Genomic DNA, 57,671 nt, shown 5'->3' with positions numbered 1-57,671 from the left:
ACAAGGACGGTCCCCGCTGTCCGGCCCACGACGCCTTTCAAGGATGGCCCAACTCTGTTTGCTTCGGTATCAGCGCTGTGGCAGACAATGCACTTTTTGAAGACCGCCTTGCCTCCTTCGATATCCTGGGCCTGGGCGACCGGAGGCAGTAACGCCAAAACCATTGTGGCACCGACGAACAGATATTTCACGCAGGAACTCCCCCCTCTTCTCCTAACCTTGTCAAGCGTGATGTTGTAGTTGAGGCTGTTTCGGATCGCCACGATCGGTGCAAGCCCTCCAGGGCGTCGTTTGAGATTTTCAAGCGGACTGCCTTTTTTTCCTAAATCGTTGACGAATCGCTCTAACTCAGTTTTCCGCATAACGAATTCGTGCCTTTGCTCGATGTTGCCAAACTATCCATCTCGCTCTCACAAGCGATCGGATGATGGTTCCGTGAACATGCAAGCGCCGTACCAAACCTCAAAACGCTGACTTTGCGCGATGCCTAACAGTACGCATTGTCAACTTCCCGATCTTTGGGTTGCGAATCGACAATTTGCCGGTTGCAAAGTTTTGTCTGGTCAGAGAATTTGCCAGAGTGGTGGCAATCATGCGGCAGCGAGGATTTCGAACTGCTCGGCGAGAGACGGGTTCGGATTGAAGGCGTGCCGCGCCTGTCGTTTGCACATCGTGTGACCATCTCGATGCCGGACAGGGTGACCGCGGCGGCGTGCGTCGATTTGAAACCGAGCATCGGCCGCACCCGGCGCTTGATGCGCCGATGATCCTGGGATCGGCTCGACCGGCGCTGGGAGCAATCCTGCAATCGACTTGTGGCATCGCAGGAAAGGATGGCTTCCCGGTTGGTCTGACTGCCGTCGATGACGGCGGATCGGGACGGCCATGGCGTGCCAACGCTTTTGTGCAGAAACGCTTGGCGGCCGGCAAATCCCGGTATTCACTGAACCAGAACTCGACGGTGTCGCCGACGCTGTCGATGGCGCGATAGAGGTACATCCATCGCCCGCGCGCTTTGATGTAGGTCTCGCCCGCGCGCTTTGATGTAGGTCTCGCCCGCACGCCATCTGCCGGTCACGGCGCGCTTGCACCGGTTGAAGCGTTCCATCAGCAGCGGCGCGAAATGAACGACCCAGCGATGGATCGTTGAATGATCGACCCTAATGCCACGCTCCGCCATACCTGGTGTGTCCGCCACGCGAATGATGCAACCTGATGCTCAAGGAGGCGCCGTAGATCATCAGCAGCGATGGTCCGCGCATGGTCAGATGGCCAGTACAGGGGCAAAACCGCCGCCTAGTGTGCGGAAATTTGTAGTCTGGCCCTGGTATAGGCGGGCAGCCGCGAGGAGGACCTGGCCATCATAAGTATAAAGCCGCACGTCCATCTTGCGCGGCGTGGGCGCGCCATCGATCTCGATCATGCGCTGCCCTGGTGCAGCAAATGCCTGGGCCACATAGCCACCACGGGCGATCTCGGCCCACACCCCCTTCGTCACCTTGTCGCCGCGGTAGACCGCCTTGCTGCCGTGGCCGGAGAGCGGCTTGAAGAACATGTCCTTGCGGAATTGCCAGGCGGCATCCGAATTGTCGGGCGTGACCAGTGTGGTCCGCGGAATGCCGGCGAGCCGCGAGCGCATCTCCGGAGAAAGGCCGAATGCCTCCAGCGCTGCCGGATCGGAGAACAATGTCAGATTGCGCTTGCTAGAAAAGAGCGCATGGTTGTGCGGATTGGGCGTGAGCACCACGGCGCCGTCCTGATAGGCCGCTCTGAGCGCGGCATGCTCCGGCCAATCAAGCGCAAAATCGACCAGGCGATTGTAGACTAGGTCAATCTCTTGTCCGTCGAGCAGAAGCCTTCCGCCATCATATTTCAGCTCACTCGCGTTCCCGATCATCGCGTCCATGCCGTGCTTCAGCAATAGCTGCCGGGCCAGCACGAATTCAGGATAAAGATACTGCTCCGTAGGCTGATCATCGACGATCGCGATCCTTCGCGGCGAACCGGCTCCGCGCTGCCTGCGCCATTCGCTCTCGAACATCGCGATGACGCTGGTTTCGAAGTGATCGTCCCTTGTGCCAATCAGCGCCCGGTCGACCACGGAGCAGCAAGCCTTCTGAGCTCTGGCCAGCAGGGCATTGAGGAAAGCCCCGCCGGCGTTGGTGTTGACCTCAATCAGCTTGGGACCTTGATCGTCGAGGTGGAAGTCGTAGCCCATCAGCGCGCCGACCGGTCCAAAGTCCCGTTGCGCAATTGCGGGAGCCCAGGAGAGAACCCTTTCGCGGTAAGCTGGCAACTTTGCTGTCGCCTCGATGGCGATCACGATTCTCTGCATCTCGTCGAGGGCGGACACGGCAAGGAAGACTGGAACATTGGAAAACAGATGCGGCCGCGACGCCATGAATGTTTCGCAGAAACCAGGCTCGCCGGCTTCGTGGTCCAGCGCCGCCCAAAGTTTGGCCCGGTCGAGCGTGATGCAGAAGCATTTGAGGTTGAGCCGCCCCGACAGGGACGTGCTCAGATCCACCACGCCGGAGGCCTTAAGCATGAACGTATCTCCTCTGAACGGCAGGCGGCGTGCAGCACGTTGGGGACGAGCGGACGCTCGTCGTCGCGGCCGGGAAACAACCATCGCTTTGGCCGAGCGAGCCGGTAAGCGCAAGCTAGGCCGTCAGCCAGCGAGGCTCATTGGCATAAGCGCAGCTCACCTTGCCGCCCGCACACGGGTCTTCACTTCGAGGTCACAGACCAGTTGTTGAAATTGAAGTTCTTTCCCCCCGGGGACGAGGTAATCTCGACGCCGTATTGGACGCTACCGACGTTTATGTCGCCGAAGTACCCCGTCGACTTGATCCACTGCAGGATACTCTTGATGTCCACTGTCCCGCTGTTGGTCTTAGAAGTGCGCAGCAATGAGATGACCTTGTGACCGTCGGGGCCTTCACCTTCAAACACGTTCCAAGTCGCTCCGCCTACATTGACATTGCTGTAGACCGGAATCGCCGCACCGGAAGGGGCATAATGATATGAAATGGGCTTAACGTTGCCGCTCCCGTCCGAGTTTCCGGTGTAGTTTGTCCAGAGCATTACCTCATGCTGGTTTGACCTGTCCCAGATATCGTAGGCGACATCCCAGGCGCCGCCAGTAGGAACCTCCTGATTGAAGCTCGAGCTCAGAGTGTTGATTGAACTGAGCGGTTTCCCGATACTAAAAGCCTCGTGCGGATAGCTTTTGATGCCCGGCGTATTAGGCTGGTTCGACCATACGCTCCACCGGTTGACGCCACTCACCGAAATCGTCTGAGGCCCAGGGCGCGGACCCCATACGTCGTTGTTCCAAGAGTAGCCATCGCGTGAAAAGCTTCCGTATGGAGCGCTCGAACTCCAAATCGGAGCCTGCGCCGATACAAGCGCGGCAGATGATAATGACCCGGCTTCATTCGCGGCCTGCCTAAATAGATCATGATCCTCCTGTGTCCGGACGTATCCCGGTGGGAACCCTTGCGCGCCAACACCGTTTATCCGATTGGAATTCATAAAGCTCTCCTTTCGATTATGATAACAAAGTCTCCTGCAGATCCGCCCAGCGGGTACCCTAGTTCAGCATAGGCGGCATTGGCATCTAGAGGCCGAGTGCGAATGCTAGGAAGGTTGGCTTTCGAGAAGCTGACGAGCTCAAGGAGAAAGGCGGAGCCGCGCCCGGGTTTGCCGTCTTTCGGATGACAACAGCCTGCTGAGACAGTGGCAACGATCCACTGGATACGAGCCTAGCAGTTTACGGAAAAATCCAAAGAATTGGGCGTTTGTTCTGTCGCGGGTGCCATTGTTGGGATGATTTGTTTGAGAGTTTGAAGCGCTTTGGCGGTCTGGACACCAAGTTGGCTACGCTGCAACCAGTTTGGGGATGCGGATCAGGTTGTAGGCGATCAGATTGAGTATGAAGTCGGTAGCGACCCGAGCGATGCCGCGATGTTTGGTCTTGCGCATGGTGTCGTGCTGCTTGCTCCAGCCGAAGATGCACTCGATCATCGCCCGACGCGATTGCGACATTCCATAGCCCGGATGCTGCCTGGTTCGTTGGTCGATGGCGCTGTTGCGGGTCTTGCCGGTTTTGGTGACGGCCTGGTTCTGCGTCACATGCGGTGTCACGTTGATGGCGCGAAGATTGGCCACATGATCGACCGTATCGTACGCTTTGTCCTCACGGGCCGTGATGCGGCAGCCGGCAGCTTTGCCTCTCGCCTGCCCCCACCGCGCATGCGCTGAAGGCACCCGCGGCTGCAAGCCAAACTATAGGTCGCATCCCCCAATTACCCCTCAGAAATCCCCAAGGATACTTTGGCGCTAATGTGCTTTGAGCGCAAGCTGGTTACGCCCAAGTGTGTAATCTTAGGCTCTTGGCCATGGCAGGAAATCGTCATCAAAGCCGTCTTGGCTAAAATAATCCAATGCCCTCGTGCCTTCTTCACTTTCGTGCAGGCCGCATCGATAGAGCAAGTTTTCCGATTACTTGGTAGGCTTGGCCGGATTTGGCTTCTAGGTCCTCGATGCGCTGCTTCATTTCGGCCTTGGCCACGTCTCACTTCCGCTAGCTTTGCGCTCGGCCCGTAGCCGCCGCTCGCGGGCCGCTGTCCAATAGCTTGGATCGCGATTGGTATGATCTAGCGCCTCGGGCTCCGCCTTTGCACTGATAAGCTTTAGGCCTGCCCTTCAAGATCGCAGCCATGCGCGCCTTGGATTCCGCCAGGTCTTCGAGCCGCGCGCCTACAATACGCGCGATCAAGGATCGAAAAACCCGCTGCCGGGAGGAGGTGGCAGCGGGCTCTATTTGAGAATGCAGCGCAAAAAGGCGTGCTGCCTTCAGCGTCGACCGTTCCATGGTGGGAGTGAATCGGCCGACAGGCAAAAGTATGGGCGAACGGAAAAATTGTGCAATGCACAAAAGGTTTATCGCTGCTGCAAAATTTTATCCGGAGGTTGCATCAGCTGGGGTCTCCGCGTTGACAAGGCCGGTACCTGATTTGGCAGCAGTGAATTCGCGAATCCCGGCTTCGGCGCTCCGAAGCCAAAGCGCGTTCCGGTGTCGCAACCGGGGGGGGCGCTTCTCTTATTTTGTGCGAGGTTCGGGCATCATTCCGCCACCCTGTTCATCCTGACAAGGCGTGCCGACGCAGGCGCGTCTTACGCTCCTCAGTCCAGTACGCCGGATCGCGATTGTTGACGTCTAGCGGCTCGGAGTCCGCCGGAGCGCGCTTTGCCGTTTGGCCTCTAATGCGGCTGTCCGCTTAGCTGCTCTCGCAGCGAGTTTGTCACGTGATGCCTGGCGCTTCTCCTCTAGGCGCCGTTCACGTTCGGCCGCATCTCGTTCCTTACGCAGCCGGCGCTTCTCATCGCGTTTTCGTTGGTTCGTGCGGAGAAGATCCTTGTAGGAAGCGTCCGAAGTAATGCAATCGCCCGGCCAGTGACAGGTTTGCTCTCGGTGGCAGGTGCCCGCATGATCTGCCAGATGTCGACAAGATCCTGCTCTGAGAACATTACGTTGCGTCCGTGAGTGGAGCAGCAGCCGTAGCGCTTGCCAATCTGTATATTCCCCCGCCGCGTCATCTTGAGCCGGCTGGCCGCTTCCTTTGCGGAGTAAATATTACCTAGTTGTGTTGGCGGAGGAATATCGTTCATTCATAAGGAATCCACAATGCCACTATGGAGTCAACCATTTGTTTTAACTCGGTAAATTGGTGAATGCGGTAGGCAAAGGCGGCCAACGAATTAGCCGCAGATGATATAGCATCAAGCGCTAGTGTAGCTTGTGGTTCCCATACCAGTTTTCGATTGGCGATCTAGGATCGATCTGCCGACCGAGCGACTTGAAGTGGGCGACGATCTCGGGCAGCAATGCATCTCGATCACCGAACTCGTCATCTATGCGCCGCAGCTCATCCTCTGCCGCTTCCTGCTCCCAGGTCTCACCGATCACATAGCCAAAGTCGCCGATGGCGCAGATCACAGCCGGCTTTAATCACCCTCTCCACAAAAGCCGGGACTTCGCTCGCCTTCATGAGCCTTTGCGTACGGGCCATTGCAATCATCTCCTTGTTACTGTTCGGCCGAAAAATTGCCAGAGCACCGCACGCTATGGCTACCTGTACAACTGCACAGGTTTCGGTAGAGATGAGGTTGAGAGCAGCCGTGATATCATGGCGCGCGCAGATTTTTTCGGCAGGTGCGTCTTATGGTGTGAATCGGCGGCAGCTACAGCTCCTGCCCCTTCGCAAGGAAAAGGACGCTAGGCCATGATATACGACGTCAAAGTCTCTGCTCGTAAGACAGAAAATCTGCGAGTGGCGGTCGAGCGCTGTTACATTATCGATGTGAACGACCTGGAAGAGGTGAACGCGAAAGCTATATCCCGCGCTCGCTAGGACGGTGATATCGACTTGGTCAAGGTAGTCCGCAAAACGCGCAGGGGTTTCTGAACCCACTGCGAGACGACACATAGCGAAAGTCGTCACCATTCAGCGGCGCCGACGCGGCAAGCGCTCCTAGAAGCCCGGTTTCGCCGGCCTTTTTGCGGTTATGGCAAGAGGCAAAAAAAAGCCAAAAAAGATAACAAAATCAAGTCTTATGGCGGAGCAGTTTTCGAATCTATGTATCTGCATTGAAATATCGGGTTTTGATCAGCTTCTTCCTGGACGCTCTCCCGTGTCGCGGCAGCAAGAAGCTAGGTGTTCCCTGACGGAATTAAGGTTATCGAGACCAAGCGGCGGAGCGCCGCTTGAACAGCGTCGCCAGATAAATTTTCGCCATAGCGACAGATATCCAAGGTGGCGCACAATCCTGCGAATTGTCATCCCCGTGACAACAATCGCAGCTCCAACCACGCTTGCGACCCCGATTTTGGTCGTGATATTCCAGGGTTCTCCGAACTGTATAAAATCCATGAGGCGAAAAACGGCACCTTGGACAAGGTAAAGCACTAGTGTGCTCTGACCAAGCTCCTCCGCGACAAAGCGAGCTAATCGAGTTGAATAGCTAGCTCTCCAGCATAGGAATATAAATTGCATAGCTACCGCAGACGCCGCTCCCGAGCCGGCGAACATTAGAAGCACTTGTTTCGCTGACTCTTCATCGTATATCAAACCAAGATTGTTGTAGACATAAGTATTTTTTCCCCAATGCAGAAAGCATATGAACGATGTTATCGAAAGAAAGATAAATAATGGTTGCTTCTTGAGCCAGATGACGCTGGTCTTCCACTCGATCGATTTGGCAAACAAGAAACCAAAGCAATAGAATGGATAAGTATATCGTACTAACGGAGCTATTGACCAGGTAACTGGCGCGAAAGCGACCACAATTGCAGATGCGCCTATGATCCACACCGGCAAGCGTTTGAAAGTCATAAGTAACTTAACGGCCACGAAGGAAGTGAATGCCGCCCAGATGAACCAGTACGTCCCAATTAATTCCCTTGAAAAATCCAACATTTCGCCGGTTAAATTATCCGCCCGCGAAATTACGGCGGCCTTCGATATCCAAATGAACGCGCACCAAAAAAACATTGGCAATACTAACTGCATCGCTCGATCACTGACACCTTGACGAAGCGATTTGCGCAGGACAGCTCCCAAGGAAAGATATCCGCTTATCGCCATAAATAGTGGCATGTGAAACATGTAGATCGACTTGAAATACGGCGACAACCAAAAGGTATCAGAGTCGCGATAAATCAGATATTGCAATAGGTGGCCAATTATAACCAGTATAATGAGCACGCCTTTGGCGAAATCAAAGCTTATGTCTCGGGATTTCGCCCCTTCTGGGCACGAGTCGCGCCCCGTCGCGCCCACCGTTATGTGATTAAGCATCAATCCGCCAGCCTATCTTTTTTCCGTCGTTACTTTCCGCTTTGGATCTAGTGGTTCGCGCGCGACCACCAGGCAAAGCCCGAGAGCAGTTGCATGGGCCTTCTAGAAAGCTGAAATATTTCCAGCGAAATTCGTCTCAACGCGCCGCCTGGTAGATCAACCGGAACTCAGGGCTGACACCGGACAACTTCGATTGCTTTCCAAGGGTCCCGCCGCGCAGGCAGGTCCATAAGCCTTCCTGAAGAAGCAGACAGTTTGACATGGTCCGCGAGAGGCAGCTCGCGTTCCGGGGTGGACCTGGTCCCCGGCCGACGGTTTCATATCCGCTAATATATATGTTGGTAAAATCGATTGTGTTGATGGAACGCATGCGCACGATGGATACATGGGTATCGGGCGCCGGTGACAAGGCACGCTTAGGACATCCAAAGCGCTGATGGGTCTCATCGAAACAAATGATTTTATCAATCTTCCTCGATCTCGCATGAAGCACCCATGAGCTCGGAGGTGCGGTGGAGGTTGTGCTGGGAAAATGAATTGCATCTGCCAGACCATTTCTGCCAGACCATTTCGAACTCTCCGACGTATTCCGAAGGACCTAGCACCGACTACCTCGACGCAAAGCCATTGGCGGCCGAGACGTTTGAAGACGAGCCACGTTGCACACCGGGTTTCGATGTGCTGGCGCAAACTCGGCTGCCGGCCGACGTTTTTCTCCATCTTCCGTCGCAGACCCGCCGGAACTCATCTCGTCTCTGCAATCAAAAATCCAATTGGTTTTGGTGAGTGGCACAAGGCCGGTCAGAGACAATTTCGCTTGCCGTCTGGCTGGAAGAAGGCGCCGCGCCCACGTCAAGAGGCGTTATCAAAGCAAGGAGATAGAATGGCTGATCAATTCACAACGGGAGTCACTGCCACTATCATGAACCGCGTCGAATCCGAGCGCGGCGCGGCAACGACTGCGTCCCTATCCGGGGAAATAACGACTGCCAAGCAACGGTCGAACCTGACCAGTATCGGCGACGTGTTGGAACCCTTCTGCGGCTTGCTCGCCAAGGAGGCCTGATATGGACAGGCGAGTCGTTATTACTGGAATGGGCGGGCTTTGCGGGCTAGGCAACAACGCCGCCTCCATCTGGAAAGAGATGCGCGAAGGCCGCTCCGCCATCGGTCCAATGGCCACTCCCGAGCTTCGTGGACTGAAGGGCACTGTCGGCACCGAGATCAAGGTCCTGCCCGAGCATGACATTGCGCGCAAGCAGCTGGTCACCATGGACCGCTTAAGTTTGCTCGCTGTGCTTGCAGCGCGCGAAGCCATGCACCACGCTGGGCTTTCCTGCGGCGAGGGAAATCCTTATCGCTTCGGTGCGACCGTGGGCGTCTGCGGCTGGGGCTGGGCAACGGTCGAAGAAACCTACCGAGCGCTCCTTTTGGGCGGCGCGAAGCGTGCTGGCATCTACTCTGCACCAAAGGGGTTGCCGCGCTCCGCTGCCAGCCAGGTCAGTATTAGCCTCGGTCTGCGCGGGCCAGTGTTTGGCGTCGCTTCCGCTTGCGCTTCAGCCAACCATGCGATCGCTTCGGCGGCGGATCAGATTAGGCTGGGCCGGGCTGACGTGATGCTTGCCGGAGGCGCCGAAGCGCCACTCGCATGGCTTATGTTGAAGGCATGGGAAACGATGCGCGCGCTCGCTCCGGATACTTGCCGGCCCTTTTCCGCCGACCGGAAGGGAGTGGTGCTAGGCGAGGGCGCGGGCATAGCCGTACTAGAAAGCTATGAACATGCCGCGGCGCGCGGTGCCACGATGCTTGCCGAGATCGCGGGCATCGGCCTTTCCAGCGATGCCTTCGACGTTGAAGCGCCGTCTATCGATGGGCCGGAGGCCGCGATGCACGCTTGCCTCGCCGACGGCGGGCTGAATGCCGAGGACGTGGACTACCTAAACGCCCATGGCACCGGCACCAAGACCAATGATCAGGCCGAGACGGCGGCAATCAAGCGCGTCTTCGCACACCATGCCTATTCGATGTCTGTATCGTCCACCAAGTCCATGCACGCGCATTGCCTCGGCGCAGCAAGCGCGCTCGAAATGATTGCCTGCGTGATGGCGATCCAGGAGGGGGTCGTGCCACCGACCGCCAATTATCGCGAGCCAGACCCCGATTGTGATCTCGACGTCACGCCCAACGTGCCGCGAGAACGCACGGTGCGCGTGGCGCTCAGCAATGCTTTCGCGATGGGCGGCATGAACGCAGTTCTGGCATTCAGGAAGGTTTAGGCATGCGAGGTGCTTCGTAACGTTATTTCTTTTCCGGAATGAGTTACCGGTTGGCGATTATGAAAGAAGCGCCTTTGGACCAACTGGATGAATGCGCCAAGCGGCAGCGGAAGCTCGATGAGCCGGGGTTCCGTTCTTGAAAAATTTCAACTGCTGAAGCGGCACGTCTACCGCTACCCGGAAGCTCAAGTTAGGCGCTTCGGGTAAGGCTCGAGGGTCTGCCCCAAAGCCTCATCCGACAATGTCAGAAAGGCGCAGCGCCGCCGGCGATTCCGTGCGAAGCTGGTCCTTGCCGTTTCCGGCGAACCTCTGAACCGCGACAAGGTCAAAGCCGCTCGGCGCAAAATTGCGGAAGCCGATCTCGAAGGCGTCGACATATTGGTCAACAATGCCTGCATCACGAAAGACGGGCGCCTCCTGGCCTAGGCCGCTCGCCGCAAACGCGCTAGTCAAATGGCAGGGTCCGGCGCTGGCGCTAGGTGAGATGCCTCCTCCAACAAAGTCTTCCGCATCCAGATGCTCGCTGGGTCGCCATTGTGAAGCGCAGGCCACTGCATCGTCAGAGTCAACGGGGGCAAAGAGAACGGAAGTCTGACGACCCGCAGCGGTAGCGTTTTTGCGAAATGCTCAACCAGCCTCAACGGCATGGTCCCAAGGCGACTGGTGCCCGGTAGCATAGGAGCGATCATGCTGAACCCCTGCACGACCACCTCGGCACGCCTCTTGAGGCCATGCTCAATCAAAAACCACTCGTCAACGGATGCTCTGAGCGAGCGTCCGAATTTGGCCACGACGTGGCCCATTGACATGTATTTCTCGAATGTGAGCTTCCTCGTCAGTTCCTTGTTTGTCCAACAGCTGACACAGACGAATGAATCGTCGAAAAGCTTCGCTTTGGGATGTGCGTCTGACATGTACAAGTCCGGAAGGACCAGAAAATCGGCCTCACCGCGCCGGAAAAGTTCTTCCGGGTTGTCAGTCAGAGGCAGGAACTCGAAGCTGACGAAAGGGGCTTCTCGCGCAACACGCTCAACAACTTTCTGGAAGAAAATGATCGTCGTGTAATCAGAAACTATAATCCTGAACCGGCGGTCGGATTTCTTGGGATCAAATTCTTCCCAAGAAATAATCGAGAGCTGAATATGTAGCAGCGCCTCGCGAACCGGGGAGGAGAGCGCCTCGGCTCGCGGTGTCGGGATGAGTTCGCGGCCTCTCATTGTAAACAGCTCATCGCCAAAATAGCCGCGCAGCCGGGCAACAGCCGCGCTCATGGCTGGTTGGCTAAGGTTGATGCTGCGAGCCGCCGCCGTGAGGTTGCGTTCAGCCATCAGCGCATCGAGCGCGACGAGGAGGTTCAGATCTAGTCCCTTAAACCGCATTTCTCTTTCCAATCTGGCGTATGGATGCATTATATCCGAACAATAGGTTTTGCAAATGTCACGAGACGCTGCATTTGAAAAGTGCCTCAGCTGTGAATCAAATCGGAGCGGCAAAAGGAAGCAGGCGGTAGCCCGGGCGGTATGGGCTCGACCACGATCGGGGCGTCGGGAAACGGCAATGGAAGGAGGTGATTGCAGGCGCCACTCTTGGGTAGGAGCAGTCGAGCATTAACCTCGCAAGATCCTTTTGTAGAGACCTGGGGACCGATAAGAGCCTTCAATGCAAACCGGTCGAATCTGGGCGGTGCGACACCTGAGCTGCGTAGCGATTGGTTATGGCTCGCGGCTCATGTGGGCCTGCGATCGTGTCCCAGGAAGTCTTTGATCGCCTTGGTCGATGGGCTCCGTTCTCTCGTCTCGTCGGTGCACCGGGTCGCCCGACGAGAGCGGGGCCGCCGACGCGAGCGCGGACTATCGCCTGCCGACAATGCCTGGCTCCGCAGGGTCATGGTTCAGCCGGCCTGGCGGGTGCTTGTCTTCCCAGAAGGAAACCGCGTTGGTCAGTCTATCGGGAGTGCTCCGCCGACGCACGAATCCGCACGTGAATGGCGATTATCGGCGCGCCGCACTCGGGACGTGTTCCCGCGCCGGCCGGCTTGGGGCACTACTGGCTCGGCGAGGTGCCTCTGCTCGTCACCGAAATCGATACGCAACCCTGATGAACGGTGCCACATGGACGGCAGACTGAACTGTGCGCCACCGTGAAGTACCGCGACCAGCAGAAGCATCGCGCGCGAACGAGTAGATTTGATCGAGAACATTGAAACGGACGGACCTATACCCGAAATGAATGTTTGCTATCCAAACAATGGATTTTACCAATCCGGGGGGATGCTGCATTAGAAACCTGAAATGAAAGGTGGGGATCGGGAACGACGGCAACTTTTGAGAGAGCCCCATCAACGCAAAAGTCCCCTCGTACGAGCTTCTCTCGGTCCAATTGCCTGGCATCGCGATAGCCGACGATAGCGCCTGATGCCCGCCAAATCACGCCGCGACGATCGCGGATGGGCACTCTCGAAAATCATCAGAAAAGGAGTCTTTGTATGCGTTCAAGTGCGGTGGAAGCTGTGCTGGGAAGACGAGTTGCAACTGCAAATGTCGAACTCGCCGAGTTCTTTCGAAGGACCTACGGACGTACTGGGACCTCTAATATCGATCCCTCGAAGGCAGCCGAAACTAGACCGGAGCTAGACCTGGGTTCGTTGCGATCGCGTATGACTCAAGTGTTCCGGGATATATGTCCTTGCGGCGCCGTTTGCACGACGAGTGCCCTCCCAGCGAAATGAAGCCGGGCAGTGATACCGGCTTGCGAAGTCACTCCCGCATTGCATGACCGCGGTTTTGTAATGCGCTTGCTTCTCGGACAGACAACGAACCAAAATCTCATGGACCGTCTTGGCGCAGTCAGCACTGTCAGCGTCTCGTGTTATGCGCTGCTTTGGACCGCAGGTAAAAGAATGCAAGCCGCCTATGCGTGCCGGCAAGCGTTTTCCGGTCTCGGACGACGTAGCCAGTTCCGGTTTTTGGCCGGGGGCGTGGACGGCATGATTGTCGCGAATGCGGTGCAGAATCGTATCCGCCATCTTGCACGGCATTGGTCAGCCCTGGCGACTTCTGGCGAGCGTTGGTTGCGTTATCGAGGCAGATGAATCTTGGGTCTGGATAATAGTCGTCGATTGTTAGATCGGGAATTGGCCGCAGACGATCCGTGGTTGCTCGATGCCAGCCCGTTCGAGCGGGAGCGTCACACCCAAATGCTCCGGCTGTCGCTTTCCCAGGGATCCATCACAAATGCACTTGAAGTCGGGTGTGCTGCAGGTGCATTCACCGAACGGCTAGCGCCCCATTGCCAATGGCTCTCAGTAATCGATCTCGTGCCGCGAGCGATTGATCGAGCGCGCCGTCGGATGAAGGAGCTCACCCACATCACCTGGTCAGTCTCCGATGTTCGACAGTTCTCGACTGAGGAACCGTTCGATCTGATCGTCGTGGCGGAGGTCCTGTACTACCTCAATGGTATAGCCGAGATGCGCGCAGCTATCCGCAACCTTGTGCGGATGCTTGCTCCAGGGGGGCACCTGGTATTCGGATCGGCGCGTGATGCCACTTGTCGGCGCTGGGGTCACGCCGCTGGTGCCGAGACTGTCATGGCTATGCTCAACGAGATGTTGATCGCTGTCGATCATCTGCACTGCCAAGGCGACGCCCCCCACCAAGACTGCTTGCTAGCCCGTTTTCGGAGTGAGGAGAAGCGGGACAATAACCGACGGTATCAAGCCATCGATGATCTGGAGTCCATTGTCTCCGCCTTGGCGGAGCACGGGCTGGATGCGCGGGCCGGTGATCAGTTCTTTATCGACGGCTGGGACGGGCATGTGGAGTCGCAGTTCCATGTCCTTAGCGGGGCGGCTCCGATCACTCTCAGAGGGGGCCCCTACGTCGAACGGAATGCCGATGGCCTCCTCACTTCGATCGATGGCCGGCTTTTCTCTTATAGAAGCTACCCGCATGTTACCGGCCATGTGACCTCGGCATACTGCACCAGCCCATTCGCCAAAACCGGAGAGCCCGCATTCTGCTTGGTCTGGGACGGGTGCATCTTTCCACGCCTCTATTATGTAGAACGCCACGGCGCCCGGCTCCTGGATTGCCTGTTCCCGGTGATAGGCCATGTTTATGCAGCAGCGGGCCATCACTTCGTGCCCTATAAGCGGTCGGGTCCCCGTGACTGGGACCTCGGTGTTGCCGGCAAGCTGATGGCCTACATCGCACTCGGGGCGGTCGCCGAAGACATCGGGGCGGTGTTTCAGGAACTTTTTCAGGAGAGATTTGCGGGCGACACAGAGCTGGCCAGCCGTTACCGCGCGGATATCAACGCCGCTGAGCCCTCGCTTGCGTCCGTGAATGACTTCTTCGAAGCCAGTGCCCTCCGATTGAGGGACCAGGCCTGCGAAGATGTGCTCGCATCGTTTCATCTTTTTCTCGAGCGTCTTCTTGTCAGCGAAATGGTGACCGCTATCGAGCGGCACGCACATTTTTCGGGGGCGCGAAGCTTGTGTATCGCCGGCGGCTGCGGTCTCAATATTAAAGGGAACAGTGCCTCACGTCAGACGGGGCTCTTCGATGCGGTCTGGGTGCCCCCATTTCCGAATGACGGCGGCTCGGCAATCGATACCGCTTGCAGCGCAACGGTTGCGCAAGAGCGCTTCGTACCTCTGGAATGTTCGGTCTACAGCGGGCCGGCTCTGCCAGATAGCCAACTTCCTTCTGGATGGAATTCCGCACCTTGCGGTATGCGAGAACTCGCTTCCATTCTCGCCAGCAACAAACCCGTCATTTTCCTCACTGGGCGAGCCGATCTCGGACCGCGCGCACTTGGTGGCAGAAGCATTCTCGCGGCTGCGACCTCGCCGGAGATGACGGACCATCTAAGCAACATCAAACTTCGCGAACACTTCCGCCCCGTGGCACCGATCTGCCTTGAGGATCGCGCCCCTGAAATATTCAGCCCAGGAACGCCGGATCCTTACATGTTGTTCGACCACCAGACACCGGAGGAATGGCGGACAAAGTGCCCGCTGTCGCGCATCTCGAAGGGTCTGCGCGATTGCAGACTATTTCCAGAACCTCTGAACACAAAGTGGCCGAGCTACTCATCGCGGCAACCAGCGAAAATGCAGCATGTGTACTTGGAAATGGTCTTGAGCCAGATCAATGAGGTCCCTTTTTATGATGAATGGAGAGTGATATGCTGTGTCTAGGGTTGAGTGGCGGACTTGAGAGAGTCCACGAAAGCCGACTCGAACTTCCGAATACATTTATGCATGACGGCGCCGCGGTTCTAGTCCGGGACGGAGAGGTAATAGCCGCTATAGAAGAAGAACGCCTCAATCGGATTAAACACTCCAACAAATTGCCCAGCAATTCGATTCAATACTGTCTCTCAGTCGCCGGCGTTCAGCTCAGCGAAATCGATCGTATCGGGTACTACTCTACCGAGGCCTATTGCAACTCTGTGCTCGAACACCTGGTCGTTTCCCAGCCGGACATCTCCATGCCGTTGGATGCTACACTGTTGCTGCAGAGGTTACTGGCGCAGGAGTTCGATTTCGAGGTCGATGCTTCGCGTATCTCATTCGTGAATCACCATGAGGCGCACGCTGTGAGCGCTTTTGCAATGTCCGGCTTCGAACAAAGCCTGATCCTTTCGATTGATGGCGGTGGTGATTTTCTCTCCGGGCTCTTGGCTCTGGGGGACGGAACCGACGTTACGCAAATCGAGACATTCCCGGACAATAACTCGCTCGGGCTATTTTATCTCGAGACGATCCGGTATCTCGGCTATGGCTTATTCGACGAATACAAGGTCATGGGGCTCGCCCCCTACGGGGATCCCGTTCCCTATCGCAAACTCTTCGAGCAGTTCTACGAGCTCTCCGCCAACGGGGGTTACCGTGTCCACCTCGACCGTATCGGGCCGACGTTGCTCCGCAACATCCAGGTTAGGCGAAAGGGAATGCCGTTTACCCAGCAGCATCGGGATATAAGTGCATCATTGCAGGAAGCGCTGGAGCGGATCGTTTTTCATATTCTCCGGCACCATCGTGAGACGAGCGGTATGAAGCGGCTGTGCTTGGCCGGAGGGGTAGCGCACAACTGCACCGTGAACGGTAAACTGCTGTATTCAGGGCTCTTCGAAGACATCTTCGTTCAACCGGCATCGCATGACGCTGGCTGCGCATTGGGCGCCGCATTAATGATATCTAACGAAGTCGGCCACCCTGCGCCACGTAAGCGATTACAGGAAGTGTATTGGGGCCCCGATCTCGGGGGCGACCGCGCGGTGGAGCAGGAACTTACGGCATGGGCCGGTCACCTCGATATTGAACGTACTGATGACGTGGCAAACAGTGCAGCGGACTGGATAGTCAATGGCGCCGTGATCGGATGGGTGCAGGGTCGCTCGGAGTTCGGCCCACGTGCGCTCGGTAACCGCAGCATCCTTGCTGACCCGCGACCGGCCGCGAATAAGGACCGGATCAACGCAATGGTCAAGAAGCGGGAAGGCTATCGACCCTTCGCGCCATCGGTGCTCGAGGAGAATGCGCGCGAATTTTTCGACCTGCCGGATGGTACAAGCGAATTTCCGTTCATGAATTTCGTCGTTCGGGTGCGTGACTCAAAACGTGACTTGCTCGGTGCCATCACGCACATCGACGGTACAGCTCGGCTGCAGACAGTGTCGCGCAACACCAATCCGGCCTACTGGGATGTTATTAATGCATTCAAGAAGCGGACCGACATCCCAATCCTGCTCAACACGTCCTTTAATAACAATGCAGAGCCGATCGTGGACTCGGTTGCAGACGCAATAACCACGTTTCTAACGACAGAGCTGGACGGACTTGTGGTCGGGTCGTTCCTCGTCAAAAAGCGGGCTGCAACGCTGCAGGATTGGACTGCGCTCGCGGTTTCATTGCCACCTTATGTATCGCTGCACCAAACCCGCGCATTCACAGCCCCAGATCGCCAAGAGACGGTCTGCGAAATCCGTGCAAATCATTCCAGCCGTGACGGTGTTCGTATTTCACATGACGTGTTCGATCTGCTGATGCGTATCGAAGGCGAAGCGGTGCTCGCAGATCTTCTCGACATGATTGCGCACGATGTGGTCAGGCATGAAGCACTCCTCCAAGAATTGCGGGAATTATGGGAGAAGCGTCTTGTTCGGCTCCATCCCCCACACGTTGCTCGCGGGGATCAAGCGAGGACGCCTGAAGCGGCTTCTTGAGCGAGGAGGACGGGCGAACCATCCCATGTTTATGACGCCCGCAGCCAACCGAAAGCTGCTCGCCTGAAGGAAGCTGTTGGGATGAGAGGGCGGCACGGCGTGTAAGCCATGGTCGTTGCCGTATCTCCTCGCAGATACGACGCTGGTGCTGAATGCGGTCCCTCTCCGCCGGCACTGCCTTTTCAAATCAAGCTCGCTGCCCCCTTACTCGGCAGCGGGCTTTTTCTCTGTTAAGGATTCGACCAGCCTTGGGTTCGATACCGGCTCCCGAGATTACTGACGCACTTGTTATCAGGCGGTTTCCGAGCGATATCAGGATCCTCAGGTTGGCTTGCCGACGGAAATAATAGGGTGTGCAGACCTGCCTCCTGAAGTCCTCGGTCTGAAGATTTTATGGAATGCTTTGGTGCCGATGACACGCCGCTGGCGCATTAACGAAACCGACCTGCATTGCGGCTATCTCGGCCGCAATGGTCCGCCCCTTTCATCTTCATCGGGAGCGTCAACAAAGGCGGTCCCCTTTCGCGGTCTGCGGCCACCTCCGCTGCGGCCAACGTTCTTTACTGCCACATTGTATGGCCTCAGTTGAAGTCTAGGATGAAGCGCCGGCTAGGTGAACGGATAGGCCGCGCGTTCTGGGGGTAGAGGGAGGCAAATCGCGCAATATCTCCAGCATCGACCTCCACCGGTTCTTTTGCCAACATCCATTCGACGTTCTCGGTGCAGGGCGGCGTGGTCAATGATCCCTCATAAGTCCAGTAGTTGAGCGAGGCCGGGAGAAGCCCACTGGGATCGATATCGAGGGCCATTGCCGCGCCAGGCTGCGGGGGGAAGGCCGCTGCCAGCCCTGCAAAGCTGGCATTTGTCGCGCCCGGTATCAGAAAAACGCCCAGGGCGCCAAAGCTATCGCTCTTTGTGTCCTTGTGCACGAAATGCGCTTCCATCGGGAAATTCATGCCAGCTAGGCGATGCTCGCTTGGCGCATGAAAATGGAATTGGATCAATTCGAAAGTGCGATTCCCACGGGTCAGCGTGCTGCCTTGCGGCATATTGATTTGAATGGTGTGGCCGTTATTCACCATCTTGCCACGGCCTTTGTGCCAATCCACGGTGATACGCGGTATGTCGGCCTTGACGGCGTCGGTGATATCAATGGGTGATTGTTGCGTGCCCGCCGAACAGACGGAATTTTCCCTGTCCATATCAGCCCAGTGCTCGGGCGCCACCTGGCCAGTGTATCCCCAATGGGCCTCATCCGCACGCGCGGCAGCGGCACAGATGAGGCAGGCGCCCTGTGCAACGAACCCTTTGATCAGGTGACGACGATGCATATTGCTTTCCCTTCCTTACGCGGACTGATGCTCTTCCAATTGAAAGAAAGTGCAGTTCGACGACAGACACATTCGATCTAGCGAGGTTGATCAAAGCCCCGACACTGGGCCCCAGCTGCCGAAGCTTCGCCCTCTAGCTTTCGAACGATGGGACGACCCTAACGAGCAGCCGCAATCAGCCTTTCGGCGAATCGTATCAGGCGAGCTTGCCTAGGCGCGCTCGACCGTGGCTTCAAATCAACCAGACGGAATTTGCCCCATTCAAAAAATTCCAAAAATCAATTGTTTCGATACAACTCATCCACGGAATGAATTGTAGGTCGGTTGAGCGATTGAAGACGATCCTTTCGGTCACCGAGTACAGAAGTGATGGCCTGGGCAATTCGAAGGCAGCGGGCGATGACGAACGGCGATCCGATCTTCGTGCGCATGACGGAACTTGCGATGCCGGAACTTTCGATCGATGAACTGGACGTCAGCGGCGTGACGATTGTGCGCAGGCCCAGGAACTCGGCACAGAGCAGGCGAGCACGTCGCCACGAACCACAGTGCCGTCAGCGTCCGCCACCAGCGGTCGGTCGGCGTCGCCATCGGTAGAGACAATCGCGTCAACCTTGTTGCGCACCGCAAACTCGAGCAGCAGGGCCAGATCCTCCGGACGATGTGCTTCCGTATCCATCGGAATGAATTCGCTGGACCGGCCGAAGGAAACAGCTTTCGCGCCGAGCGCCTCCAGGATGTCGCGTAACAGGTCACGCGCCACGGAGCTATGCTCGTAGAGGCCGACGGTAAGGCTTGACAGGCTGTCACTGTTGAAAAAGTCGAGATAGCGCCACCTGTATCCGTCCAGCGCCTCGGCGGCTTTGGAGGTGACCGGCGGATTGCTCCCCGCGATTCTCGGCCCGCCGGCCTCGGCAAGAGCACCGATCCTGGCAGCGATGCCGGTCTCGTCGTCCTTATTGATTTCCGCGCCGGCGACATCGAACTTCAAGCCGTTGCGGTCGTCTGAGAGATAGCTGCCGGTGACCATGATTGCCGACGCCGAAGCAGCGATTGTGGCCAGCGCCAGCGCCGGTGTCGGCAGCGCACCGCACTCGACCGGGTGCCAGCCGGCCTGGCGGGCGGTCTCCAGGCAGTCGGTGGCAATGCCGGGGCTGGATGACCGCAGATCGCGCCCGTGCATAGAGGGCCCTAGGGCCTGCCAGCCCGGCGTCGTCTACATAGGCGAGAAACGCCTTTGTCCAGTCGCGCGCGGGTTGACCGGCGAGCCCGGTGACGAAGCCGCGCAGGCCACTGTTGCCGAATTTAAGGCTGGACATCAGACCCGCGCGTAGATGTCTTCGATGCGCACGATGTCGTCCTCGCCGGTGTAAGATCCGACCTGCACCTCGATGATCTTCAGATCGATCTTCCCCGGATTGCGCATGCGGTGCACACAACCGATCGGCAGGTAGGCCGCTTCGTTCTCGTGATATAACTTGACAACACCGTCGATGGAAACTTCGGCAGTGCCGTGCACCACCACCCAGTGCTCTGCGCGGTGATGGTGCCGCTGCAGCGACAGCGTACCGCCCGGCTTCACGCAGATATGTTTGACTTGGAAGCGAGCGCCGATGTCAATGCGCTGATACCAGCCCCAGGGGCGATGGATGCGCAGGTGTTCTGTCGCGGCCGCATGTCCCAGCCTGACTAGGCCGGCGACGAGATCCTTGACCATGGCCGCCTTGTTCCTCGACACAACGAGCACGGCGTCGGACGTGGTCACAACGACGACGTTGTCCAGACCAATGACAGTGGTCAGCGCGCCTTCGGAGCGCACCAGGCTGCCGGTTGTGTCCATGGCAACAACCGGACCTTCCAGCAGATTATCATTTTCATCGCGCGTCGCGATATCGTAGAGCGCATCCCAGGCGCCGACCTCCGACCATCCGAACGCAGCGCGCACCACGCCTACGTTGCGCGTGCGCTCGATCACGGCATAGTTTATGGAGTTCGTCGGCGCCTTGCGGAACGCTTCGGGGTCGAGGCGCAGGAAGTCGAGATCAACCACCGCCTTCTCCACGGCCTCTCTGGCGGCAGCCAGGATTTCCGGCGTGTTCGCCTCGAGTTCTTGCAGCATCACTGCCGGCGCAAAGAGGAAGTTGCCGCTGTTCCAGAGCATGCCTTCGGAAACGTATTTGGCAGCGGTCTCGGCGTTAGGTTTCTCCACGAAACGGTCGACCGCAAAGGCGTTTTCTTCCTTCAGCCGCTCACCAACGGCGATATAACCATAGGCGGTAGCCGGCGCGGTTGGTGCGATGCCGAGCGTCATGATGCGGCCGCTCAAAGCGGCGCGGGCTGCCAGTACGCAGTCGGCCGTAAAACTGCCTTCGTCTGAAATCACATGGTCTGATGCCAGGATGAGGCAGACCGCGTCCTCACCGATGCTTTCGGTCAGCAATGCGCCAACTGCCACAGCAGCGGCGGAATCGCGCCGTTCCGGTTCGAGCACTATCTGCCCTTCAATCCCTATCGCCTGCATCTGTTCGGCGACGATGAAGCGGAAGTCATTGCCGCTGATGACGATCGGCCGCGCGAATTCCGGTCCCGAAACCCGCTTCACGGTTGCCTGAAAGGTTGACAGTCCGTCTTGCATCAGGGCGACGAACTGCTTCGGCATCTTCTCGCGCGAGATCGGCCACAGGCGCGTGCCTGCCCCACCCGCCATGATGACCGGGACAATCTTGCCGTCGTTATTGGACTGCATCGTGAAAAACGCTCCGAGCGGCCGAAGGAAACATTCCTCCAGCCTAGTATGTGGCTGCAGTCGAACTGTGGAGCCTTCTCCTTCGCTCCCACGACGATAGGTCTGGCCTAATCATGGAACCACGACGAGAGACAGACTGCTCTTCAATTGGCTCTGCGACAACCTAACCATCGACGTTGTTCGATATCCTCCTGCGACATTGGCGCGATCTCATCAGCAAGCGTCCGTCGAACAAAAAGAACATCGTTGTGCTCGAGGTTGCCAGTCTGAGGATTGCGGTGACAAATCGCGCGGCGGCCGTTTAACGGTTTCCAAGGACCAGAATCGGGCAGCCCGCCACCGCGATCGTGAACGGTATCCGCGAGGGCAGGCTCAATTTGGCAATGCCCAGGGGATGGCCCGTTTCATCACGCGAGCCAGACCAAACGGTAGTGAAGGCGCTGGCCGGAAGCAGGCATGGCATTCTCCTAACTGCTTGCGTCGCTGTATAATTCAATCATCTTCCCCGTCAAGCTCCGAAGGCGCAATCCGGCTCGCCGGCGGTCTCATGGACGCACAAAGCGGGGATTTATCGTAAGACTGTCTGTCCGCTTCTGCTGATGAGGTGGCTCGCCCTACACTGCTCGTCCCAGGGGTGCTCGGGCGGGGCCGAGCCGATTCTCACCACAGGTGGATGAGCCGTGGCGGAGTATAGAGAATTTGTCGGAATCGATGTTGCGGAGCTGAAGAACGCTATTTCGATTGCGGAGGCAGGCCGGAAGGAGAGGTTCGGTTCTTCGGTGAGGTCGACGCGTCAGCGACCAGCATGCGGCGGGTCATAGGCCGGATCGCCAGCCGCTTTGATTACGTGCATACCGCTTCGAGGCTGGTCCGACTGGGTACGGCCTTTATCGCCTGATCCGGTCCCTCGGGCATGAGTGCGCCGTGGTTGCAGCGTCATTGATCCCGAGGAAGCCCAGCGATCGGGTGAAGACGAGCCGCCGAGACGCCATTTCCCTTGCCCGGCTACTGCGCGCCGGCGAGCTGACCGCGGTGCGGGCTCCGGATGAAGGACATGAGTCATACGGGATCTTGTTCGCTCGCGGGAGGCCGCGGTCGAGGCGCTGCGGGTCCATCGCCAGCAGGCGAGCGCATTCCTGCACAAGCACGGCCATAGCTATCCGCGAAGGAAGCGCTGAACTATGCGCTATCTACGCTGGCTTCAGGAACAGCGGTTCGATCATCCCGCGCATCAGATCGCACTCCAGGAGATCGTCGAGGCGGTGCGCGTCTCGAAAGAACGGGGCGACCGGCTGGAGCGTGTGATCGAAGAGTTCGTCTGGGCAGTCGCAAGGGAGGCGCGTCACCTAATCGCTCGCCGCGACGGCGCACATGTCGCGCATGGGCGGAGGCGGGACCACGGCAGGGGAATGCCCGTTAGACTAGACGCTTTGTGGTCGGCGAACGCCGCGCCCGCAGTAAGATAGGAACAGCCCCGGACGCACAATCGGGAATGCGGTAGCCAACCCGCGCATCCGAGCTTGATCACCGACGTCCTTCAGTTCCGCCTCCACCCATGCGCGACCGAACCGCTCGGAGAAAGCGAATCTCGCCTCAAATATTTTCCGGCAGATAGATCTCGAACGGCAAGAATGTCTGCCATGGCGCCCCTGCGGTGCCTGTCTCGATTGCCTTGGCCATCAGCGTTACCAACTCCTGGCAAAGTTGGCGCAAGGGTGTGGCAACCGCCATGGTAATGACGTCGTCCGCGAGAGCTGCCCGCGACTCCGGCGTGATCTCATTGACGATCGCAAGGAGATTCCGACCTTCGCCCTCTTCCCGGAGCGCAGCGATGGCGCCCTCCGTGCCTCCGCCGGCGACATACAAACCGACAAGTTCGGGTTCGCGTCTTAAAACATCGAGCGTAGCGTCGTAGGTGGTTTGCCGCGTGTCGAGATTCACGCGCGTGTCTAACACCTCGAACGTTGGCGCCTTCTCACGGAAGTATGAGCGAAAGCCGATTTCTCGCAATTCGGGTCCGTGAAAACGATGGCTGACGACTAACACCGCCACCTTGCCGGGCCTTTTTGCAACCTTGGAAAACATCCAGGCTGCTGTCCGCCCAACCTTGCGGTTGTTGAGGCCCAGATAGCCCTCGCGCACGCCAGCTGCAAAATCAGAAAGCAGCGAAAAAACCGGGGTTCCGTTCGATTTGAGTTCTTCGACAGCTGCCGTGACGGTTGGATGATCCGGCGCCATCATCGCGATCGCGTGACAGCGTGCACCCATGTCCTCGAGCAGCGCGACCAGGTCGCCAGGCCTATGCGACGGCGCAAATTCAACGAATGGAATGCCCCGGAAGGACTGTGCCGCGCTGACAGCAGCTTTAATCTCGCGCGCGAAATCCTGATAGAAATGTTCGGCTGGCATTCTGAGAATAAAACCTAGCCGGTACTCTGGCAAAATTCGCTGCGTGCGTTGCTGCATCAGTCCAGCTGCGTTGTAGCCGATGGCGCGGGCCGCCTCGCAGACCCGCCGTGCAGTCTCTTCCTTCACCAGTCGGCGACCGTTCAATACCCGGTCGACCGTCGCTACGCTAACCCCTGCTTCGCGGGCGAGATCTGCAATTGTGGGCCGCTTAGTCATGATTCGAATCCAACAGGAAGTGATGGGGAACATAGAGGACGGGTCACAGAATTTGACAGAATTAGTCAGCCCGGTTTGATGTCGCCAATGTCGCAGCCGATTCTTGGTGAACTCGGCGGTAACGGCGCGTACCCGTTGGCACTTCGACGCAGCTCTGTGGCACGCATTGACCGAAAGAACAGATATGCAGCACGAGGTCTCTCAGGCCTCTGAGCCAGAAAGGACTGATCCCAAACGGCACGATCATCAGGCGCCCCTTTGACGACCCGATCCGCATACCGCAGGGCGCGCCACTGATGTACCCGAAAAGGGGAAGTGTATTCTTGGGCGCAAGCAGCTTTCATTTTCCCGGTGCCAAGAAGCCTATAGCACCCCTTCCGCGTCGAGCGAGATCAAGGGGATTTCTAACAATCGCTGCTGCTTCGATACACGCCCGGGGTTATTCCATAACGTTTCAGCTTGTCGTAGAAGGTTTTGCGGGGCACCTGCAGAAACTCGGTTGTCTTCCTCACGTCGCCATCGCATTCCCGCAATGCGTTGCGGATCACGGTCGCCTCGTAAAGGCTAACCTTTTCGGAAAGAGAGAGACTTAGTTCGGCTTCTCTTTTTCCGGGAAGCGAATTCGACGCGCCTTCAAGTCCCAACGCAACCCGATCGGCGAAATGCGCAAGTTCGCGAACATTGCCGGGCCAGTCGTGACCCATGAGATGATTACGCACGGCCGCGGTTATCTCCCACACTGGCTTGCCGAAGCGTTTGCAAGCGCGTTCCAAGAAATGCGCAAAGAGGATCGGGATGTCCTCGCGGCGCTCGCGAAGCGGCGGGATATGGACCGTGACGACGTTTAGGCGGAAATATAGATCTTCCCTGAAGTCACCGCGAGCGTTCGGGTCGCCCAGATCGACCTTCGTCGCAGCCACGACACGAACATTGATGCTGCGGGTTTCGTTGGTACCGAGTGGCGTGACCTGCCGGGTCTCCAGTACCCTTAGGAGTTTAATCTGGAGTGCAGGCGGCATGGACTCGATTTCGTCGAGGAATAGGGTGCCGCCATTCGCGTATTCGAGACGACCGATCCTGCGCCTATGCGCGCCGGTAAACGCGCCTGCTTCGTGGCCGAAAAGTTCGCTTTCGATAACACTTTCGGGCAGCGCCCCGCAGTTCAAGGCCACGAACGGCTTCGTGCTTCGTCCGCTCCAGCGGTGAAGCAGGTCCGCGACCACCTCCTTACCCGCGCCGGTTTCACCCTCGACAAGGACATCCACATCCGTATCGGCGATCTGGCGGAGCGTTTCGCGCAGCCATGTCATACTCGGTGCGTTGCCTAACAGGGGCATATCACCCGCGGATCGGACGACCGCATCTCTAAGGCGCCTGTTTTCCAAGACCAGGTGCCGGTTTTCGGAAGCGCGATTCAGCGTCACCAAAAGCCGGTCAGTCTCATATGGCTTAGCGATGAAATCGTAAGCGCCGTCCTTGATGGCGGCAACGGCGAGTTCGACGTCGCCGTGCCCAGTGATAAGGACAACAGGGATGTTGGGATCGATTGCCTTCAGCCGCTCAAAGAGCTGAAGGCCGTTCATTCTAGGCATGCGGATGTCGCTGACGACGGTACCATTGAAGTTCTCGTCGATTTTGGCGAGTGCGGCCTCGGCCGAGTTGAGGACGATAGGGCTAAAGCCGGCAAGTTCCAGCATCTGCGCGGCAGCGGGCAGCAGATCCTCGTCGTCGTCAACGAAGATGACGTTCCCTTTTTCGTCACTCATTCAGCACGCCTCAGTTCGATGGTGAAGGAAGTCCCCTTTTTGTGGCTGGCATCGAGTCGCAGCGAGCCGCCGAACTCCCGGGCGATCTCAGCTGAAATAACCAGGCCAAGACCCAGCCCCTTTTCCTTGCTTGTGGTAAATGGCATGAAGAGGCTCTTGCGAATTTCAGGGGCGAGGCCGGTTCCGTTGTCTCGAACCGATAGGGCGACCGTTTCTCTGTTCTGGGCAAGCGCTATCTCAATCCGCGGCTCCGGCAGGCCCTTCAGGGCATCGAGCGAATTCTGCAGAAGATTGACCAGGATTTGCTCCAGCCGAACGCAACTTGCCATCACCATCGGAGACGGATTTGTCCGCTTCCGTTCGATCGTCACGCTAGATTCTCGGATTCGGCCCGAAAGCAGCGAAAGCGCCCCGTCGATCGCTTCTTCCGCCGATACTGGCCCCACAGCACCTGTTGCGCGGCGGGAGAACGACCGCAGCGTTTCGGTGATCGCCCCGATGCGTCCCGTTATAGCAATGATCGATTTCAAATTCCCCGCGGTTTCTTGCGGCTTCTCGCCTTGGAGAAGACGTGTAGCATTTTCGGCATAGGTGCGAATTGCTGTCACCGGCTGGTTAATCTCGTGGGCAACTCCGGCTGCGATCTGTCCAAGAATTGAGAGGCGGTTCGCCTGAGAGAGTTCATCACGTAACCGGCGCACTCTTGCCTCGGCATTCTCCCGCTCGGCTATCTGAGCTGCGAGCGTTTCGTTCGAACGGCGGAGCTCTGCGGTACGCAAGTTGACGCGATGTTCCAGTTCCGCGTTGATGCTCGCAAGCGCGTCCTGCCGTTGCCGGATCGCCTGCCGCCGTCGAACCATAACGGAAACAGCAAATGCCACGAGCATGAGGGCAAGCAGTGTTGTCGTGCGGGCTGTCATCATCGCCGCGGAAATCTCTGTATCGGCAGGAATGAGCAGTGACAGCCGCCAACCAGGGACCACTTTGCCGAGATCCTGAGAAACCGCGACAAAGCCTGCCGCCTTGTCCGCGGTACTTGCGGTAACCAGTGTGCCGCCGCGGTGCGAAAGCGGGACGGGCTCGAACATCGCGCCAGGCAGTTGCAGATGATCGCGGGCGATTTCCGCCTCTTTCTTGGACAGCGGGGATAGAGCGCTAAAACGCCATTGAGGCACGCCGGTTGAAAGGACGACGCCGTGCTCATCGCTCGTGAAGACCACGAAACCGCTCTCGCGCCAGCTCGACTCCACACGGTCCAGCTCGACCTTCACCACGACGACACCGAGTGGTCCCTCAGGTCCATCGATTCGGCTCGACAAGAAGAGGCCGGGGCGCTTGCTGACGGTACCAAGTGCGTATTGCGTGGCCATGCCGCTCGCCATCGCTTCAACGAAATAGTGACGGAAACGCAAGTCCCGGCCGACAAAACTGGTAGGCTCGCCGGCGTTGCTCGCAGCAACCGTCGTTCCCTCACTGTTGATGACGTAAATGACTGAAGAGGCGGCGTCGCGCGCGACGGCGCGCAGCTTGTCATCCAGCGCAGCTTCCCCACCGGCGCTCGGACTGCGAAGCATCTCCTGAACCGCACCGTCACGAGCCAGGATCCGCGGAATCAGTCGTTGTTTTTCGACGTCTCCTTTCAAAGTGTCGGCTGCAAGTGGGCGCGCCGCAAGAGCGCGGTCGCGTAGGTCCGCCTCAGCTTTGGTGCCGGCAATCCGGCCGGCTGCAAAAACAAAAAACCCAAGGCCCGGACCAAGAACTGCAAACAAAGCCGCAAGCCAGAGAAATCGGCCGGCACTCAATCTGCCAAGGAAGTTGAACGGGGCCTTTTGCAAGCCACCCTCGCTGATGCAGTCGTCTTCTACCGAGTGCTCCAGAGTAGTGCCGGATTTCGCCAGATGAAACCAAAAAGTGCGGAAATCCACACACTTACATGGCGCGACCCGCCCGAAAAGAACCGAAACCGCGCCATCCGCTCGGCCTGTCGGTTTGGCATGGCTCTTGCGGAAAACACCGCAGCAGCGTTCGACCGGAGCGCAGCGATCAAGAAACCCCGGGGAGGAGAGGCAGTGCCAACTTCCGGGTCTGGGAGAGAGATCAATGTCGAACCCACAGAACGCTAGCGCGAACGTCGCGCCTCGCAAGCCCTTCTATGCACGGCTGTACGTGCAGGTGATTGCCGCCATCGCCATGGGCGTCGCGCTCGGCCATTTCTACCCCGAAGCCGGCGAAAACATGAAGCCGCTTGGTGACGCCTTCATCAAGCTCGTCAAGATGATCATCGCACCGGTGATCTTTTTGACCGTCGCGACCGGCATCGCCGGCATGCATGACCTTCAAAAGGTCGGCCGGGTAGCCGGCAGGGCGATGGTCTATTTTCTCACCTTCTCGACGCTGGCACTGATCGTCGGCCTCATCGTGTCCAATGTCGTCCAACCGGGCGCCGGCCTCAACATCGATCCGGCCTCGCTCGACGTTCAGGCCATCAATCCCTATGCCGCGAAGGCCCATGAGCAGTCCGTGACGGGCTTTCTGATGAATATCATTCCGACCACGATTGTGGCCGCGTTCGCTGACGGCGACATCCTGCAGGTCCTTTTCTTCTCGGTGCTGTTTGGCATTGCCCTTGCGATGGTCGGAGAGATGGGAAAGCCGATCAGTTCCTTCCTCCAGGCACTCACCGTGCCCGTCTTCGCGCTCGTTGGCATTCTGATGAAGGCGGCCCCGATCGGCGCGTTCGGTGCCATGGCCTTCACAATCGGGAAGTACGGCATCGCCTCCGTCGTCAATCTCGCGATGCTGGTCGGGACGTTCTACATCACGGCCTTTCTCTTCGTGTTTATAGTTCTGGGCGCTGTGAGCCGTTACAACGGCTTCTCGATCCTTTCTCTTATCCGATACATCAAGGAAGAGCTGCTCTTGGTCCTTGGGACGTCCTCCTCGGAGGCCGCGCTGCCTGCTCTCATGGAGAAAATGGAGAAGGCTGGCGCCAATCGTTCAGTCGTAGGGCTCGTCATCCCGACCGGATATTCCTTCAACCTGGACGGCACCAACATCTATATGACGCTTGCGGCCCTCTTTATCGCCCAGGCGACGAATACCGATCTCTCGATCAGCGATCAGATCCTGTTGCTGCTCGTTGCGATGCTTTCCTCCAAGGGCGCTGCGGGGGTCACAGGCGCCGGCTTCGTCACGCTGGCCGCCACTCTTTCTGTGGTGCCGTCCGTTCCGGTGGCTGGCATGGCATTGATCCTCGGTATCGACCGGTTCATGTCCGAGTGCCGGGCCCTCACCAACGTCATCGGCAACGCCGTGGCAACGCTCGTGGTCGCCCGTTGGGAAGGCGAATTGGATGAGGCGCGGTTGGAAGCTGCCTTTGCAGGGCATCATCTTGCCGAGACCCTGGCCGATCAACCGCCCGTCTCACCGCCACTGAGTGATGCCGCATCGTTGCGACTCGTCCATCCGCCTAGTCGGTCGCAAGCACAGCGAGGTCGACCCGCAGACACCAAGCGAGGACTCGCGGATTGAGCAATCCAAAGCGCTGAAAGCAGCACCACCGCGCTGAGCCAACAACGAGCATCAATACGCGCCGCGTTTTCGGTTGGAGCGCTGCTCACCGGTACGGTCTCGACCAGAGGGATTCAAACGAGTTGACCCTGGCAAATCCAGCACAAGGATCGGGAGGTCCTGGTCGGCTGTTGACGCGCTCCCTAGCGATATCGTGGCGCCTCGTTAGCCGTGAGCGAAAAACAGTCTGGCGCAGATCAACCGGTTCGCAACCCACCAATACATCGGCCCAAGAAAGACGAGGCACGCGTGACCGAAGCACTGCCTCGAGAAGAGAGGGTATTCTATGCGCCGCCTGAAACAGGCCGCGCGGGCCGATAAAATTTACCTACAGCAATAATAACAATAATTCGCCTGAGTCAGAAAGTGTAACCCCATTTTTTGAAATGACTTTAGATGAAATGATACTGGAATCTGCACGTTAAGTGCAGCGAAATCGGCGGGGATAAACCTTAGCAAGCAGAGGGTATAATTTCGCCCTCAAAAAAGGAGAGGATATGTTGGAACCAAAACTGGAAAGCGTGCTTTCGTCGTTTTCGCAGGTGGCAAGGGAACTAGAGCCTTTACCGTCCAGTCGCCCTTCGCTGAACGATAGCTACGTCAGGCTAAATGCGAATGAGAATCCATTTCCGTTACCGGAAGTCGTAATGCAAAGTGGAATTGCCGCCCTTGAACGGCAGTATCTGTATCCAGAACTCGACAACATCAGCTTGAGGGAAGCCGCGGCCGACACCTATGGCCTCACCAAGGATCAAGTGATTGTCGGAAACGGATCCTCCGAACTTTTGGGACTCATCTACAAGGCCTTCCTTGCCCCTGGCGACAGCGTGGCAATGCTATCGCCCGGCTTTTGGTTCAACCGCAAACTCGCCATGTTGCAGGAGGCTCAATTTATTGAAATCGAGTGCGGTCGATCTAATACCCTGCCAGTAGAGGAATTGCTCTCTGGTCCAGCAAAAGGCGCCAAGTTCTTTCTTCTAGCCAATCCGAACAATCCAACTGGAACATTCGTTCCGGTGGCCGAGATCGAACGCCTCGCGTTGCAATCGGATCATCTGATCGTTTTGGATGAGGCCTATGTCGACTTCGCACCGGATAATGGCCTGCGCCTTATCGATAATTATCCCAATATTCTGCTCCTACGGACATTTTCCAAAAGCTATGCCGCCGCCGGTATTCGTATCGGTTTTGGATTTGGTCATCCTGAAATCATTGGAAGATTGCGCAACATCCAAAATGCTTTCAACATGAACGTGATCGGCCATGCGGTTGGCATCAGCATCCTTGCGCATCGCGCCGCCTATGAAGAGAACCACCGGCAAATCAAGCAGGAGCGGGAGCGCGTGTCCTTCGCGCTCTCGCAACTGGGTTTTTCCGTGACCCCCTCCCATGCAAATTTCTTGCTGGCCCGCGTGCCGACAGGACAAGACGGTAGATGGTGGCAGCAATCGTTAGAGCGGCGCAAAGTACTTGTCACCGTTCCTTTCGAAGAATTTCTGCAAGATTGCATAAGAGTAAGCATAGGCACACGGCAGCATATGGACCTATTTTTAGATCAGATCGCAAGTATTTTGATAAGACGGTCGGATGTATAATAAGCCAATGAGGCTTATGTAAGTCATAATTACATCGCGGAAACCTTTATATCTAAAAGTACTTGGTTCACCTGATGCTTAGACCTTGGTCCGGAGCGAGGATTTTCCGCGTCAAAATCCTGGAGACAATAAAGTGAAAAACGTTCTTTCGAAGCCGACCTTCGGAATATTCGATCACTTGGATGACGACGGTCGCGACATCGGCCCACAATATGCCGATCGCCTGAAGCTGGCGGAGGCGTGCGATCACCTCGGCTTTTATGGTTATCATCTCGCAGAGCACCACTGCACCCCACATGGGAGAGGTTCGTCGCCAAATCTCTTCTTATCGAGCGTCGCACAGCGCACCCGCCAGCTGCGTATAGGCCCGCTGGTCATGCTCCTCACCTTGTACCATCCGCTTCGTGCGTTCGAAGAGATCTGCATGCTCGACCAACTGAGTGGTGGCAGGTTGGAGCTCGGTCTAGGCCGAGGCTCTCTCCCGGCCGAACTGAATTATTTTGGGATTGGCACGGACACAGTGCCGGGCCGTTATTCGGAGGCCTGCGAAATCCTAATCGCGGCCATGAAAGGCGGGAAGTTATCGTATCGAGGCCGTCACTTTGAGCTCAATAAGGTTCCCTTGACGCTTAGCCCCCATCAGCGCCCGCATCCGCCGACATGGGTCGCCACCAATCGACCCGAATCTGCAAGTTGGGCCGCCGCGAACGGCGCAAATCTCGCATGCGTAGGACATAGCTCCTCCGTCCGCAAAGTAACTGATGCCTTCCGCGCCAGCCGGAAGGAGACTATGGACAAAGGTAATCCCGTGCCGTTTCTTGGATTGCTGCGCATGGTCGTGATTGGTCGTTCTGATGCGCATGCCTATTCGATCGCGGCACCTGCTTATGAAACATGGCTCAAGAGCTTCAAGTTTCTTTACGTCCTCAATGGCATCCCCACCCCACCAAACCTACCGCTGACCTTCGAAGCGGCGATTGAAAGTGAGCTATGCGTAGCGGGAACGGCAGCTTTCGTGCGGGACGCCCTTCTTGGTCAATTGGAAATGGCTGGCGCCAACTATCTTCTTTGCCAGCTCGCGTTTGGGGACTTACCTCTGGAAGCGTCCCTATACACTGCAGTGACGATTCATTCCGACATCATGGCCCGATTTGCCTGAGCGTAAATCCGTGGCGTAGGGCGCTTCCAAGGAGTCGCCCTACGCCAGGGACAAGTCCTCTGGCAGACATAGCCCGGCAGCGCATGGTCCACAGGCGGGGATTCCACGCTACGCCTGCATGCGCGTCCCGGACGACGATGAGAACTGGTTAGCTGTTCACACCGACCGTGTGACTCTGTCCGCTGCAATCCACTGCATTGACGAGGTTGGATCTTCCAATATGGTGGCCCGCTTCGCGAAGCCGTAGAAGGCAGCGCGGGCGGTGCTTAAGGGCTTGTGCCCATCGTAGGCGTCAAAACATGCTTTAAGGGCAGTCTCGTGGATCAGGTCTCTGCGATCCTCGGGCCACTCATCGAGAAAATCGATAGCGTCCTCGAGACTTGCAATCTCTTGCACGACATAAGCGGCACGCTTCACGAAAATAGGGCTGCCGAAGGCCTTTGCCTTCATCTCGTCTACTCCCGACCTGCTGAACAGCCGACTCGCAAGGCTGCCTCATCCACACCGCCGAGCATTGCAGAATGCGTTGTCAGCCTTATGACACTTCAAGGAAAAGCGGCATTCATCCTCGGGAGGAACCCGATCGTTTGCCAGTCTACTGCCGCAAAAAATGGCCGCCTCGGGGACAATCTTAATCGTTCCAACCGCCGCCGACGGACGGTGAACCCAGTAGCCTAAACCAGTCGTTCACAGCCCAGCAGCAAAAGAAAGCCGCACGCTCGTCTGATTAATCTAGCCCAAGCCTTTTCTTCAGTTCCGCATTTTCCTTGCGCAGACGATCCGCAAGCAGGCTCTTTAGCCGCTTGTTTTCTTCCTCGAGCGCGACGAGATCCTTCAGCTCGTCACTGTCCGCTGCAGGCGTCGCTGCTTTTTTCCAAACATAGTATGTCTGTTCCGAGATGCCGGCATGCTTCACCGCGCTCTTGAGAGTAGCGCCGCCGCCAAGCAACGTCTCGATTTGAGCAAACTTCTGGCCGCGCTCATTTGCAGAGCGGACCTTGCGGCCTATCCCTGCCGATGGCGGTGCTTCAGTGGTCGCGGATATCGGCTTGGCGCCGTTCTTCCGGCCAGGCGCGCTCGGCTCAGCCTTTGGCTTCCTCGTCCGCGGCGTTCTCGCCCCCGGTTTTGACGTCTCCGCCTCGGCTGCCGTTTCGGTAGGAATTACTGTTTCGGTTGCCAGGCGATTTGCCATGAAATTCTCCATCGATGGTTTTTGCAAGGTTCAGCATTGAGGGCTACAACAGTAGGGTCAACAAGCTGACGAGTTGGCTGCCGGCTCTTCTGGAGTTCCTCTGCGGTTTCGGCGCTCGCCGCGGCCATGTCGAAATCGCCCCAGATGGAACGCGCGTTTTTTTGATAACGGCGCTTCTGTTTGACTTCCACGGTGAATGGTCGCGTTTGCCGCCTCATAGTTCCCGCCTGATAAAAACGAGTGGAAGAATGAAGTCGCCGCTCGAATTCCCAGCGCTTCCTGATTAGCGCGGAGCTTTATCGTAATAGTCGTTCGACGAGCAAGTGACATCGGTCACGGCACTGCTCTTAAACGGGCTGAGCGTACGCCCGCTGCGCGAGGAGAAGGGCTGCAAAAGCCGCAGCGCGGTGTTTTCCGATTAACACGTTCTGCGAACCCGCCCTGCAGACCTGCGACCACGAAGGGGTCCGATCATTGTAATGGTCGAGTACCGCAATCATTAGAGAGAGGTTCCAGAATTTCTCAAGGTGATGGCATCATGGCGAAAGGCGAGACTGCGAGATGGCCAGGGATGGGCTATCCTACGTGATTGCCTGCCCGGTGACAGCCCTCTCATTGCGCTGGTCGGACATGACTTGGACGAAAGCGACGCGCGAGGCATCGTCGATGCAGACGTGGACCAACTCCCAGCCGATGCCGAGATGGCGATTCGACCGCACCAGGATATCGCCCGGAATGCGGTGCCCCACAGAGCCGATCGACCGAGCTTCGTGATGTCGGTGAGCACGCTGGGTGCTCGCCCCCTAGCGGCGCACCGGCTAAGGTTTCTGGTCCTTGAGGCACGACAGGCCAACGCGTGCCAGCACCAGACTCACGGTTGCCTCGGATACACCGGTTTCGCTGGCGACGTGCTTGCCGTTCAAGCGTTGCCTGCTCAGCGCTACGATGGCGTCCGCCACGGCGGCTTCGGTTTGTTTCGGGCTTGTCTTCGGCCGCGAGAACGGTCGGCCACGCCGGCACCGTGTAGCAATCAAATGCTCGTCATGGGTGGTGGCGATCTCGGTATTGCGCAGGCGCTCGATTTGCTTCCGCAAGCGGGCGACGCGCCGGCTATCGCCGCTCGGCAATGCGCCTGCACCATTGCGGTGGCTCCTCGGAGTTTCGCGCCTCAGATCTGTAGCCCGCTGGTTCGGAGGTATCGAGTTGTTCATCGGGGGTGTCGAACGAGGCGTGGTTGAGCCTGTAAAGTTTGGAATAGACACCGCCCATTTTGATCAACTCGTCGTGTTTTCCGCTTTCGGCGACCTTGCCGTTCTGGAGAACGACAATACGGTCGGCGCCCCGCACTGTGGCAAGACGATGGGCGATAACGAGGCCAGTTCGGCCTTCGAGAAGCGTGACGAGTGCCTTCTGGATCTGCATTTCCGTGTAGCTGTCGATATTCGCGGTCGCTTCGTCGAGTACCAGGATCTTGGCGTCTGCGACAAGCGCACGTGCAAAGCTGATAAGCTGGCGCTGGCCCAGCGAGAGATTGCCGCCACGCTCACCTAGAGCGGCGTCGTATCCACCAGGAAGGCGCACGATAAAGCTGTGCGCGCCAACGGCCATGGCGGCCTCGATAACCTCTTCCCGCGTGGCTTCAGCCTGGTGGTAGCGGATATTCTCAAAGACCGTGCCGGTAAAAAGGAACGGCTCCTGTAGCACCATGGCAACTTGACGGCCAAGAGATTTCTGGGTGACATCTCGCACATCGTAGCCGCCGACCAGCACCTGGCCCTTCTGGACATCATAGAAGCGGTGGACGAGGGCCATTGCACTCGATTTACCTGAACCCGTCGGCCCGACCAAGGCGACGGTTTCGCCGGGATCGGCCCGGAACGACACGTTGTTCAACACCGGATGCTCGGGATCATAGCCGAAAGTAACGTTCCTGAACTCGATCGAGCCGTCCATGTCGGCTGAAAGCACCCTGGCATTCGGTTTGTCCTGGACCTCGATCTTGATATCAAGAACCTCGATCAGACGCTTTCCCGACGCCATCGCCCGTTGCATGATCGAATATTGCAAGGTGAGCGAGCGGATCGGATCGAAGAAGCGCTGAATGTAGAAGAGGAAAGCGACTATCACACCCACATCGATGCGGTCGTTCATCACCATTGAACCGCCGACAACGATGACGACAGCTACGGCAACGCCCGTCAGGCCATCGACGATCGGCACCATGATCTGTGCGTACTTGGCAGCGGTCAGATGTGTCTTGAGATTGGCGCGCGCTTTATCATCATAAAGCATCGAATTGACCTGCTGCCGATCCATGGACTGCACTGCCCGTACGCCATGAATGGCTTCAGCCAGCGCGCCATTGGAAATCGAATTGGCCTCGTTCGCGGCCATGAAGGCATCGCGCGCGCGCGGCAGCCACAAGAGGCGCACCACGAAGAGAACAGGCAATACCGAGAACGTAAGGAGCCCCAAGCGAACATCAAGCCACAGCATGATGAAGACGATGCCAAAGAGAAGGGCGATGTCGCCCAACGAAAACACTGCGGTTTCGAAGAATTCCCGCATGGAATTGACGTCGCCCTGCAGGCGCGACATCAGCCGTCCCACCTCTGTCTTGTCCATGAAGGAAAGCGCTACGTCTTGCAGATGACCAAACGTGGCGCGGCGAATATCGGACAGAGCCTTCTCCGCCGTTTTGTAGACCATGATCTCCTGCGTGTAGCTGGCAGCAAAATTGACTGAGATCGTGAAAAGGAAAGCGCCGGCGGCCGCAAGCAGAGCTGAGCGATCGCCACTTCCCGGCTGCATTCCATGGTCGATCGCAAAGCGGATGATGAGGGGGATGAGAAGCTGTGAACCGGTGAGGATCAACATCGCGGCAACCGAGATGATCAATTTGGCGCGGTAGGGCCTGACGAACGCCCAAATGCGCCGGACAATATTCTTGTCAAACGCCGATCCGAACATCTCTTCTTCGAAGCGGTGCGAGCCGACGACGGCATGCGGCGGGCGCCGGTCGTCGTCTCGAGCATCGTTGCGTTCCGCCTCGACTTCGCCGGCCTGGAGCATCAGCTCGCCCCCTTCTGGTCGGGCAGCATGTCATCAAATGCGCGCACTTGGAGGTCGTAAAGAGCCTTGTAGCGTCCGCCTTTCGCCAGAAGATCTTCATGAGTGCCGCGCTCGACAATCTCGCCGTTCTCGATCAACAGGATTGCGTCGGCATGCATGAGCGAACTCAGGCGGTGGCCGATGATGATGGTCACGCGATCCTTGGCAAAGAGTCGCATGGCGGAGCGAATGCGCTGTTCGGTGGCTGCATCGATCGCGGCAGTCGAGTCGTCGAAGACAATGACCGAGGGGCGCAGCATCATCGTGCGGGCGATCGCCAGGCGCTGACGCTGTCCGCCCGACAGGGATACGCCGCGCTCTCGCACGACCGTCTTATAGCCGGCCGGCAGCCGGAGAATATAGTCGTGAAGCTGAGCCGACTCGCTCGCGCGCTCGATCCGCTGTGCGTTGGCCCAGGGATCGCCATAGGCGATATTGTTTTCGATCGTCGTGGTGAAAACGAATGCATCCTGCTGCACGACCGCGACGGCTCTGCGGAGCGTGGCCAGGGTGACGTCGCGGATATCCTGGCCGTCAAGCGTGATGGCACCGCCGGTGACGTCGTAAAAACGAGGGATCAGATGAGCCACCGTCGATTTGCCGGAGCCGGGCGGGCCGACAATTGCAACCGTCTCGCTCTTGCGGGCTTCAAAACTGATATTCTTCAGGATTGGGCGTTCCTTGGCGGCCGGATAGGCGAATGAAACATGGTCGAAGCGCAAGGTGCCCTCGCTGATTTCGAGCGGTTCGGCGTCTGATGCGTCTTTGATCGCAATGTCCAGGTCGAGTAAGCCGAAGAGGCGCGAACCGCATGTTGAGGCCCGGGCGAAGCCATCGACTATCACGCCTATCTGGCGAACCGGCATCTGGAGGATCGTCATAAATGAAAGGAACGTAGCAAGTTTGCCCACGCTGATTTCGCCTGCGGCAACTTTGTTGCCGCCGATCCACAGGACCAGTCCCATGGCGAGAAAGAACGAGAAATTCATCGCGGAAATGTTGCGCACGTAAATCTCGACCCGTTCGAGGATGAGACTAAGCGCATTCTTAGAGGCGCGGTCGAACTTCAGCATCTCGTAAGCCTGCGCTGCAAACGCGCGGACAACCCGGATGCCGACGAGATTTTCTTCCATCACGCGGCTGAGGACGGAAAGCCGCTCCTGCAGATCAAGCCAGGTGGCACGCAGCTTGAGCTGGGTGATTGATGAGCGCCACGCGACAAAGGGCACGAAGCTCAGCGCGAGAAGACCAAGAAACACGTTGGTGGAAATCAATATGTGGGCACCAATCCCGATCAGCATGACGAGCAGGACCGCACGAACCAGAGAGGCAGCGAAGTACATACGCACGCCTTCCAGGTCGAGCATGCCGATAGTGATCAGATCGGCTGAATGCGCCTGGTCATAAAAAGAAAAGCTGAGCCGCTGGATCTTGTCATAAACAGCGACCCGCAGTGCATACGCGACGTGATGTCCGACCGCTTCGGCAAGATAGTTCTGAGCCAGCGTGAACAGGCCGCGCAGCATGCTAACGGTGAGCAGCAGGAGGGCCGAGTTCTGCAGCGCCTCTTGCGCGGCCGCTCCGCTTAGTCCGCCGCCGACGGCTGTCTGGGTCTGGTCGATGGCCTTACCGAGGAGCACGGGGATCAGCAATTGGAGCGATGCCGCAACGAGCGTCGAGCCGATCGCTCCGGTGACCTGCCACGGGTGCCGCAAATTCATCCGGGTAATGCGCGCGATCGTGCTCCAGCCCCGGACTGAACCGGCCACTTCTCCGATCGCCACCCAATTTCCGGGCTTCGTCACGCCACGAATAGCCTTACTGTTGGAGGGGGCAGCCCAGCGGCCTTGTGCCGTTTGGAGGGCCTTGAGCCGAACGACTCCCCCGCCAAATGCCGCTGATGTGCAAAGCTGGCCACCATCGGCTAGATACCTGTCCCTACCAGTTGAGCTGCGGCTTCGCATGCGGGCATGTCTATGACCGTAATTGCGTTTGCTGCAAGGAAGCGGCGCTCGTTCTTAGTCAACGTTGCCGAATCGATAACCGCAAAGTGTGGGCCGCTTGAGCGCTTGATCACCTGCCGGGCGTATATGCGCAGCATCTGATCGTCGAACCGACAGCCGAAGAAAAAGAAACCGCGCTTGGTGCGCCGTTCTTTCACGGCTTGAGGGATAGGCGTCTGGATATCGATTTCGGTTAGGGCTTCGACGTAATCCGAATCTGCGATGAGGAAGTTTGCCGCCGGCTTGATGCTGCCGTGCGGCGTATAGAGGACCGTCGCTGCCGTCGAGTCTGATTGGAGTTCCATTCCAGACAAATGGTAGGTTCTCGTCCAGATGTCGCCAATTGCGTCCGCGCGCGGTACGCCTTGAACCTCCACGACATCAGTTCGCCCGGTCGCTACCAGGGCAGCGCGCATGGCGCCGTCGTACCAGCTATCGACGATCAGGGAGAGCGGAAGGGTCGCGAGCCAGGCATGAAAGACGGTCGGCGCCACCGGCCCCGCGAATATCTCGGCCATCCAGGCCTGGAGCGTCCGCCGATGCCGACGCTGTTCGATGAATTGAGCGACCGACCACATATTGGCACGAATCTTCGAAGGAGCTGGCGCCCGCGCGTTGAGTGCCGAGGCGACGGCTTGCGGCGTGAGCGGTACCGGTGGATCCCCGTGCCTAAGCCGAGGCAGGTCCGGACCGAGGTATGGGATGATCTCATCGGCGCAAAGTGCTTTCTTCAGCAGTGCAAGCTGCTTTGCGGCATGACTGTCCCGATTGATCATGAGGTGGCGCAAGGCCAGGATGGTTTCCATGCTCGTTTCCCATTGACGCTCTCAGATTGCCGACCTGTTGGCGTCACTCTTCGTCGGAAATCTTCCTAGCCTCGACGGTGATCGGCAAAGGTGTATCTCGCGGCAGGTCGGGCAGGACGAGCCGCCAGCCGTTCCTGAGCGTTATGGACCCTCCCCATAGCTCTTCATGCTCTACGCTGATGATCGGCTCTTCGAGATCCTTCTTCGGCACATAGGCCGATAGGCCGGCATCGGTCCTGCGGATCATTAGCTTCATTGGGCTGTTCCATTGTTAGTGACCACAGGCGATTTCGGCACTGCAAGGTTCTCCGGATTTGTCAAGGCTGATCAGTTCATGGGCGCGCATGCCAACGACGGTGCCGCGATCGAGCCACTCGACCGCATAGATGTAGAACTGTTGGAGAAAAGTGCCGATGTCGCGAACATAGCCTTCATCGCCCTTCCGCACGAGGTTTGCGCCTATCTCGCTACCGGGATAGGTACCGTCGTTCTTTACGTGTCGTGTGGCGCGGACCCGCTCGCCCGGCACAAATCGTGGAGGCTTGCGGATCTCAACCTCCTGTTCGCGTCCGAGGCCCATCCGGCTTCCTTCCTTTCCCGCGGCTCCAGTTTGTCAGCAAAGGATGCAGCTCAGGCGGGAACGCAGGTCTTCGGCACCGGACATACGGAGGCGCATTGCTGCGTATCGAAGGCCTCTTTGCATTCAGTGCACTGCTCCGGATCGATCACGTAGTTCTCGCCCTTGAACTTGATTGCGCTCGAGGGGCATTCGAACTCGCAAGCACCGCATTGCGTGCATTGGGAGGCAACGATCTTGAAGGCCATTTATCAACTCCTGATTCGGTTAGGACGAGACGATCAGGCCGTCGCCGCCATTGGTTCGCTCCCAAACTCGGCGACGTAAAGCGAGCCGATGGCGGTTTCGATATAGTCGTAGCCATAAACGTCCATTGCCCGGATTCCAGCTCCAGCGAGCTGATCCTTGGGGCAATCTCCGATTTTGGCACACAGCACTATGTCGACGCCCTTGAGGGCAGCTATGACGCCGTCGAGGGCGCCGTCAGCGGCTCGGCCGCCGAGGCAATACTGCTCGACCTTGCGATGCCCGATGAAGCTGATCCCCCTCGGAGAGGCCTCATAAACCTGAAATTCCTTCGAATGGCCGAAATGGTCGTTGATCCGGCCGCCGCCCTTGGTCGCCACTGCGATTAGGAGCGATTTGCCGGAACCTGCTGCCTTGACGGTCGCGACCGCCTGGCTCTTGGCCGCAACGTGATCGCCGCGCTCGCTCGCAACCACCTCCCGATAGGACGTGCGTTTGCTGGCGTCGTAGGTGATGCCGTGCGGAATCTGGTCGATCGTGAACTCCTGGCCACGATCCTCGCCAAGCAGGCCGACAGCGTCGGCCCGGCACTGGCGGCAATGTCGCATCAATTTGGCGCCACCTTCGAGGCGATCCTGGAGCGTCTTCAGTTCCAAGGCCGTCGGGCCGCGCTGCCCCGTCAGGCCGAAATGCGTACCGTGCGCCGGGTCGGAAATCAGCGGCATGACATTGTGCAGGAACGCTCCGCGCTCCTTGACCCATTTATTGACCTCGATCAGGTGGTTGTCGTTGACGCCCGGGATCATCACCGAATTGATCTTGGTGAGGATGCCACGCGCGGTCAGCATCTCCAGGCCCAGCATCTGCCGCTCGTGCAGGATCCTGGCAGCGTCGATGCCGGCGTGGCGGCGATGGTTGTAAAAGATCCAGGGATAGATCTTTGCCCCGATTGCGGGGTCGACCATGTTGACGGTGATTGTCACGTGATCGACATTCATGTCAGCAAGCTCGGCAACACGATCCGGTAGCGCGAGTCCGTTGGTGGAGATGCACAGCTTGATGTCGCGGATTTCCCTGGCGACACGTTCTAGTGTCGCCTTAGTCTTCTGCCAGTCGTAACAGGCGTCGCCCGGTCCAGCGATGCCGAGCACGGAAAGTTGGGGCACTTCATTGGCGACGGCGATAACCTTGCGTAGCGCCTGGTCTGGGGCGAGCTTTTCCGATACCACTCCGGGCCGGCTTTCATTGGCGCAGTCATATTTGCGATTGCAGTAGTTGCACTGGATGTTGCAGGCTGGCGCGACCGCTACATGCATGCGCGCGAAATAATGGTGCGCCTCTTCGGAATAGCATGGATGGTCATTGATCTTCTGCCAGACGGTGGGGTCCATCTCGGTCGGTTTTTCGGACGAGCCGCAGCATGAAGATGTGCAGCCGGCGGATTTCGCGGTCGCCAACGACTGGTCGAGGGATTTGGTACTGACCAAACTCTCAAGCGAAATCGCCGGTATGGACATTGAACGGCTCCGTTCGTGGGTGGACGTCGCAGTTCAGTTCGCAAATGTTGTGCCAGCTCGAAAAGGCTGTTTTTAGTTCAACATGTCGGATTTCATGTGCGATTACGTCTGTTCGCTACGCCACAAGTTTTGTCGGGCTTGCGACTTTGGATGATGCCTTTGAGACGGCGCTGGCGGGTTCAACACACAGCGAGGAGATTTTGACATCGTAAGGCGTTTAGAACTTCTTCACCTCGATATTATGCCGACGCAGGGCATAGCCGACTTGCCGCGGCGTGAGGCCGAGGATGCGAGCAGCTTTGGCCTGAACCCAGCCGGCCTTCTGCATCGCGTCGATCAGCCGGGCGCGATCGGTCACACGCATGCCTGTCTCGCCCCAAGCAGGATCATTTGGACGGGGGGCATTGACGGGCACCACCTCGCCCTCGGATGCGCAGATGCGCCCGGGCTCCAGTGGCGATGCAATCGGCGTGCTGTTGCGGCCGAACTCATCGCTGGCATTGCTGCCAGTTGGACGGCGGGCTCCTTTCCAGAGTAGCGAAGATAAGCACTGGCTATTCTGGCAGGCGAAATCCGAAGCGGCGATCGTGCTCGAACGCGCAAGCGTGGCCGTCCTTCGCACACAGTTTTCCAGCTCACGGACGTTGCCGGGGAAGTAGCATTGCGAGATCAGGTCAAGCCCTGAAGGCGCGAACGCGAGCTCACGATCGTTCTCCCTATTGAATCGATCGAGGAAGGACTTCGCAAGGCGTGGAATATCGCCTGGTCGCTCTCTGAGCGGCGGCAGCACGATTGGCACCACATTGATACGGTAGTAAAGGTCGGCCCTGAACTCGCCATTCACGACAGCCGTCTCAAGGTCCTTGTTCGTGGCGCATATAAGCCGGACGTCGACCGTGAGCGTCCTGGTGCCGCCGACGCGCTCCAACTCGCCTTCCTGCAAGACGCGCAACAGTTTAGCTTGAAAAGCCGGCGAAATCTCACCGATTTCATCAAGTAACAGGGTTCCGCCATGCGCCAATTCGAAACGGCCGGCGCGCTGCGAGACAGCTCCGGTGAAGGCGCCCTTTTCATGGCCAAACAACTCCGATTCCAAAACGCTTTCAGGCAGCGCGGCGCAGTTCAGTTTGACGAAGGCCTTCTTACTGCGAGATGAAAGCTTATGGATGGCCTGCGCGAAAAATTCCTTGCCCGTGCCGCTTTCACCGCGCAAAAGCACGGTGGAGTTGGTCCTTGCTACGACTGCGACGGTTTCAAGCACCTGCTTGAGTGCGGGACTTTCCCCGATGATCCCATCGATTTTGACATGCCGATGCCGGGCAGGGCGGGTCTCCTCGTCGAGCGATTTCTCCGGTCTCCGTTGCTCCTCGATAAGCCGCAGGCGATCTGTGCTTAGGATACGATGGAGACGGATGGTCCGGCCGACAAGGTTGGCGACCATCATCAGGAAGCGTACGTCCTCGTCGCAACGCACGGCGGCTGCGCCGCCCCCGATACGGTCGATCGACAATGTCCCGAGAATTTCATCGTCAGCCTCTACTGGCACTCCGATGAAGGTGACCGGCATGGTGGCGCCGCTCGAAGCCGTTTGAAGGTCACCCGGAAATAATTCGGACTTGCGGACGTCGTCTATGACGAGCGGCGTCCCCGTGGCGAGGATTCGGTCTACCACGGCTTGCGGTATGACGCGCCGATGGTCTGATTGAGGTGCGAGGTTATCGCCGGTAGTTGCAGCAATCTCCACCTCTCCTTTCGCGTCTAGGACGATCACTGCTCCATGACGCATTTGCAGAAACGAGCCGAGAATGTTGACGACGTTGGCAAGCGTGATCTCCAGCCGCGTGGGTGCGGTCAGGATCTCGGATATCTCATAAATTCCCCTGAGCGAAATGTTCATCCCTTGCGGGGTTTCGATAGGTGAGCGGCTATTGCGAAGCCCAATCTCATTAACCCGTTCCCGCACTATTTGAGCCATAGAAACACCTCAGGGGCTGCATGGGTGCTCCTCACAAAGCGCCTTTTGGTCTGCCGAGTCGTGAGTCTTCAGTATTGACGAGCCCCTGTTCAATTGCAAATTGTCTGGCTGCAATTGCGGAAATTGCGGCCATGGCAACGAAGCGTAGGTGCGTAGGTCATCCAAACTTGAAGAGAACACCGAAGCCGCCGCGTGGATAATTCCACTCGATCTCACCACTGGCCTCGCACAATAGCCGACAGGTGCCGCACTCCATGCAGCCGTCGGCGGTGATCTCCACTTGGCCCTCGTCGTTCAATTCATAACATTGGGCCGGGCAGACGCGGGTCAGCGCAAGCAAGTTGGTGCTTGGCTTCTCGTGCGGTCGCACTTTTATATGCGGGCGCCCCGGGTCGACCAGGTAGCGGTTCTGGTAAAGTTTCTCCTCAATGCGTGCCGGTGCGATTGTCATCTCGTGTCTCCTACCGCCAGGCCAATGCCAAGCGAACCGCGTCACTCAGCAACCCCCAGCGCGAACGCGCCCTGATGAAGGCAGCAGTGGTCGCCTTTTCCTTGTCGATCTTCGGAGTGCCGTCGACCCGCACGACGTTCTGAGCCGCCTGCGACATCAACCGCGGGTAGGTCGTGAAGAAATTTCGGGAATTGGTGTGGAGCAGCGCCGGCATATCCTTATATTTCTTTAGGTCTTTGACCACGAAGGACTTGTCCAGCATGGTCTTGTAGAGGACAAGGTTCTGTCGGGTCATTGGACGCTTGCGGCTCTTGATGTGCACGATCGCCTCAGCCGCGATACGGCCTGAGGTCATGGCGAGGTTCGAACCCTCGCGGTGCACCGCATTGTTCAATTGCGCGGCATCGCCGACCACGACCCAACCATCGCCAAACAACTGCGGAATCGCCTTGTAGCCACCTTCCGGGATGAGATGCGCGGCATATTCTTTCACCTCCGAGCCGGCGATCAGCGGCCGGATCGAAGGATGGTTTTTTAACGCATCGAGAAGGGCATATGGGCTCTCCATCGTCGCAGCGAAATCCGAAACGAGGCAGCCGATGCCCAGTGAGATCGACTCCTTGTTGGTGTAAAGAAAGCCGAGCCCAGCCATGCTGCGGGAGATCGTACCCACGGCCTCGATCACGCAGCCTTCGCCGGCCTTGAGCCCGAACCGCTGCTCGATGACCTCTTCGGGCAGGAAATGCATTTCCTTGACGGCGAGCGCCACGGATTTCGGCTTCGGCATCTCGCGAAGGCCAGCCCTCGTGCCAAGCAGTCCGGACACGCCTTCTGCGAGGACGACAACGTCGGCGAAAATCGCTCCGCCGGTCCGGTCTGTGAGGACGCCGACCACTTTGTCTTCGGCATCGCGGACGAGTTCGGTCACGGTCGTCTCGCACAGAACCGTCGCACCGGCCTCCCGCACTTTACGCGAAAACCATTTATCGAATTGGGCGCGGATGATCGTATAGCGGTTGGGCTTCGCCTCGTTAAAATCGTCCGACCGATAGTGAATCCCGGTGTGGGATGTGTCGTCCATCACCCACAGCCGCTGTTCAACAAGGTGGCGCTCGAGAGGCGCGTCATCCCGGAAATCCGGGATGATCTTCTCCAGCATGCTAGCGTACATGATTGCACCCTGGACATTCTTGGAGCCCGGATATTCTCCCCGCTCCAACTGCAGCACGTTCAGGCCTTGGCTTGCCAAGGTGTGAGCTGCTGCGTTTCCGGACATGCCGGCACCCACAACAATGGCGTCGAATTTTTCCCTGGTCATGTCCAGCTCCCTAGTTCGCAATTTTATCGCGACTGTGGGGCGACAGTCGCCGCGTGAAGGCCTCTGTCAGCGCGGGCAGAAAGCGGATCGCGTCGGTGACAATCCCGACGTGGGCGAAATCGAAAATCGGCGCGTTCGGGTCAGTGTTGATAGCCACGATGAGATCCGCCCCTTCGACGCCAACCCGGTGCTGGATGGCGCCGGAAATTCCAGCCGCTATGTAAAGCTTGGGACGGATGGTCTTGCCTGTTTGGCCGATCTGCCGATCTGCCGACAGCCAACCCTTCTGGACCAAGGGGCGCGAACAGCCATGCTCGGCGCCGATTGCCCGTGCGAGATCCTTCACAAGCTGCAGGTTCTCCGCCGCGCCTAGACCGAGGCCTCCCGCAACAACAACGTCGGCATAGGCAAGATTTGCCTTTGCCGACTGACTATCGGGAAGGAAGCCTAGGATCTTGGTGACGATGTCGTCTTCGGCTACCGACAGTTGGTGCTGGATGACGCGTCCGACCGGCTTATTCAACCGCTGCGGCATCGGCATGACCCTCGGTCGCACTGTCGCCATCTGCGGCCGGTAATTGAGCGTATAGATGGTGCACAACAAGGAACCGCCGAAAGTCGGACGGGTCGCGGCGAGCGAACCGTCGGCATCAACGTCGAGTTCGGTGCAGTCGGCCGTGAGCCCTGTCTGCAATGTCGTCGCCACCGAACCGGCAAGATCCCTGCCAAGTGTGGTCGCCCCGAGAAGCAATATCTCGGGTTTGTGGGTGTCTACGAGCTCCGTCATGGCCTTGGTGAAAGGCTCGTTCCGATAGTCGGCGAGCAGCGGCGCCTCGACGTTGTAGACAAGATCGGCGCCATAAGCGAAAGCGTCGGCGACCGCAGACTGAGTGGCCTCGGCCGGTGGTCCGAGCACGATTCCCGCAAGCTCCACATTAAGCTTGTCGGCAAGCTTGCGGCCTTCGCCGAGCAGTTCGAACGATACGGGATGGACCTGGCCGCGTTCGAGCTCGATGAAAACCCAGACGTGGCGGTAATCCTTGAAATGCTCGGGCAGTTCCTTCTTTATGCCGGCGCGGCCGGCGGTAGGGCGAGGGGTTTCTTGGTTCGCGCTCGACATCGTCTCTCCTTGCCTCACGCGCCGCCGTTGAAGGCCAGCTCATGTTCCAGCGCTGGTTGGCGGGTCAAGATTGCGGCGATCAGCTCGTCTGCTATATCGCGCAAGGGCTTTTCGGCGGTGTCAATTTGTGCCGCTTTTTGCGCCCGAGCAGTAGGGGCGAAAACGCGCTTGACCACCGTCGGGGAGCCGCGCAGGCCGCATCTGGTCAGGTCATCAATGCCGGCATCGGCCGCACTCCATCTCAAAACCGGGCTGCGCGCGGCGCGCAGGGCATCCTCGAGCGAGCCCCGGCGAATCTCGTTGGTGCCTTCCAGCATGGTGACGAGACAAGGGAGCCTGCTCTTCAGCATCTGCGTGCCGCCTTCACACCGGCGCTCGACTTGGATGTCGCGCGCAGCAAGATCAATGCGGGGAATCTTCGCGACATAAGTGAGTTGCAGGAGATCGAGGCGCTTGGCGATGCCCGGCCCCACCTGGGCTGTGTCGCCATCGATCGTCTGCTTCCCAGTGAAGACGATATCTGGCGCGCCGAACGTCTCGCCAACCTTCGCGATTGCCTGGGAAAGAGCGAAGGAGGTCGCCAGCGTGTCGGAACCGGCAAAATAGCGGTCGGTTAGGAGCACCGCGCGGTCAGCGCCGTAACCGAGCGCCTTGCGCAGCGCGTCCTCTGCCATCGGCGGACCCATGGTGAGCACGGTGACCTCGCCGCCATAATCGTCACGCAGTCTGAGTGCCTCTTCCAGGGCGAATAGGTCGTAAGGGTTGATGATGGTGGGTACGCCCTGGCGCATGATCGTGTTCGTAACGGGATGGACGCGTATCTGTGCCGAGTCCGGCACCTGCTTGATGCAGACTACGGTGTGCATTGGCGGTCTCTTGGGGCTTCTGTCCGGATCTGAGCCTGGCAGTTTATCCTTGGCAGCAACATTCGTACCAACCGCTTTTCGTGCTCCTTTTCCTGGATACTCGGTTGGTTCCTTCCGGGATCGCCTTCGTGGTGACAGGATTTGTAGGCTTCTCGACATTGGCGCGTTGCAACCATCTCGCGCGCTCATTCTTCTGCGAACCGCTTCAGGACGGAGTCGAACGGGACGAATGTGCGGTCCGACGTGGGAGGCTTGTTCGGATCGTGGTCTTTGAGCACCTTGAAAATCCGGTGCGTAAGCGGCGAGGAGCTCGCGAAGTCCTCGTAGGCGCGTTGCAGTGTAGCGCGCACCCGCGCGGCGATCACTTGGTCAGGCAGATCGGATAGATCTTCTTCCGCAAGGTATTGGCCCACGCGTTTCATGATATGAAGCCGGGAGACATTCAGCACCTTCGGATCATAAGAGACCCCAAGGACTGCGAAGAACTCCTCCGCGGCCGACAGGCCTTTCAGTCGCGCGAGGATGTCGCTAACATCGATGGAGCGGTTGTCAGCGGAACAATTCATTGCATTCCCCTTCGTCGGCAACTGTGGTGCGTTCGTCCCACAACTGGATCCGCAGATCCCTCTGAACATGCCTCGCTGTGCAGACTATCGTAGAGCTCAACCAGTTGAGTTGCAGTGACGGCAGATTTGGTCTCGGACGCCTTGCGGCGGACGCGGGCTACCATCGCGGCTGCCAGATCCGGATCGAGATCGCGACCGTTGTCGCTCAACACTCGGGTAATCGCGGTGGCGCCGGAATGCTTACCGATGACGATACGATTGCAGCGGCCCACAAGAGCCGGGTCTAGCCCCTGATAGGCGCGCGTGTCCTTCAGCAATCCCGCGACGTGAGTGCCGGATTCGTGGGTGAAAACATCGGCCCCGACGACCGGCTTCATAGCCGCGGTTTGCCGGCGGGCAGCGCAAGCCACCTTGGCAGCGAGGTCGGGCAATGCGGTCAGTTCGATCCCGGTATCCGCGCCGTCGATCACGGCCATCGCGACTGCCACCTCTTCCAGCGCGGCATTACCCGCACGCTCGCCGAGCCCGAGGACGGTGACGGAGGCATGGCTCGCGCCTGCGCGGATCGCGGCCAGCGTGTTGGCGGCAGCAAGACCAAGATCATTGTGTGCATGAAATTCGAGGTCGACCTCAGACTTCGCGATGAGCTGGGCTACAAGTTCGAAAGTCGAAAACGGATCGAGAATTCCCAGCGTATCGGCCAGCCTGACGCGGCTTGCCCCGGCGCGCGCAGCAGTTTCAATGACTCGGCCAAGATGATCCAAATCAGCCCGCGAAGCATCCTCGCAGCCGACAGCGACGAAGAAGCCAGCAGCGGCTGCACGCCGGACCATATCCTCGATGACCTGGAGCGCTCCTGCCTCATCGAGGCCGAGCTTGGCCGCAAGTTGAATGTCCGAGGCGGGTAGCGAAAGATTGACGGCGCCGACGCCGCTCTCAATCGCTGCCTCGAGGTCCTGCGACTTCATCCGGCACCAGGCCGTGAGCCGAGCCGGGAGACGCCGCGCGACCGCGGCGCGAATTGTTTCGATCTCCTCGGCGCCCATAATCGGCGTGCCGATCTCGATCTCCGGGACGCCGGCGGCCGCAAGAGACCGGGCGAGCTCCAGCTTTTCCGCCATCGTAAAAGCGACGCCTGGCGCCTGCTCGCCATCGCGCAAGGTCGTATCGTTGAGGAAGACGTCACGGCTCATGAATAGTGTCCTGTTCTGCCGCCGCTCAGGGTTAGACCTGCTCGCACGACTTCTGGCCTCCGCCCACGCGGGCCGGAACTGGGAGAGCCACGCAGCTTCTCCACGATCGCCGGCATAACCTCAAGCACCCGGTCGACGTCTGCTTCGTTGTTGTCGCGCGCGAATGAGAAGCGGACCGCAGCGTGTGGCGCCTTCATCGCGCTCAGGACATGACTCGGTTCCATTGAGCCGGAGGTGCAGGCGGAGCCGGAGGAGCAGGCGATGCTCAGGCGGCTGAGCAGATGTGGGATTGCATCACTTTCGGTATTTTCAAATGAGATGTTCGCTGTGTTTGGCAACCGCTCCATCGGATCGCCAGTGACGCAAGTGTCTGGGATGCGCTGGAGGATCCCGTCCTCTAGGCGGTCGCGGAGCGATTTTACCCGCGTCGCGGCGTCGTCCAAGAATTTCAAGGCGAGTTCGGCTGCCATACCGAGTCCGACTATGCCGGGAGTGTTCTCGGTGCCGGCACGCCGGTCGTGCTCTTGGTGCCCGCCCTTGATCAGCGAGCGGAAGTGCACGCCACGCTTTACCCAAAGTGCGCCGATCCCTTTGGGACCATGAAGCTTGTGGCCGGAGAGCGACAGCATGTCGATTTCCGTCGATTTCAGGTCTATCTCAATCTTGCCGACCGCCTGCACCGCATCGGTATGGAATAGCGCGCCGATTTCCTTGGCCAACTCCGCAAGCTTGGCCACGGGGAAGATCATACCAGTCTCATTGTTCGCCCACATTATCGAGACGATTGCCACGTGTGGGGTGAGCGCGGCTTTGTAGGCATCGAGGTCAAGCCGGCCACAGCGGTCCACCGGGATCCTGTGGACCTTCACACGGCGGGTCTGCTCAAGATGCGCGCATAACGACAGGACGGCGGGATGCTCGACCGACGACGTGACGATCTCGGTTCGGTTGGGCAACACCTCAAGCGCCGAAAGAATTGCTGTGTTGTCGCTTTCTGTTCCACCCGAGGTGAAGGTGATCTCATCGTCGAACTGCGCGCCAATCAGCGCTTGCAACCGCCGCCGCGCCTTCATTATAGCCGCCGCGACCGAGGCGCCGAAAGCGTGCGCCGAAGAAGGGTTGCCGAATTCATCCGAGAAGAACGGCAACATCGCTTGCACGACCTCAGGATCGACCCGTGTCGTTGCGTTGTTGTCGAGGTAGACAGGCCGCATAGCTACTATCTCAGTTAACTGAAGGACTTGCCGCAGCCGCACCTCTCCCGCGCATTGGGGTTGTCGAAGACAAAGCCGGAAGATTCGAGCCCAGCGACGAAGTCCACGGTCGTGCCAGCGACAAAGGGTTGGGAGTCTGCGTCGACAAACAGCTTGACCCCATCTGTTTCAGTGATCACATCGCCTTGGCGCGAGACACTCTCCAGGCCCATTGAGTATTTGAAGCCGGCGCAGCCGCCGCTCTGGACCATAATGCGAAAGCCCTCCGCCGGCTCGCTGGCGCGGGAAAGAGCGGACTTGGCGGCGGCAACAGCATTGTCGGTGAGCGTAATCATGGCGAGACTTCTCCCCAGCTTGTGACGTTTTCGTGGATGGCGTCGCATGAACCGTGCCAAAAGGAAAAACCGTTTCAGCACGGCGCCATCTCTCCAACGCTGCCATCAATCTTGTGCGCCGTTGCTGGAAAGACGTCGTGCACCCGACACGCACTGTCGGGTTTGTCGAGTTCGTCACAGATTGTCCGGCCTCGGTTGCCGCTGAACTCGCAGGTAAGATCATTGACGAGTGTGCAGAAGGATTTCTGCGCGGTTCAGCCGGATTGGCATGACTTTTGAAACTCAGTTGGCGATGCGGCGAGGACGGCAGAGACCATGATCATCCCGCGCGTGCGCTCGCGATCGATGGAAAGAAGGAAGGAAAGCAACATGTCATGTCGGTCAGATCCACTCTGCGCCGATGGAATCCGCTCCTTGCTGCTCAGACGGCACGGCCGGTTTCGACGGCGATCGTGCACGCTCCCCTGCAGAACGCTGTTCCTGACGAGCACCAGGTCGGCATCGAGCATTGCGGCGTGCTTTGTCGATTGACCATCGGGCAGACAGCCGATCCTCAACAAGCAGGTGAAAGCAGAGGCAGGACATGGACCAGCGCGAGAGACGATCGGCGCACGAAATCCGCCAAGCGCGGCAAGACAACCCGAAAATACGCGCGCACGATCTCGCCGCCAAATTGGGCATAACGGAAGCGGAACTGGTCGGTGCGCATTGTGGCTTCGGCGCGGTGCGCATTGCACCAAGCGTAAACACTGTTCTGATCGGCCTCGAAGCGGTCGGCGAGGTGATGGCGCAGACCCGCAATGAAAGTGCCGTGCATGAAAAGATCGGCGTCTACGACAAGGTCGTCACGGGCAATCACCATGCCATGGTGCTCGGTAACGACATCGAGCTGCGCATCTTCCCGAGAGCTTGGGCGTACGGCTTTGCCATCGAGGAGTGCGATGGTGACGACATTCGACGCAGCATGCAATTCTTTGATGCCACCGGCGAGGCGGTGCACAAAGTGTATCTCGGGCCCGCCTCAGACCTCCATCGATATAAGCAGCTGCTGGCGCAACTCGAAACCTCGAGCCAGGAGCCAATCATGTTGGTCAAGGGGAGCCGAGCAGAAGGCGAACCAGAGGTTCCGGACCAAGCCGCCAGGGGGGAGGACTTGCGCGACCGCTGGAGCCGGCTGAACGATGAGCATCAGTTCCTCGACATGTTGAAGACGTTGAAGCTCGGACGCTGTCAGGCGATGCGTATGGTCGGCGAGGATTACGCTTGGGCGCTCGATAAGAATGCCATCGGCGCCATGTTTCAACAGGTGGCTGAAGACGAGATGCCGATTATGTGCCTAGTCGGCAATCGTGGATGCGTCCAGATCCATTCCGGCCCGATCAAGTCGGTCAAACCGATCGGGCCGTGCATAAATGTGCTCGACGAGACCTTCCACCTGCATCTCGGGACCCACCACATTCGCGAGGTCTGGGCCGTTCGCAAACCGACCAAGGACGGTCACGTCACCTCGCTCGAAGCCTATGACTCCGAGGGCAAGATGATCATCCAGGTCTTCGGCAAGCGCAGTGAAGGCGAGGGCGAGCGCGAGGACTGGCGACTCCTGGCCGAAACCCTGCCACGCATGTTCCGTCCGACCACTACATGATGCGAGGCCGTCGCGTGTTGTGTTCGGTGTTCGCTCGGCGCTTGCGCAGCCCGCTCGCGTTCCCGTGCGTCTTTTTGCCTGCCCAGACCTGTAGGGTGTGGCTGTTCGTTCCGATCCGTCGCGCCCGACCAGCGTATTGTCTGCACGCTTAGCCCGGAAAGTCATAACGTAGCTCTATCTCTGCAAGCAGAAGGTTAGGTTTTTCGCCATGCCCCGCCACAGCTGCCCTGCAAGCGGGATATCGAAAGCTGCTTGGACCCGGAGGAAGGTGAAAGCGCGTCCTTTGGCCTGCTACACCGAAATAAGTTGTTCAACGAAATGGGTAGTGGAACGCACAGAAGGAAGTTCAGCCGCGAGTTCAAGCGTGAGGTAGCCTGGTGAAGGATCGGGGCGTGGCGGTGGCGCAGGCGGCGTATGAACAATGCAGACCGCTGATTACTCAGTGAGTTCGGTCTGGTGGCCGGTGTGTTCGCGATGTCCATCTTATCTGGCCAGTTCGGGAAAGCTGAACGGCTATGCCGCCTTCGTGCGCGTCCTGATGCTACTGGCCCTCGGCACCGTCGTGGGCCTCATCAACGGCGTTCTCATAGCCTACGTCAGGGCCTCAGCGGTGATCTCGGCACTCAGCATGTGGCAATCCTGGTCGGCCTGATGCAATATTTCAGCGCCGGGCGTGCGCCCGGATCGATCCCGGCACGGGATCCGGGAGCTTACCCACGCGCGCTTCATCGGCATGTCCTGGGGTGTCATCATCTGGATCATCGCGTTGATCCTCGTCGCCCTGGCGTTCCGCAACTTGATCATTGGAAAGTACTTCAGGGCGGCTGGCGATAACCTCCGCGCAGCACAGGTGTCCGGTATCCACATGCCCGGATTGTCTTCACGGCGCATCTTCTTGCTGCGTTCTCATCTGTCTCGGGGCGCTGCTGCAGGTGTCGGCGACCTCGGTAGGCATGGTCGAGCCTCGGGGTATTCATGAACGCCCTTGCAGCCACGATCCTTAGCGGCGTCACCCTTGGAGGCGACCGCGGCGGCGTGGCAGGCGCGTTCGTCGCTGTCATTGCGCTCAGCTTTCTGCGTGCGGTGCTGACCGTCTTCGGCATCCAAGAGCCGGGGCAAGTTGATCGCTCAGGTTGTCTGCGGCAGCCGGACGCGCTGACCGGGAATTCGGGAGAAGAGTATGACCCAAGCCACCGCTGCCATTACCCGCCATAAGGGTGGCCCCCGTGAGATTGAGCGAATCCTGATCACCGAGCCTAGGTCTGACGAGATCCTCGTCCGCATCGTGGCATCTGGTGTCTGTCATACTGACGTGGTGGTGCATGACCAGGGTTACGGGGTCCCGTTACCGCTCGTGCTGGGACACGAGGGATCGGGTGTGGTCGAAGCGACAGGATCCGCCGTCTCGGGACTTGTACCTGGGGATAGCCCTTTCGTACGCCTACTGCGGAAAATGCGAAAAGTGTACGAGCGGGCAGCCGTTTTATTGTGTCGAGTTCTATGAGCAGAATTTCAAAGGCGCGCGGATGGGCAGCACCACGCCAGTGTGTGACTGCCACGATCGTCCCGTCACCTCGCACACGTCGCCGACGCTTACACTTGGACTTTTCCACATTGGTCCATGCGAGGCGCAGTCCGCCCCCTATACTCCACCCGGCATGCGAGATAACAGCGCCTCAGACAGATCAAGAGCTGTCGAATCGAAGCGCCCCGTTCCGTACGAAAGAAAATGGGAAACTTTGAAGGAGGTTGATGCAGACATCCGTTTGGCTGCCACTGGCGTCAGAGCACTCGGCGCCGAATGCGAATCTGAACTGGCCGAAAAAATACCTGGTTCTGAGTGACAAAGGAATTTGGATGCGATCGTGGCGCGCGTGAAGGAGCGTGCTGCCCAAAGGGCTGATGAATTGAAGCAAATGCTGATGAATTGAAGCCGATTGAGCAGGCGAGCGAGTTTCTGAGTTCAGAGAAGTCTGCGAAAGCCAATAACACTTCAAGGCCACCCTCGCAGAGAATGCAGGAGTCGATCCCCGGAAAGCGGTTAAAGTGACGAATCTGCAAGCGTTCTTCGGTGATAAGGCCACCGGCTGGCATGGCGGTTTGAAAATCGCGTTTGCCGACGGCGCTGTCCAAATACGCGAGATCTAACGCGAGCGTTCAAATCGGAGGAAGAGGCCATGGGTTGGGGCGGCTGACAGAACTTTCCCCGCCCGAAACTAGAGGCATACCCGGAGAGCCGCAGCCCTGTTTGAACCATGGCGATAAGGATCAGGCTTCATCGCCCTAATGGTCGAAGGCCCCCGGCTTGGTGTGCTCAATCGCGGTAACCGCCGTGGATGTAGCGTACATCGGCTGATATCAAATGAACTAAGAGGAGAAGTCCCGCCATGCGACTGGTGCCAGTAGATCGGGTATCCACGATCGACGAGCTTACATTCGACCCATATCCGATCTATCGCCGGATGCGCGCGCAGACCCCCGTGGTGCACGTTGCCTCCGTGAAGCGGACGTTTCTCACTAAGGCGTCCGACACGAAAATGGTGAAGGACCAGCCCGAGCTCTTCAGTTCGGATGATCCCAACACACCGATGAAGCCGGCCTTTCAGGCCCATACTCTGATGCGAAAGGATGGCGCGGAACACGCCCGCGAAAGAATGGCCATGGCGAAGGCTTTCGCCCCCAAGACTATCGCGGAACATTGGGCGCCAATCTATCGAAACATCGTGAACGAGTATCTGGATCGCCTTCCGCGCGGCGGCACAGTGGATCTGTTTGCAGAGATCTGCGGCCCGGTGGCGGCCCGCATTCTCGCTCATATCCTCGGGATTTGCGGAGCATCCGACGCAGAGATGATACGCTGGTCGCAGCGGCTGATCGACGGGGCGGGCAATTTTGGATGGCAACCGGAGCCATTCGAGCGATCTGACGAAGCCAATGCCGAGATGAACAGGCTCTTCGACAACCTAATCGAAAAGCACAGGGCGGAACCGAACCCCTCGGCATTCGCGATCATGGTGAACGCGCCTGATCCGATACCCATGAGTCAGATGTATGCCAACATCAAGATCGCCATTGGCGGGGGAATTAACGAGCCCCGCGACGCTCTCGGTACGATCGTCTACGGATTGCTGACCAACCCCGAGCAGTTGGAGGAGGTCAAGAGGCAGCAATGCTGGGGGCAGGCCTTCGAGGAGGGCGTGCGGTGGATTGCTCCGATTCAGGCGAGTTCCCGCCTCGTGCGGGAGGACACGGAGATTCGCGGTTTTCTTATCTCGAAGGGCGATACCGTGATGACCATCCAAGCTTCGGCCAATCGCGATGAAGAGTTCTTCGAAGACGGAGAGCGCTTCAACGTCTTCCGCCAAAAGATTTCGCATCAGTCCTTCGGCTCGGGGCCGCATCACTGTGCAGGCGCGCAAATCTCGCGTCAAACTGTAGGGGCAATCATGCTGCCCATGCTATTCGAGCGTTTTCCAAATATGACGCTGCCGGATCCTCAGGTGGTGGAGTGGCGCGGCTTCGGCTTTCGAGGGCCGATCAATTTGCCGGTTAAGCTGTCATGACCAATTACGCTGGTCGTGAACCGGGCTGAGGCATGCATTCTATCCATGACCCCTGAGTCACGCCCCGGAGCGAGGCTTTCGGATAGGCCTGCTACGGATGGGCAGCGCCGTACGTTTCCGACATCGAGCGGTTCTGGTAGTTGAAGACGAGCCACTAATCCGAGACGGCGCTACTCGCCAACAATATTCCGGCCGACTTCCTAAACAGTGATTTGAGCGCCGAAGAGAAGCAATCCGGTTTTCCCTTTTGGGACGTTGCGAGCAAGTCAGGTTTTTGTCAGCAACCAAGGCTATGTGGTGGCTTGGAATGAGCGCCGCGGGCTGCCGAGGGGCACCGACTGATTTGCAGCGATGGTGGACATCTTGTCATGCCGCGAACGGGGACCTTTACTTGCGTATTCAGCCAGCAAATCCTGCCCCCGCGATCTGCCTCTCGGTGTTGAGGGCCTGGCGCGATGGGTAGGCCGGCGAGCAGTGACGATCGGATGCGCGCTGGTTTGCTCGGGGGCCTGGGTGGTCGTCTCAGTCTTTAAGTTAGTACGGGCGCGCCAAGCCGTGTTCTCCATCGGGCCGATTGTGGAGTGCCTTCGGCGCAGGCTGCGCTGGCGTCGCCGTGCGCCGATGCAAGCGGGTCTGGTTATGCGGCTTGAGCGAGGGCGTCCAAGGCGGGCGACAAGACTTGCAAGAGGTCTATGGTACGGGCGTGTCCTTCAGACGCCTTCGCAATCGATGAAAGCAGCGGGCATGTCCGGCGTCGGAGGCCGCAGGGCGGTCGTGACGGCACAGGTCGCCCGGCTGGTGGTCGGACTTGACAACACAGGCAGCGGCATTGTCGCCGACATCGGAGGTGGATAATGACGGGCATTGGCCGAGTCGGGACGTCGCATATTGGGGATGCGAGAACCGACAACCCGCCGGGATCGAGCAGCACGCGCCCAGAATCACGTTTTGCTCCTGGAACAGGCGCCCCATCGTTCGCTTCCATCGTGGCGCGGATGCGCTCTGAGCCTCAACATGAAGGGACGTCCTCCGTTCGCAGCCTGCCCCTTGCCGATGATGCCGTTCGAGACAGGCCTGCCAGCTCCTCAGTTGCCCCCCCTGTGATCCCCGGGGCGTTGCCGCGTGCGGTTGGGCGTCGTCGTCCATCTTCCTGGGTGCCGGAGGGTGACGCGCCAGCCCCAGAAAAAAGCCTCTCGCGTTCCGATGGCGAGCCCTGGCGCGGCAATGAGGCCGCCGGAAGTTCGCAAGCAGGTGCTCGCGGCGAAACTTGGCGCCCTGGTCGAACGGCCGGAGGTTCGCAAGCTGGTGTGCACCAGACTGATCGGCAGCATCGGGACGCATTCCGCCGACAAGAAAGTTCACCGCGTGCAGGCGAGGGCGAACCTTGGCGCAGCGATCGCGCGGCCGGAGGCTCGCAGGCAGGCGGGCGCCCGCCCCGTGGGCAAACCGTGTCCAATCTCAATGCAGGACCAGGAGGGCGGCGTATCGACGATGTCTCTGCTCAAGGCGGCCAAGACGCAATCGAGCAAGAACAACTGATTGCCGCCTTGCGTGAGATCAATGGCGCCTGCGGCATCGTTCGATTTTCAACTGCCGTGGTGAACCATAACAAGTTCCTGCAAAGCGCGCACCGCGAGAAATACGCGATATTTCTGCAAAAGGCGGCCGCCCGGTTCACGCGTGAATTGCTGCCACACTTGGAGGAAGACATCGGCGCCGGGACAACATGGGGGTATGCCACAGCATGCAACACAGTGAACCGGGTGGCGGGAGGGCGGGAGGGTATCGAAGCCTGCAGGGCCATGGC

The 57,671-nt window shown here is 58.5% G+C and carries 49 protein-coding genes and 5 pseudogenes (1 of these 54 running past the window's edge); 16 read left to right on the top strand and 38 right to left on the bottom strand.

The genetic code is table 11. The annotated features are described in order from the left end of the window. The 8 genes and pseudogenes from AC04SF_RS34265 to nolL all read right to left on the bottom strand — a co-directional run. Nucleotides 1-164: the 5' portion of a c-type cytochrome gene (locus AC04SF_RS34265; protein ID WP_488481380.1), read on the bottom strand. 187 nt of this gene lie to the left of the window's left edge; 164 of the gene's 351 nt are visible here — the first part of the coding sequence; the start codon lies at nt 162-164; its stop codon lies beyond the left edge, outside the window. Nucleotides 165-590: 426 nt separating this feature from the next. Continuing rightward, a pseudogene (locus AC04SF_RS34260) lies at nt 591-1,180 on the bottom strand (IS6 family transposase); the annotation flags it as partial. A gap of 84 nt (nt 1,181-1,264) precedes the next feature. Next, nucleotides 1,265-2,548, bottom strand: coding sequence for an ATP-grasp domain-containing protein (locus AC04SF_RS34255; protein ID WP_488481373.1), 1,284 nt, complete (start codon nt 2,546-2,548; stop codon nt 1,265-1,267). Nucleotides 2,549-2,730: 182 nt separating this feature from the next. After that, a complete protein-coding gene (locus AC04SF_RS34250) occupies nt 2,731-3,537 on the bottom strand; it encodes a glycoside hydrolase family 12 protein (RefSeq protein WP_488481372.1) in 807 nt (268 codons plus the stop codon). A 345-nt stretch (nt 3,538-3,882) separates the two neighbouring features. Continuing rightward, nucleotides 3,883-4,272: a transposase gene (locus AC04SF_RS34245; RefSeq protein WP_488481371.1), complete on the bottom strand. Its 390-nt coding sequence runs from the start codon at nt 4,270-4,272 to the stop codon at nt 3,883-3,885. A gap of 1,062 nt (nt 4,273-5,334) precedes the next feature. Beyond that, nucleotides 5,335-5,676 carry a hypothetical protein gene (locus AC04SF_RS34240; protein WP_488481370.1) on the bottom strand — a complete coding sequence of 114 codons (342 nt, stop codon included), beginning with the start codon at nt 5,674-5,676 and terminating at the stop codon, nt 5,335-5,337. Between the two features lie 118 nt (nt 5,677-5,794). After that, nucleotides 5,795-6,004, bottom strand: a complete 210-nt coding sequence (locus tag AC04SF_RS34235; protein ID WP_488481369.1) for a hypothetical protein — start codon at nt 6,002-6,004, stop codon at nt 5,795-5,797. Nucleotides 6,005-6,674: 670 nt separating this feature from the next. After that, the gene (gene nolL / locus AC04SF_RS34230; RefSeq protein WP_488481368.1) at nt 6,675-7,865 is read right to left on the bottom strand and encodes a nodulation factor fucose acetyltransferase NolL; all 1,191 of its coding nucleotides are present in this window, start codon (nt 7,863-7,865) and stop codon (nt 6,675-6,677) included. Nucleotides 7,866-8,748: 883 nt separating this feature from the next. On the opposite strand from nolL, the gene AC04SF_RS34225 reads away from it, so the two are divergent. From AC04SF_RS34225 to AC04SF_RS34215, 3 genes and pseudogenes are all read left to right on the top strand, one after another. Then, nucleotides 8,749-8,931, top strand: coding sequence for a hypothetical protein (locus tag AC04SF_RS34225; protein WP_488481367.1), 183 nt, complete (start codon nt 8,749-8,751; stop codon nt 8,929-8,931). A 1-nt stretch (nt 8,932) separates the two neighbouring features. After that, a complete protein-coding gene (locus AC04SF_RS34220) occupies nt 8,933-10,141 on the top strand; it encodes a beta-ketoacyl-[acyl-carrier-protein] synthase family protein (RefSeq protein ID WP_488481366.1) in 1,209 nt (402 codons plus the stop codon). A 292-nt stretch (nt 10,142-10,433) separates the two neighbouring features. Further along, nucleotides 10,434-10,552: pseudogene (locus AC04SF_RS34215) on the top strand (beta-ketoacyl-ACP reductase); the annotation flags it as partial. Nucleotides 10,553-10,590: 38 nt separating this feature from the next. Here the strand turns inward: AC04SF_RS34215 and AC04SF_RS34210 are convergent. After that, on the bottom strand, nt 10,591-11,520 hold the full coding sequence (locus tag AC04SF_RS34210; RefSeq protein WP_488481365.1) for a LysR family transcriptional regulator: 930 nt from the start codon (nt 11,518-11,520) through the stop codon (nt 10,591-10,593). A 1,715-nt stretch (nt 11,521-13,235) separates the two neighbouring features. Between AC04SF_RS34210 and nodS the strand changes: the two are divergent. The 3 genes and pseudogenes from nodS to AC04SF_RS34195 all read left to right on the top strand — a co-directional run. Further along, nucleotides 13,236-13,826, top strand: a pseudogene (nodS, locus tag AC04SF_RS34205) (nodulation methyltransferase NodS); the annotation flags it as partial. Continuing rightward, nucleotides 13,806-15,241 (top strand): annotated as a pseudogene (locus AC04SF_RS34200) (carbamoyltransferase N-terminal domain-containing protein); the annotation flags it as partial. The pseudogenes nodS and AC04SF_RS34200, both read left to right, overlap by 21 nt. A 90-nt stretch (nt 15,242-15,331) precedes the next feature. Continuing rightward, nucleotides 15,332-17,374: a carbamoyltransferase family protein gene (locus tag AC04SF_RS34195; protein ID WP_488481364.1), complete on the top strand. Its 2,043-nt coding sequence runs from the start codon at nt 15,332-15,334 to the stop codon at nt 17,372-17,374. Between the two features lie 581 nt (nt 17,375-17,955). Here AC04SF_RS34195 and AC04SF_RS34190 read toward each other — a convergent pair. The 3 genes from AC04SF_RS34190 to AC04SF_RS34180 all read right to left on the bottom strand — a co-directional run bounded on the left by AC04SF_RS34190 (nt 17,956) and on the right by AC04SF_RS34180 (nt 21,451). Beyond that, entirely contained in the window at nt 17,956-18,705 is a 750-nt protein-coding gene (locus AC04SF_RS34190; RefSeq protein ID WP_488481363.1) for a carbonic anhydrase, read from the bottom strand. A 475-nt stretch (nt 18,706-19,180) separates the two neighbouring features. Continuing rightward, nucleotides 19,181-19,888, bottom strand: coding sequence for a phosphohexomutase domain-containing protein (locus AC04SF_RS34185; protein WP_488481362.1), 708 nt, complete (start codon nt 19,886-19,888; stop codon nt 19,181-19,183). A 135-nt stretch (nt 19,889-20,023) separates the two neighbouring features. After that, on the bottom strand, nt 20,024-21,451 hold the full coding sequence (locus AC04SF_RS34180) for a mannose-1-phosphate guanylyltransferase/mannose-6-phosphate isomerase (protein ID WP_488481361.1): 1,428 nt from the start codon (nt 21,449-21,451) through the stop codon (nt 20,024-20,026). A 680-nt stretch (nt 21,452-22,131) separates the two neighbouring features. On the opposite strand from AC04SF_RS34180, the pseudogene AC04SF_RS34175 reads away from it, so the two are divergent. After that, nucleotides 22,132-22,800 (top strand): annotated as a pseudogene (locus tag AC04SF_RS34175) (IS110 family transposase); the annotation flags it as partial. Between the two features lie 244 nt (nt 22,801-23,044). On the opposite strand, the gene AC04SF_RS34170 reads toward AC04SF_RS34175, so the two are convergent. From AC04SF_RS34170 to AC04SF_RS34160, 3 genes are all read right to left on the bottom strand, one after another. Next, nucleotides 23,045-24,076 carry a LacI family DNA-binding transcriptional regulator gene (locus tag AC04SF_RS34170; RefSeq protein ID WP_488481360.1) on the bottom strand — a complete coding sequence of 344 codons (1,032 nt, stop codon included), beginning with the start codon at nt 24,074-24,076 and terminating at the stop codon, nt 23,045-23,047. Between the two features lie 404 nt (nt 24,077-24,480). Then, on the bottom strand, nt 24,481-25,842 hold the full coding sequence (locus AC04SF_RS34165) for a sigma-54-dependent transcriptional regulator (RefSeq protein ID WP_488481359.1): 1,362 nt from the start codon (nt 25,840-25,842) through the stop codon (nt 24,481-24,483). Continuing rightward, nucleotides 25,839-27,692 (bottom strand): ATP-binding protein, encoded by a 1,854-nt coding sequence (locus tag AC04SF_RS34160; protein WP_488481379.1) that lies wholly within the window; start codon nt 27,690-27,692, stop codon nt 25,839-25,841. The genes AC04SF_RS34165 and AC04SF_RS34160 overlap by 4 nt, the downstream gene beginning before the upstream one ends. Before the next feature lie 250 nt (nt 27,693-27,942). Here AC04SF_RS34160 and AC04SF_RS34155 point away from each other — a divergent pair, with 250 nt between their 5' ends. From AC04SF_RS34155 to AC04SF_RS34145, 3 genes are all read left to right on the top strand, one after another. Continuing rightward, the gene (locus tag AC04SF_RS34155; RefSeq protein ID WP_488481358.1) at nt 27,943-29,373 is read left to right on the top strand and encodes a dicarboxylate/amino acid:cation symporter; all 1,431 of its coding nucleotides are present in this window, start codon (nt 27,943-27,945) and stop codon (nt 29,371-29,373) included. Between the two features lie 536 nt (nt 29,374-29,909). Further along, nucleotides 29,910-31,007 (top strand): pyridoxal phosphate-dependent aminotransferase, encoded by a 1,098-nt coding sequence (locus AC04SF_RS34150; protein WP_488481357.1) that lies wholly within the window; start codon nt 29,910-29,912, stop codon nt 31,005-31,007. 133 nt (nt 31,008-31,140) lie between these two features. Further along, complete coding sequence (locus AC04SF_RS34145; RefSeq protein ID WP_488481356.1) at nt 31,141-32,166, top strand: LLM class flavin-dependent oxidoreductase; 1,026 nt, start codon at nt 31,141-31,143, stop codon at nt 32,164-32,166. Between the two features lie 156 nt (nt 32,167-32,322). Here AC04SF_RS34145 and AC04SF_RS34140 read toward each other — a convergent pair whose 3' ends face one another. From AC04SF_RS34140 to AC04SF_RS34040, 21 genes are all read right to left on the bottom strand, one after another. Beyond that, complete coding sequence (locus AC04SF_RS34140) at nt 32,323-32,616, bottom strand: DUF982 domain-containing protein (protein WP_488481355.1); 294 nt, start codon at nt 32,614-32,616, stop codon at nt 32,323-32,325. Between the two features lie 277 nt (nt 32,617-32,893). Next, nucleotides 32,894-33,358 carry a transposase gene (locus AC04SF_RS34135; RefSeq protein ID WP_488481354.1) on the bottom strand — a complete coding sequence of 155 codons (465 nt, stop codon included), beginning with the start codon at nt 33,356-33,358 and terminating at the stop codon, nt 32,894-32,896. Between the two features lie 581 nt (nt 33,359-33,939). Then, entirely contained in the window at nt 33,940-34,077 is a 138-nt protein-coding gene (locus AC04SF_RS34130; protein ID WP_488481353.1) for a hypothetical protein, read from the bottom strand. A gap of 99 nt (nt 34,078-34,176) precedes the next feature. Next, nucleotides 34,177-34,485: a hypothetical protein gene (locus tag AC04SF_RS34125; protein ID WP_488481352.1), complete on the bottom strand. Its 309-nt coding sequence runs from the start codon at nt 34,483-34,485 to the stop codon at nt 34,177-34,179. Next, complete coding sequence (locus AC04SF_RS34120) at nt 34,469-36,430, bottom strand: ABC transporter ATP-binding protein (protein ID WP_488481351.1); 1,962 nt, start codon at nt 36,428-36,430, stop codon at nt 34,469-34,471. Before AC04SF_RS34120 ends, AC04SF_RS34125 begins: the two co-directional genes overlap by 17 nt. Continuing rightward, a complete protein-coding gene (locus AC04SF_RS34115) occupies nt 36,430-38,190 on the bottom strand; it encodes an ABC transporter ATP-binding protein (RefSeq protein WP_488481378.1) in 1,761 nt (586 codons plus the stop codon). Before AC04SF_RS34115 ends, AC04SF_RS34120 begins: the two co-directional genes overlap by 1 nt. 203 nt (nt 38,191-38,393) lie before the next feature. After that, entirely contained in the window at nt 38,394-39,278 is an 885-nt protein-coding gene (locus AC04SF_RS34110; RefSeq protein WP_488481350.1) for an SIR2 family protein, read from the bottom strand. Between the two features lie 43 nt (nt 39,279-39,321). Continuing rightward, on the bottom strand, nt 39,322-39,534 hold the full coding sequence (nifT, locus tag AC04SF_RS34105; protein ID WP_488481349.1) for a putative nitrogen fixation protein NifT: 213 nt from the start codon (nt 39,532-39,534) through the stop codon (nt 39,322-39,324). A gap of 15 nt (nt 39,535-39,549) precedes the next feature. Then, nucleotides 39,550-39,858 (bottom strand): nitrogen fixation protein NifZ, encoded by a 309-nt coding sequence (locus tag AC04SF_RS34100; RefSeq protein ID WP_488481348.1) that lies wholly within the window; start codon nt 39,856-39,858, stop codon nt 39,550-39,552. Between the two features lie 50 nt (nt 39,859-39,908). Beyond that, entirely contained in the window at nt 39,909-40,103 is a 195-nt protein-coding gene (locus AC04SF_RS34095) for a 4Fe-4S dicluster domain-containing protein (protein ID WP_488481347.1), read from the bottom strand. 33 nt (nt 40,104-40,136) lie between these two features. After that, complete coding sequence (gene nifB, locus AC04SF_RS34090; protein WP_488481346.1) at nt 40,137-41,618, bottom strand: nitrogenase cofactor biosynthesis protein NifB; 1,482 nt, start codon at nt 41,616-41,618, stop codon at nt 40,137-40,139. Nucleotides 41,619-41,835: 217 nt separating this feature from the next. After that, nucleotides 41,836-43,593 carry a nif-specific transcriptional activator NifA gene (nifA, locus tag AC04SF_RS34085; RefSeq protein WP_488481345.1) on the bottom strand — a complete coding sequence of 586 codons (1,758 nt, stop codon included), beginning with the start codon at nt 43,591-43,593 and terminating at the stop codon, nt 41,836-41,838. Nucleotides 43,594-43,750: 157 nt separating this feature from the next. Beyond that, nucleotides 43,751-44,044 (bottom strand): ferredoxin family protein, encoded by a 294-nt coding sequence (locus AC04SF_RS34080; RefSeq protein WP_488481344.1) that lies wholly within the window; start codon nt 44,042-44,044, stop codon nt 43,751-43,753. Nucleotides 44,045-44,054: 10 nt separating this feature from the next. Beyond that, complete coding sequence (locus AC04SF_RS34075; RefSeq protein WP_488481343.1) at nt 44,055-45,362, bottom strand: FAD-binding protein; 1,308 nt, start codon at nt 45,360-45,362, stop codon at nt 44,055-44,057. 10 nt (nt 45,363-45,372) lie between these two features. Continuing rightward, on the bottom strand, nt 45,373-46,482 hold the full coding sequence (locus tag AC04SF_RS34070) for an electron transfer flavoprotein subunit alpha/FixB family protein (protein WP_488481342.1): 1,110 nt from the start codon (nt 46,480-46,482) through the stop codon (nt 45,373-45,375). Nucleotides 46,483-46,496: 14 nt separating this feature from the next. Then, a complete protein-coding gene (locus tag AC04SF_RS34065) occupies nt 46,497-47,348 on the bottom strand; it encodes an electron transfer flavoprotein subunit beta/FixA family protein (RefSeq protein ID WP_488481341.1) in 852 nt (283 codons plus the stop codon). A 185-nt stretch (nt 47,349-47,533) separates the two neighbouring features. Next, entirely contained in the window at nt 47,534-47,914 is a 381-nt protein-coding gene (gene nifW, locus AC04SF_RS34060; RefSeq protein WP_488481340.1) for a nitrogenase stabilizing/protective protein NifW, read from the bottom strand. Continuing rightward, on the bottom strand, nt 47,911-49,107 hold the full coding sequence (gene nifV / locus AC04SF_RS34055; RefSeq protein WP_488481339.1) for a homocitrate synthase: 1,197 nt from the start codon (nt 49,105-49,107) through the stop codon (nt 47,911-47,913). The genes nifW and nifV overlap by 4 nt, the downstream gene beginning before the upstream one ends. Next, complete coding sequence (gene nifS / locus AC04SF_RS34050) at nt 49,104-50,321, bottom strand: cysteine desulfurase NifS (protein ID WP_488481338.1); 1,218 nt, start codon at nt 50,319-50,321, stop codon at nt 49,104-49,106. Before nifS ends, nifV begins: the two co-directional genes overlap by 4 nt. Before the next feature lie 14 nt (nt 50,322-50,335). After that, the gene (locus AC04SF_RS34045) at nt 50,336-50,656 is read right to left on the bottom strand and encodes a HesB/IscA family protein (RefSeq protein WP_488481337.1); all 321 of its coding nucleotides are present in this window, start codon (nt 50,654-50,656) and stop codon (nt 50,336-50,338) included. Nucleotides 50,657-50,910: 254 nt separating this feature from the next. After that, the gene (locus tag AC04SF_RS34040) at nt 50,911-51,165 is read right to left on the bottom strand and encodes a hypothetical protein (protein ID WP_488481336.1); all 255 of its coding nucleotides are present in this window, start codon (nt 51,163-51,165) and stop codon (nt 50,911-50,913) included. Between the two features lie 74 nt (nt 51,166-51,239). Between AC04SF_RS34040 and AC04SF_RS34035 the strand changes: the two genes are divergently transcribed. Further along, on the top strand, nt 51,240-52,301 hold the full coding sequence (locus AC04SF_RS34035; RefSeq protein WP_488481335.1) for a hemin-degrading factor: 1,062 nt from the start codon (nt 51,240-51,242) through the stop codon (nt 52,299-52,301). 591 nt (nt 52,302-52,892) lie between these two features. On the opposite strand, the gene AC04SF_RS34030 is transcribed toward AC04SF_RS34035, so the two are convergent. Then, a complete protein-coding gene (locus AC04SF_RS34030; protein WP_488481334.1) occupies nt 52,893-53,063 on the bottom strand; it encodes a hypothetical protein in 171 nt (56 codons plus the stop codon). Nucleotides 53,064-53,276: 213 nt separating this feature from the next. Here AC04SF_RS34030 and AC04SF_RS34025 point away from each other — a divergent pair, with 213 nt between their 5' ends. Both AC04SF_RS34025 and AC04SF_RS34020 read left to right on the top strand, forming a co-directional pair. Beyond that, nucleotides 53,277-53,516 (top strand): hypothetical protein, encoded by a 240-nt coding sequence (locus tag AC04SF_RS34025; RefSeq protein WP_488481333.1) that lies wholly within the window; start codon nt 53,277-53,279, stop codon nt 53,514-53,516. After that, nucleotides 53,482-53,805 (top strand): alcohol dehydrogenase catalytic domain-containing protein, encoded by a 324-nt coding sequence (locus tag AC04SF_RS34020; RefSeq protein WP_488481332.1) that lies wholly within the window; start codon nt 53,482-53,484, stop codon nt 53,803-53,805. Before AC04SF_RS34025 ends, AC04SF_RS34020 begins: the two co-directional genes overlap by 35 nt. Before the next feature lie 278 nt (nt 53,806-54,083). Here AC04SF_RS34020 and AC04SF_RS34015 read toward each other — a convergent pair whose 3' ends face one another. After that, nucleotides 54,084-54,434 carry a hypothetical protein gene (locus AC04SF_RS34015; protein WP_488481331.1) on the bottom strand — a complete coding sequence of 117 codons (351 nt, stop codon included), beginning with the start codon at nt 54,432-54,434 and terminating at the stop codon, nt 54,084-54,086. Nucleotides 54,435-54,688: 254 nt separating this feature from the next. Here AC04SF_RS34015 and AC04SF_RS34010 point away from each other — a divergent pair, with 254 nt between their 5' ends. The 3 genes from AC04SF_RS34010 to AC04SF_RS34000 all read left to right on the top strand — a co-directional run. Then, nucleotides 54,689-55,864, top strand: coding sequence for a cytochrome P450 (locus tag AC04SF_RS34010; RefSeq protein WP_488481330.1), 1,176 nt, complete (start codon nt 54,689-54,691; stop codon nt 55,862-55,864). Nucleotides 55,865-57,088: 1,224 nt separating this feature from the next. Beyond that, nucleotides 57,089-57,403: a hypothetical protein gene (locus AC04SF_RS34005; protein WP_488481329.1), complete on the top strand. Its 315-nt coding sequence runs from the start codon at nt 57,089-57,091 to the stop codon at nt 57,401-57,403. An 8-nt stretch (nt 57,404-57,411) separates the two neighbouring features. Then, a partial coding sequence (locus tag AC04SF_RS34000; RefSeq protein WP_488481328.1) for a hypothetical protein occupies nt 57,412-57,671 on the top strand: 260 nt, incomplete at its 3' end.

Source organism: Mesorhizobium sp. CNPSo 4671, from assembly GCF_057784245.1.
This window is presented reverse-complemented; position numbering and strand designations above follow the sequence as displayed.

Coding starts and splice junctions, on each gene's coding strand:
- AC04SF_RS34255 (WP_488481373.1), bottom strand. CDS start 2,548: ATGCTTAAGGCCTCCGGCGTGGTGGATCTGAGCACGTCCCTGTCGGGG.
- AC04SF_RS34250 (WP_488481372.1), bottom strand. CDS start 3,537: ATGAATTCCAATCGGATAAACGGTGTTGGCGCGCAAGGGTTCCCACCG.
- AC04SF_RS34240 (WP_488481370.1), bottom strand. CDS start 5,676: ATGAACGATATTCCTCCGCCAACACAACTAGGTAATATTTACTCCGCA.
- nolL (WP_488481368.1), bottom strand. CDS start 7,865: ATGCTTAATCACATAACGGTGGGCGCGACGGGGCGCGACTCGTGCCCA.
- AC04SF_RS34225 (WP_488481367.1), top strand. CDS start 8,749: ATGGCTGATCAATTCACAACGGGAGTCACTGCCACTATCATGAACCGC.
- AC04SF_RS34220 (WP_488481366.1), top strand. CDS start 8,933: ATGGACAGGCGAGTCGTTATTACTGGAATGGGCGGGCTTTGCGGGCTA.
- AC04SF_RS34210 (WP_488481365.1), bottom strand. CDS start 11,520: ATGCGGTTTAAGGGACTAGATCTGAACCTCCTCGTCGCGCTCGATGCG.
- AC04SF_RS34195 (WP_488481364.1), top strand. CDS start 15,332: ATGCTGTGTCTAGGGTTGAGTGGCGGACTTGAGAGAGTCCACGAAAGC.
- AC04SF_RS34190 (WP_488481363.1), bottom strand. CDS start 18,705: ATGCATCGTCGTCACCTGATCAAAGGGTTCGTTGCACAGGGCGCCTGC.
- AC04SF_RS34185 (WP_488481362.1), bottom strand. CDS start 19,888: ATGCACGGGCGCGATCTGCGGTCATCCAGCCCCGGCATTGCCACCGAC.
- AC04SF_RS34180 (WP_488481361.1), bottom strand. CDS start 21,451: ATGCAGTCCAATAACGACGGCAAGATTGTCCCGGTCATCATGGCGGGT.
- AC04SF_RS34170 (WP_488481360.1), bottom strand. CDS start 24,076: ATGACTAAGCGGCCCACAATTGCAGATCTCGCCCGCGAAGCAGGGGTT.
- AC04SF_RS34165 (WP_488481359.1), bottom strand. CDS start 25,842: ATGAGTGACGAAAAAGGGAACGTCATCTTCGTTGACGACGACGAGGAT.
- AC04SF_RS34155 (WP_488481358.1), top strand. CDS start 27,943: ATGTCGAACCCACAGAACGCTAGCGCGAACGTCGCGCCTCGCAAGCCC.
- AC04SF_RS34150 (WP_488481357.1), top strand. CDS start 29,910: ATGTTGGAACCAAAACTGGAAAGCGTGCTTTCGTCGTTTTCGCAGGTG.
- AC04SF_RS34140 (WP_488481355.1), bottom strand. CDS start 32,616: ATGAAGGCAAAGGCCTTCGGCAGCCCTATTTTCGTGAAGCGTGCCGCT.
- AC04SF_RS34135 (WP_488481354.1), bottom strand. CDS start 33,358: ATGGCAAATCGCCTGGCAACCGAAACAGTAATTCCTACCGAAACGGCA.
- AC04SF_RS34120 (WP_488481351.1), bottom strand. CDS start 36,430: ATGCTCCAGGCCGGCGAAGTCGAGGCGGAACGCAACGATGCTCGAGAC.
- AC04SF_RS34115 (WP_488481378.1), bottom strand. CDS start 38,190: ATGAATTTGCGGCACCCGTGGCAGGTCACCGGAGCGATCGGCTCGACG.
- AC04SF_RS34110 (WP_488481350.1), bottom strand. CDS start 39,278: ATGGAAACCATCCTGGCCTTGCGCCACCTCATGATCAATCGGGACAGT.
- nifT (WP_488481349.1), bottom strand. CDS start 39,534: ATGAAGCTAATGATCCGCAGGACCGATGCCGGCCTATCGGCCTATGTG.
- AC04SF_RS34100 (WP_488481348.1), bottom strand. CDS start 39,858: ATGGGCCTCGGACGCGAACAGGAGGTTGAGATCCGCAAGCCTCCACGA.
- AC04SF_RS34095 (WP_488481347.1), bottom strand. CDS start 40,103: ATGGCCTTCAAGATCGTTGCCTCCCAATGCACGCAATGCGGTGCTTGC.
- nifB (WP_488481346.1), bottom strand. CDS start 41,618: ATGTCCATACCGGCGATTTCGCTTGAGAGTTTGGTCAGTACCAAATCC.
- nifA (WP_488481345.1), bottom strand. CDS start 43,593: ATGGCTCAAATAGTGCGGGAACGGGTTAATGAGATTGGGCTTCGCAAT.
- AC04SF_RS34080 (WP_488481344.1), bottom strand. CDS start 44,044: ATGACAATCGCACCGGCACGCATTGAGGAGAAACTTTACCAGAACCGC.
- AC04SF_RS34075 (WP_488481343.1), bottom strand. CDS start 45,362: ATGACCAGGGAAAAATTCGACGCCATTGTTGTGGGTGCCGGCATGTCC.
- AC04SF_RS34070 (WP_488481342.1), bottom strand. CDS start 46,482: ATGTCGAGCGCGAACCAAGAAACCCCTCGCCCTACCGCCGGCCGCGCC.
- AC04SF_RS34065 (WP_488481341.1), bottom strand. CDS start 47,348: ATGCACACCGTAGTCTGCATCAAGCAGGTGCCGGACTCGGCACAGATA.
- nifW (WP_488481340.1), bottom strand. CDS start 47,914: ATGAATTGTTCCGCTGACAACCGCTCCATCGATGTTAGCGACATCCTC.
- nifV (WP_488481339.1), bottom strand. CDS start 49,107: ATGAGCCGTGACGTCTTCCTCAACGATACGACCTTGCGCGATGGCGAG.
- nifS (WP_488481338.1), bottom strand. CDS start 50,321: ATGCGGCCTGTCTACCTCGACAACAACGCAACGACACGGGTCGATCCT.
- AC04SF_RS34045 (WP_488481337.1), bottom strand. CDS start 50,656: ATGATTACGCTCACCGACAATGCTGTTGCCGCCGCCAAGTCCGCTCTT.
- AC04SF_RS34040 (WP_488481336.1), bottom strand. CDS start 51,165: ATGCTCGATGCCGACCTGGTGCTCGTCAGGAACAGCGTTCTGCAGGGG.
- AC04SF_RS34035 (WP_488481335.1), top strand. CDS start 51,240: ATGGACCAGCGCGAGAGACGATCGGCGCACGAAATCCGCCAAGCGCGG.
- AC04SF_RS34030 (WP_488481334.1), bottom strand. CDS start 53,063: ATGATCCAGATGATGACACCCCAGGACATGCCGATGAAGCGCGCGTGG.
- AC04SF_RS34025 (WP_488481333.1), top strand. CDS start 53,277: ATGAACGCCCTTGCAGCCACGATCCTTAGCGGCGTCACCCTTGGAGGC.
- AC04SF_RS34020 (WP_488481332.1), top strand. CDS start 53,482: ATGACCCAAGCCACCGCTGCCATTACCCGCCATAAGGGTGGCCCCCGT.
- AC04SF_RS34010 (WP_488481330.1), top strand. CDS start 54,689: ATGCGACTGGTGCCAGTAGATCGGGTATCCACGATCGACGAGCTTACA.
- AC04SF_RS34005 (WP_488481329.1), top strand. CDS start 57,089: ATGAGGCCGCCGGAAGTTCGCAAGCAGGTGCTCGCGGCGAAACTTGGC.